At 66.4% G+C, this 54,863-nt stretch carries 58 protein-coding genes and 1 tRNA gene (2 of these 59 only partly in view); 40 read left to right on the top strand and 19 right to left on the bottom strand.

Features of this window, described 5'->3' with window-relative positions; all coding sequences use genetic code 11:
• Positions 1–197, bottom strand: partial view of a YcjX family GTP-binding protein gene (locus tag ACXAJT_RS03590; protein ID WP_475233109.1) — the 5' portion only. It extends 1,231 nt beyond the left edge of the window; only the first 197 of its 1,428 coding nucleotides appear in the window; the start codon lies at positions 195–197; its stop codon lies beyond the left edge, outside the window.
• A 240-nt stretch (positions 198–437) separates the two neighbouring features.
• On the opposite strand from ACXAJT_RS03590, the gene truA reads away from it, so the two are divergent.
• The 7 genes from truA to ACXAJT_RS03555 all read left to right on the top strand — a co-directional run bounded on the left by truA (position 438) and on the right by ACXAJT_RS03555 (position 6,541).
• Positions 438–1,208 (top strand): tRNA pseudouridine(38-40) synthase TruA, encoded by a 771-nt coding sequence (gene truA, locus ACXAJT_RS03585; RefSeq protein ID WP_475233107.1) that lies wholly within the window; start codon positions 438–440, stop codon positions 1,206–1,208.
• A gap of 207 nt (positions 1,209–1,415) precedes the next feature.
• Complete coding sequence (locus ACXAJT_RS03580; RefSeq protein ID WP_475233105.1) at positions 1,416–2,594, top strand: acetylornithine transaminase; 1,179 nt, start codon at positions 1,416–1,418, stop codon at positions 2,592–2,594.
• 94 nt (positions 2,595–2,688) lie between these two features.
• A complete protein-coding gene (gene argF / locus ACXAJT_RS03575; protein ID WP_475233103.1) occupies positions 2,689–3,615 on the top strand; it encodes an ornithine carbamoyltransferase in 927 nt (308 codons plus the stop codon).
• Between the two features lie 227 nt (positions 3,616–3,842).
• On the top strand, positions 3,843–5,243 hold the full coding sequence (gene gndA / locus ACXAJT_RS03570) for an NADP-dependent phosphogluconate dehydrogenase (protein ID WP_475233102.1): 1,401 nt from the start codon (positions 3,843–3,845) through the stop codon (positions 5,241–5,243).
• 163 nt (positions 5,244–5,406) lie between these two features.
• Positions 5,407–5,568, top strand: a complete 162-nt coding sequence (locus tag ACXAJT_RS03565; protein ID WP_475233101.1) for a hypothetical protein — start codon at positions 5,407–5,409, stop codon at positions 5,566–5,568.
• Positions 5,569–5,662: 94 nt separating this feature from the next.
• Positions 5,663–6,088 carry a hypothetical protein gene (locus ACXAJT_RS03560; protein ID WP_475233100.1) on the top strand — a complete coding sequence of 142 codons (426 nt, stop codon included), beginning with the start codon at positions 5,663–5,665 and terminating at the stop codon, positions 6,086–6,088.
• Between the two features lie 123 nt (positions 6,089–6,211).
• Positions 6,212–6,541 carry a GYD domain-containing protein gene (locus tag ACXAJT_RS03555; RefSeq protein ID WP_475233099.1) on the top strand — a complete coding sequence of 110 codons (330 nt, stop codon included), beginning with the start codon at positions 6,212–6,214 and terminating at the stop codon, positions 6,539–6,541.
• 96 nt (positions 6,542–6,637) lie between these two features.
• On the opposite strand, the gene ACXAJT_RS03550 is transcribed toward ACXAJT_RS03555, so the two are convergent.
• The 10 genes from ACXAJT_RS03550 to ACXAJT_RS03505 all read right to left on the bottom strand — a co-directional run bounded on the left by ACXAJT_RS03550 (position 6,638) and on the right by ACXAJT_RS03505 (position 18,504).
• A complete protein-coding gene (locus ACXAJT_RS03550) occupies positions 6,638–8,053 on the bottom strand; it encodes an FAD-binding oxidoreductase (protein ID WP_475233098.1) in 1,416 nt (471 codons plus the stop codon).
• Positions 8,031–9,050: a hypothetical protein gene (locus ACXAJT_RS03545; protein ID WP_475233097.1), complete on the bottom strand. Its 1,020-nt coding sequence runs from the start codon at positions 9,048–9,050 to the stop codon at positions 8,031–8,033. The genes ACXAJT_RS03550 and ACXAJT_RS03545 overlap by 23 nt, the downstream gene beginning before the upstream one ends.
• Positions 9,047–10,288, bottom strand: coding sequence for an NAD(P)/FAD-dependent oxidoreductase (locus ACXAJT_RS03540; protein ID WP_475233096.1), 1,242 nt, complete (start codon positions 10,286–10,288; stop codon positions 9,047–9,049). The genes ACXAJT_RS03545 and ACXAJT_RS03540 overlap by 4 nt, the downstream gene beginning before the upstream one ends.
• A 461-nt stretch (positions 10,289–10,749) precedes the next feature.
• Positions 10,750–11,895 (bottom strand): iron-containing alcohol dehydrogenase, encoded by a 1,146-nt coding sequence (locus ACXAJT_RS03535; protein WP_475233095.1) that lies wholly within the window; start codon positions 11,893–11,895, stop codon positions 10,750–10,752.
• Entirely contained in the window at positions 11,892–13,271 is a 1,380-nt protein-coding gene (locus ACXAJT_RS03530) for an aldehyde dehydrogenase family protein (protein ID WP_475233094.1), read from the bottom strand. The genes ACXAJT_RS03535 and ACXAJT_RS03530 overlap by 4 nt, the downstream gene beginning before the upstream one ends.
• Before the next feature lie 10 nt (positions 13,272–13,281).
• Complete coding sequence (locus ACXAJT_RS03525; RefSeq protein ID WP_475233093.1) at positions 13,282–14,646, bottom strand: glutamine synthetase family protein; 1,365 nt, start codon at positions 14,644–14,646, stop codon at positions 13,282–13,284.
• 117 nt (positions 14,647–14,763) lie between these two features.
• Positions 14,764–15,801 carry a TRAP transporter substrate-binding protein gene (locus ACXAJT_RS03520; RefSeq protein ID WP_475233092.1) on the bottom strand — a complete coding sequence of 346 codons (1,038 nt, stop codon included), beginning with the start codon at positions 15,799–15,801 and terminating at the stop codon, positions 14,764–14,766.
• A gap of 57 nt (positions 15,802–15,858) precedes the next feature.
• On the bottom strand, positions 15,859–17,184 hold the full coding sequence (locus tag ACXAJT_RS03515; RefSeq protein WP_475233091.1) for a TRAP transporter large permease: 1,326 nt from the start codon (positions 17,182–17,184) through the stop codon (positions 15,859–15,861).
• A complete protein-coding gene (locus ACXAJT_RS03510; RefSeq protein WP_475233090.1) occupies positions 17,184–17,780 on the bottom strand; it encodes a TRAP transporter small permease subunit in 597 nt (198 codons plus the stop codon). Before ACXAJT_RS03510 ends, ACXAJT_RS03515 begins: the two co-directional genes overlap by 1 nt.
• The gene (locus ACXAJT_RS03505; RefSeq protein ID WP_475233089.1) at positions 17,773–18,504 is read right to left on the bottom strand and encodes an N-formylglutamate amidohydrolase; all 732 of its coding nucleotides are present in this window, start codon (positions 18,502–18,504) and stop codon (positions 17,773–17,775) included. Before ACXAJT_RS03505 ends, ACXAJT_RS03510 begins: the two co-directional genes overlap by 8 nt.
• A 192-nt stretch (positions 18,505–18,696) precedes the next feature.
• On the opposite strand from ACXAJT_RS03505, the gene ACXAJT_RS03500 reads away from it, so the two are divergent.
• Positions 18,697–19,566, top strand: coding sequence for a MurR/RpiR family transcriptional regulator (locus tag ACXAJT_RS03500; protein ID WP_475233088.1), 870 nt, complete (start codon positions 18,697–18,699; stop codon positions 19,564–19,566).
• A gap of 129 nt (positions 19,567–19,695) precedes the next feature.
• On the opposite strand, the gene kce is transcribed toward ACXAJT_RS03500, so the two are convergent.
• A complete protein-coding gene (gene kce / locus ACXAJT_RS03495) occupies positions 19,696–20,625 on the bottom strand; it encodes a 3,5-dioxohexanoate:acetyl-CoA acetone transferase (RefSeq protein WP_475233087.1) in 930 nt (309 codons plus the stop codon).
• 239 nt (positions 20,626–20,864) lie between these two features.
• On the opposite strand from kce, the gene ACXAJT_RS03490 reads away from it, so the two are divergent.
• A complete protein-coding gene (locus tag ACXAJT_RS03490; protein WP_475233086.1) occupies positions 20,865–21,605 on the top strand; it encodes a GntR family transcriptional regulator in 741 nt (246 codons plus the stop codon).
• Entirely contained in the window at positions 21,602–22,369 is a 768-nt protein-coding gene (locus ACXAJT_RS03485) for an SDR family oxidoreductase (RefSeq protein WP_475233085.1), read from the top strand. The genes ACXAJT_RS03490 and ACXAJT_RS03485 overlap by 4 nt, the downstream gene beginning before the upstream one ends.
• Positions 22,370–22,390: 21 nt before the next feature.
• Here ACXAJT_RS03485 and ACXAJT_RS03480 read toward each other — a convergent pair whose 3' ends face one another.
• Positions 22,391–23,059: a class I SAM-dependent methyltransferase gene (locus ACXAJT_RS03480; protein WP_475233083.1), complete on the bottom strand. Its 669-nt coding sequence runs from the start codon at positions 23,057–23,059 to the stop codon at positions 22,391–22,393.
• A gap of 388 nt (positions 23,060–23,447) precedes the next feature.
• Here ACXAJT_RS03480 and ACXAJT_RS03475 point away from each other — a divergent pair, with 388 nt between their 5' ends.
• Positions 23,448–23,897, top strand: coding sequence for a DUF4168 domain-containing protein (locus ACXAJT_RS03475; protein ID WP_475233081.1), 450 nt, complete (start codon positions 23,448–23,450; stop codon positions 23,895–23,897).
• 286 nt (positions 23,898–24,183) lie between these two features.
• On the opposite strand, the gene lepA is transcribed toward ACXAJT_RS03475, so the two are convergent.
• Complete coding sequence (gene lepA / locus ACXAJT_RS03470; protein ID WP_475233079.1) at positions 24,184–25,986, bottom strand: translation elongation factor 4; 1,803 nt, start codon at positions 25,984–25,986, stop codon at positions 24,184–24,186.
• Positions 25,987–26,413: 427 nt separating this feature from the next.
• Between lepA and ACXAJT_RS03465 the strand changes: the two genes are divergently transcribed.
• The 3 genes from ACXAJT_RS03465 (at position 26,414) to ACXAJT_RS03455 (ending at position 28,191) form a co-directional block, all read left to right on the top strand.
• Positions 26,414–26,749: a hypothetical protein gene (locus tag ACXAJT_RS03465; RefSeq protein ID WP_475233077.1), complete on the top strand. Its 336-nt coding sequence runs from the start codon at positions 26,414–26,416 to the stop codon at positions 26,747–26,749.
• A 236-nt stretch (positions 26,750–26,985) separates the two neighbouring features.
• On the top strand, positions 26,986–27,405 hold the full coding sequence (locus ACXAJT_RS03460) for a DUF983 domain-containing protein (RefSeq protein WP_475233570.1): 420 nt from the start codon (positions 26,986–26,988) through the stop codon (positions 27,403–27,405).
• A 51-nt stretch (positions 27,406–27,456) separates the two neighbouring features.
• On the top strand, positions 27,457–28,191 hold the full coding sequence (locus ACXAJT_RS03455; protein WP_475233075.1) for an NUDIX hydrolase: 735 nt from the start codon (positions 27,457–27,459) through the stop codon (positions 28,189–28,191).
• Here ACXAJT_RS03455 and ACXAJT_RS03450 read toward each other — a convergent pair.
• Positions 28,170–28,535, bottom strand: a complete 366-nt coding sequence (locus ACXAJT_RS03450; RefSeq protein ID WP_475233073.1) for a hypothetical protein — start codon at positions 28,533–28,535, stop codon at positions 28,170–28,172. The genes ACXAJT_RS03455 and ACXAJT_RS03450 overlap by 22 nt on opposite strands.
• Before the next feature lie 115 nt (positions 28,536–28,650).
• Between ACXAJT_RS03450 and ACXAJT_RS03445 the strand changes: the two genes are divergently transcribed.
• Positions 28,651–29,415 (top strand): alpha/beta fold hydrolase, encoded by a 765-nt coding sequence (locus ACXAJT_RS03445; RefSeq protein ID WP_475233071.1) that lies wholly within the window; start codon positions 28,651–28,653, stop codon positions 29,413–29,415.
• A 223-nt stretch (positions 29,416–29,638) separates the two neighbouring features.
• Here ACXAJT_RS03445 and ACXAJT_RS03440 read toward each other — a convergent pair whose 3' ends face one another.
• On the bottom strand, positions 29,639–30,607 hold the full coding sequence (locus ACXAJT_RS03440) for a LysR family transcriptional regulator (protein WP_475233069.1): 969 nt from the start codon (positions 30,605–30,607) through the stop codon (positions 29,639–29,641).
• A 146-nt stretch (positions 30,608–30,753) separates the two neighbouring features.
• Between ACXAJT_RS03440 and hisD the strand changes: the two genes are divergently transcribed.
• From hisD to ACXAJT_RS03415, 5 genes are all read left to right on the top strand, one after another.
• Entirely contained in the window at positions 30,754–32,040 is a 1,287-nt protein-coding gene (gene hisD / locus ACXAJT_RS03435; protein ID WP_475233067.1) for a histidinol dehydrogenase, read from the top strand.
• A 208-nt stretch (positions 32,041–32,248) separates the two neighbouring features.
• Complete coding sequence (locus tag ACXAJT_RS03430) at positions 32,249–32,932, top strand: EF-hand domain-containing protein (RefSeq protein WP_475233065.1); 684 nt, start codon at positions 32,249–32,251, stop codon at positions 32,930–32,932.
• An 82-nt stretch (positions 32,933–33,014) separates the two neighbouring features.
• Positions 33,015–33,599, top strand: a complete 585-nt coding sequence (locus tag ACXAJT_RS03425) for an RNA polymerase sigma factor (RefSeq protein WP_475233063.1) — start codon at positions 33,015–33,017, stop codon at positions 33,597–33,599.
• Positions 33,592–33,963 (top strand): hypothetical protein, encoded by a 372-nt coding sequence (locus tag ACXAJT_RS03420; protein WP_475233061.1) that lies wholly within the window; start codon positions 33,592–33,594, stop codon positions 33,961–33,963. The genes ACXAJT_RS03425 and ACXAJT_RS03420 overlap by 8 nt, the downstream gene beginning before the upstream one ends.
• Positions 33,964–33,965: 2 nt before the next feature.
• Complete coding sequence (locus ACXAJT_RS03415) at positions 33,966–34,502, top strand: periplasmic heavy metal sensor (RefSeq protein ID WP_475233059.1); 537 nt, start codon at positions 33,966–33,968, stop codon at positions 34,500–34,502.
• Between the two features lie 18 nt (positions 34,503–34,520).
• On the opposite strand, the gene ACXAJT_RS03410 is transcribed toward ACXAJT_RS03415, so the two are convergent.
• Complete coding sequence (locus tag ACXAJT_RS03410; RefSeq protein ID WP_475233057.1) at positions 34,521–35,933, bottom strand: diguanylate cyclase domain-containing protein; 1,413 nt, start codon at positions 35,931–35,933, stop codon at positions 34,521–34,523.
• Between the two features lie 290 nt (positions 35,934–36,223).
• Here ACXAJT_RS03410 and ACXAJT_RS03405 point away from each other — a divergent pair, with 290 nt between their 5' ends.
• The 15 genes from ACXAJT_RS03405 (at position 36,224) to ACXAJT_RS03335 (ending at position 48,827) form a co-directional block, all read left to right on the top strand.
• Positions 36,224–36,505: a DUF3572 domain-containing protein gene (locus ACXAJT_RS03405; RefSeq protein WP_475233055.1), complete on the top strand. Its 282-nt coding sequence runs from the start codon at positions 36,224–36,226 to the stop codon at positions 36,503–36,505.
• Positions 36,502–37,212: an HAD family hydrolase gene (locus ACXAJT_RS03400; RefSeq protein WP_475233053.1), complete on the top strand. Its 711-nt coding sequence runs from the start codon at positions 36,502–36,504 to the stop codon at positions 37,210–37,212. The genes ACXAJT_RS03405 and ACXAJT_RS03400 overlap by 4 nt, the downstream gene beginning before the upstream one ends.
• A 350-nt stretch (positions 37,213–37,562) precedes the next feature.
• The gene (locus tag ACXAJT_RS03395; RefSeq protein WP_475233569.1) at positions 37,563–38,171 is read left to right on the top strand and encodes a heme NO-binding domain-containing protein; all 609 of its coding nucleotides are present in this window, start codon (positions 37,563–37,565) and stop codon (positions 38,169–38,171) included.
• A 44-nt stretch (positions 38,172–38,215) separates the two neighbouring features.
• Positions 38,216–39,265 (top strand): diguanylate cyclase domain-containing protein, encoded by a 1,050-nt coding sequence (locus ACXAJT_RS03390; protein ID WP_475233049.1) that lies wholly within the window; start codon positions 38,216–38,218, stop codon positions 39,263–39,265.
• A gap of 75 nt (positions 39,266–39,340) precedes the next feature.
• A tRNA-Gln gene (locus ACXAJT_RS03385) sits at positions 39,341–39,415 on the top strand.
• A gap of 274 nt (positions 39,416–39,689) precedes the next feature.
• Positions 39,690–40,169, top strand: coding sequence for an acyl-CoA thioesterase (locus ACXAJT_RS03380; protein ID WP_475233047.1), 480 nt, complete (start codon positions 39,690–39,692; stop codon positions 40,167–40,169).
• Positions 40,170–40,363: 194 nt separating this feature from the next.
• Positions 40,364–42,103: an Ldh family oxidoreductase gene (locus tag ACXAJT_RS03375; RefSeq protein ID WP_475233045.1), complete on the top strand. Its 1,740-nt coding sequence runs from the start codon at positions 40,364–40,366 to the stop codon at positions 42,101–42,103.
• Positions 42,104–42,159: 56 nt separating this feature from the next.
• Entirely contained in the window at positions 42,160–43,152 is a 993-nt protein-coding gene (locus ACXAJT_RS03370) for a sialic acid TRAP transporter substrate-binding protein SiaP (protein ID WP_475233043.1), read from the top strand.
• Between the two features lie 69 nt (positions 43,153–43,221).
• Positions 43,222–43,806 (top strand): TRAP transporter small permease, encoded by a 585-nt coding sequence (locus tag ACXAJT_RS03365; RefSeq protein WP_475233040.1) that lies wholly within the window; start codon positions 43,222–43,224, stop codon positions 43,804–43,806.
• Between the two features lie 9 nt (positions 43,807–43,815).
• Complete coding sequence (locus ACXAJT_RS03360) at positions 43,816–45,093, top strand: TRAP transporter large permease (protein WP_475233038.1); 1,278 nt, start codon at positions 43,816–43,818, stop codon at positions 45,091–45,093.
• 245 nt (positions 45,094–45,338) lie between these two features.
• The gene (locus ACXAJT_RS03355; protein ID WP_475233035.1) at positions 45,339–45,674 is read left to right on the top strand and encodes an L-rhamnose mutarotase; all 336 of its coding nucleotides are present in this window, start codon (positions 45,339–45,341) and stop codon (positions 45,672–45,674) included.
• Positions 45,667–46,017 carry a UxaA family hydrolase gene (locus ACXAJT_RS03350; RefSeq protein WP_475233033.1) on the top strand — a complete coding sequence of 117 codons (351 nt, stop codon included), beginning with the start codon at positions 45,667–45,669 and terminating at the stop codon, positions 46,015–46,017. The genes ACXAJT_RS03355 and ACXAJT_RS03350 overlap by 8 nt, the downstream gene beginning before the upstream one ends.
• The gene (locus ACXAJT_RS03345; RefSeq protein WP_475233031.1) at positions 46,014–47,204 is read left to right on the top strand and encodes a UxaA family hydrolase; all 1,191 of its coding nucleotides are present in this window, start codon (positions 46,014–46,016) and stop codon (positions 47,202–47,204) included. Before ACXAJT_RS03350 ends, ACXAJT_RS03345 begins: the two co-directional genes overlap by 4 nt.
• 16 nt (positions 47,205–47,220) lie before the next feature.
• Positions 47,221–47,967, top strand: a complete 747-nt coding sequence (locus ACXAJT_RS03340) for an SDR family oxidoreductase (RefSeq protein WP_475233028.1) — start codon at positions 47,221–47,223, stop codon at positions 47,965–47,967.
• A 20-nt stretch (positions 47,968–47,987) separates the two neighbouring features.
• Complete coding sequence (locus tag ACXAJT_RS03335; protein ID WP_475233026.1) at positions 47,988–48,827, top strand: fumarylacetoacetate hydrolase family protein; 840 nt, start codon at positions 47,988–47,990, stop codon at positions 48,825–48,827.
• 127 nt (positions 48,828–48,954) lie between these two features.
• Here the strand turns inward: ACXAJT_RS03335 and ACXAJT_RS03330 are convergent, their stop codons facing one another.
• Both ACXAJT_RS03330 and ACXAJT_RS03325 read right to left on the bottom strand, forming a co-directional pair.
• Entirely contained in the window at positions 48,955–49,509 is a 555-nt protein-coding gene (locus tag ACXAJT_RS03330; RefSeq protein ID WP_475233024.1) for a CHAP domain-containing protein, read from the bottom strand.
• Between the two features lie 239 nt (positions 49,510–49,748).
• Complete coding sequence (locus ACXAJT_RS03325; protein ID WP_475233020.1) at positions 49,749–50,276, bottom strand: peptidoglycan-binding domain-containing protein; 528 nt, start codon at positions 50,274–50,276, stop codon at positions 49,749–49,751.
• A 238-nt stretch (positions 50,277–50,514) separates the two neighbouring features.
• Between ACXAJT_RS03325 and ACXAJT_RS03320 the strand changes: the two genes are divergently transcribed.
• The 5 genes from ACXAJT_RS03320 to ACXAJT_RS03300 form a co-directional block, all read left to right on the top strand.
• A complete protein-coding gene (locus tag ACXAJT_RS03320; protein ID WP_475233017.1) occupies positions 50,515–50,838 on the top strand; it encodes a 2Fe-2S iron-sulfur cluster-binding protein in 324 nt (107 codons plus the stop codon).
• Between the two features lie 134 nt (positions 50,839–50,972).
• Positions 50,973–51,575 (top strand): VCBS repeat-containing protein, encoded by a 603-nt coding sequence (locus ACXAJT_RS03315; protein WP_475233015.1) that lies wholly within the window; start codon positions 50,973–50,975, stop codon positions 51,573–51,575.
• Between the two features lie 156 nt (positions 51,576–51,731).
• The gene (locus tag ACXAJT_RS03310) at positions 51,732–52,544 is read left to right on the top strand and encodes a TIGR00282 family metallophosphoesterase (protein WP_475233013.1); all 813 of its coding nucleotides are present in this window, start codon (positions 51,732–51,734) and stop codon (positions 52,542–52,544) included.
• Positions 52,544–53,494, top strand: a complete 951-nt coding sequence (locus ACXAJT_RS03305) for a DMT family transporter (RefSeq protein WP_475233009.1) — start codon at positions 52,544–52,546, stop codon at positions 53,492–53,494. The genes ACXAJT_RS03310 and ACXAJT_RS03305 overlap by 1 nt, the downstream gene beginning before the upstream one ends.
• Positions 53,491–54,863, top strand: the 5' portion of a protein-coding gene (locus tag ACXAJT_RS03300) for an SLC13 family permease (RefSeq protein ID WP_475233007.1). Its footprint extends 406 nt past the window's final position; only the first 1,373 of its 1,779 coding nucleotides appear in the window; its start codon is at positions 53,491–53,493; the stop codon falls past the right edge of the window. Before ACXAJT_RS03305 ends, ACXAJT_RS03300 begins: the two co-directional genes overlap by 4 nt.

Raw genomic sequence — 54,863 nt, 5'->3', positions numbered from 1 at the left:
GCCTCTGCGGCAAGCTGTGGCATCCGCCCGCGGTCGAGCAGATTGGCCACCAGCGAGGTGATGAAGACGGTCTTGCCAGCGCGCGACAGCCCGGTGACACCAAGGCGGATCACCGGTTCGAAGAAGGTTTCAGACAGCGTGTCGGTGACGTTGCCGACGCCGCGGGTGAGCGTGTCGGCGATGGTTCCGATGACCAAGGTAAAGCCCCTCGTTCTGCGTTTGATGTTAGAGATAGAGGCGCAGAGGCCGGGTTGCCAGTGTGCAGCACATCGTCGCGGGCACGGCCGCAGCCGCGCGGCCTGCGGGACGGCTTGTGCGGGAGGGGGCGCTGCCCCCTCGGCGCGGCGCGCCTCACCCCCGGGATATTTACGTCTAGACGAAGGGCAGGCGTGTCGCGGGGATTGATGGCTGCGCGGGGGCGGGGTAAGGGGCGGGCCATGCCCAGATACGCGCTTTTGGTGGAATATGACGGCGGCCCCTTCGCGGGCTGGCAACGACAGGCGGATCAGCCCTCGGTGCAGGGCGCGATCGAGGCTGCGCTCGGCAAACTCGAGAAACGCGCGCACACCATTGCCGCCGCCGGACGCACCGATGCCGGGGTGCATGCCCGCGGGCAGGTGGCGCATTGCGACATGGACAAGACGTGGGATCCGTTCCGCCTCGGCGAAGCGCTCAATTTCCATCTCAAGCCCGCGCCGGTCGCCATCCGCGCCTGCGCCGCGGTGAGCGATGACTGGCACGCAAGGTTCTCGGCCACGGAGCGGCGCTATCTGTTTCGCGTGCTTGTGCGCCGCGCGCCTGCCACCTTGGAGAAAGGGCAGGTCTGGCGGGTGATGCAGCCGCTCTCGCTCGACGCGATGCGCGCCGGGGCGGCGCATCTTGTCGGCCTGCATGATTTCACCACCTTCCGCTCGACCATGTGTCAGGCCGCCTCGCCGGTGAAAACGCTGGACGACTGCCGGATCGAGCAGGTCGAGACCGGCGCGGGCACCGAGTACCACTTCCATCTGCGCGCGCGCAGCTTTCTGCACAATCAGGTGCGTTCGATCGTCGGCACGCTGGAACGGGTCGGCGCGGGCAGCTGGCACCCGGACGATGTGAAGGCCGCGCTGCAGGCCGCCGACCGCGCCGCCTGCGGGCCGGTGTGCCCGCCGGACGGGCTCTACCTGATGGCGGTCGGCTACCCGGACGCTCCCTTCGCCGAGTGAGGCCGCGCATGGTGCTTGATTTACGCCGCGAAACCCGGCAAGAGCAGCGCCATGACGCAAGTGATCCGAATCCGACGAGCCTGAGCTCCTCTCTCCGTGCCCAATCGAGGCGCGTCGCATCCGCTTGCCGTCACCCATCCCCTTTGAAAACTTGACTTGGCCCCGGGCCCTTGGCACCAATCGGGCCTCATTGCAGAGGAAGACCCAATGATCCCCTCCGTCCTGCCGACCTATTCGCGCGCGCCGCTTCACTTCGTGAAGGGCGAAGGCTGCTGGCTGATCGAGGAGGACGGGCGCCGATTTCTCGACATGGGCAGCGGCATCGCGGTGAACGCGCTTGGCCATGCGCATCCGGCGCTGGTGGCGGCGCTGACCGAGCAGGCGAACAACCTTTGGCATGTGTCGAACCTCTACGAGATCCCGCAGCAGCAGGCGCTGGCCGACAAGCTGGTGGCCGCGACCTTCGCGGACACGGTGTTCTTCACCAACTCCGGCACCGAAAGCTGCGAGCTGGCGGTGAAGATGGCGCGCAAGTACTGGTACGAAAAGGGCCAGCCCGAGAAGACCGACATCATTGCCTTCACCGGCTCGTTCCATGGCCGCTCGTCCGCCGGCATCGCCGCGGCGGGCACCGAGAAGATGGTCAAGGGCTTCGGGCCGATCCTGCCGGGCTTCAAGCATCTGCCCTTCGGAGACATGGCGGCGCTGGAGGCGGCGATCGATGAGACCACAGGCGCCATCCTGATCGAACCGGTGCAGGGCGAGGGCGGCATCCGCCCGCTGCCCGACGATCAGATGAAGGCGCTGCGGGCGCTCTGCGACGACAAGAACATCCTGCTGATCCTCGACGAAGTGCAATGCGGCATGGGCCGGACGGGGCGGCTGTTTGCCCATGAATACGCCGGTATCATCCCCGACATCATGATGGTCGCCAAGGGCATCGGCGGCGGCTTCCCGCTGGGCGCCGTGCTGGCCACCGAAGAGGCCGCCTCGGGCATGACCGCGGGCACCCATGGCTCCACCTATGGCGGCAACCCGCTGGCCTGCGCCGTCGGCGGCGCGGTGATGGACGCGATTTGCGCCGAGGGCTTTCTCGACGAGGTGAGCCGCAAGGCCGGGCTGATGCGGCAAAAGCTCGAAGGCCTTGTCGCCGCCCATCCCGACGTCTTTGAAGAGGTGCGCGGACAGGGGCTGATGATCGGCATCAAGACCAAGGTGGCGCCGGGCGATTTCGTCAAGGCGGGCTACGACAACGAACTGATCACCGTGCCCGCCGCCGACAACATCGTGCGCCTGCTGCCGCCGCTCAACATTTCCGAGGAGGAGATCGCCGAGGCGGTCGCCCGTCTGGACGCAACCGCCACCGCTCTGGAGGCCGCCGCCTGAGCTTCGTCTAGAGACAAATATCCCGGGGGTCTCCGCCGCAAGGCGGGCGGGGGCAGCGCCCCCATCTCCCGGCCCAACAACAAAGACCCGACAGATGAACCATTTTCTCGATATTCACAAAACCGACCCGGCGGACCTGCGGGGGATCATCGACAGCGCCAAGGCGATCAAGCAAAGCCGCAACGGGCGTCCCAAGGCGATGGCCGATGACGAAACCCCGCTCAACGGCCGCATGGTGGCGCTGATCTTCGAGAAGCCCTCGACCCGAACCCGCGTCTCTTTCGACGTCGGCGTGCGCCAGATGGGCGGGCAGAGCATGGTGCTGTCGGGCAGCGACATGCAGCTTGGCCATGGCGAGACCATCGCCGACACCGCTCGGGTGCTGTCGCGCTTTGTCGACATGATCATGATCCGCACCTTCGACGAGGCGGTGCTGACCGAGATGGCCGAGTTCGCCACGGTGCCGGTGATCAATGGTCTGACCGACCGCACCCACCCGTGCCAGATCATGGCCGACATCCTGACCTTCGAAGAACACCGCGGCCCGATCAAGGGCAAGAAGGTGGTCTGGTGCGGCGATGGCAACAACGTCTGCTCGTCTTTCCTGCACGCGGCCGGGCGGTTCGGCTTCGACCTGACCTTCACCGGCCCGGTGCAACTCGACCCCGAGATGGAATTCGTCGGCCTCGCGCGCAACGAAGGCGCGAGCGTGACCATCGAGCGCGACCCCTACAAGGCGGTCGAGGGCGCAGACCTTGTGGTCGCCGATACATGGGTGTCGATGCATGACGCGCAGAGCGCCAAGGAGCGCCGTCACAACATGCTGCGGCCCTATCAGGTGAACGAGAAGCTGATGGAGGCTGCCGGCAAGGACGCGCTCTTCATGCACTGCCTGCCGGCGCACCGCGGCGAGGAGGTCACCTCGGAAGTGATGGACGGGCCGCAGTCGGTGATCTGGGATGAGGCCGAGAACCGGCTGCACGCGCAGAAGGCGATCATGCGCTGGTGCCTCGGCGCCTGAACCGGGCTCTTGGCCCCGAAGGCGCCGCCGCCCCGCGTGCGGTGTAGGTTGGGCGTATTTTCAAAGAGAAGAAGCCGGGCGGCAGCGCCCGGTTTTTTGCTTTTCCGGGGGTGGCACATCCCATGCACAAAACGTGCACAGCGCGTGTGCATCCTGTGCGTGGGTGGCGGCTTGCGTCGGGGGCTGTTATCGCTACCTTCCGCGGCAAAACGAAAAAGGAGTCCGTCATGGCTGAACCGCAGATCGGCATTTATGGCCTGGGTACGATGGGGGCCGCGCTGGCGCTCAACATGGCCGACAACGGCATCGACATCGCGGTGTCGAACCGCAGCCCCGAGCCCATCGCCGCTTTCATGACCCGGGCCGAGCCCTTCGCTGCGCATGTGACTGCGCTGGACACGCTGGAGGCGCTGATCGCGGCGCTGCCGAAACCGCGGCTGCTGCTGGCTATGATCCCCTCGACGGCCCCGATGGACGCGTTTCTGACCGATGTGATCCCGTTGCTGGATGCGGGCGACACGGTGATCGACGCGGGCAACGCCGATTTCCATTCCACCCGCGCGCGCGCGGCGCAACTGGCCGAGCATGGGCTGCATTTCGTCGGCCTTGGCGTCTCGGGCGGGGAGGACGGCGCGCGGCACGGGCCGTCGATGATGTTCGGCGGCGCCGAGGACAGCTGGGTTGGCCTGAAGCCGATCCTGTCGAAGATCGCTGCCCAGTTCGAGGGCGCGCCCTGCGCCGACCGCATGGGCCCCGATGGCGCGGGGCATTTCGTCAAAACCGTGCACAACGGCATCGAATATGCCGACATGCAGATGATCGCCGAGGTCTATGACCTGCTGCGCAATGGCTCTGGCCTGTCGCCCGCCGAGATCGGTGCGCAGTTCAGCCGCTGGAACGAGGGGCCGCTGGAAAGCTATCTGTTCGAAATCACCGGCACCGTGCTGGTCTACGAGGACGCCTTGGGCGACGGGCCGGTGGTGGATGCCATCCTCGACCGGGCCGGTCAGAAGGGCACCGGCCGCTGGACGGCGATCGAGGCGGTGAAGCTTGGCCAGTCGGCGACGATGATCGAAGGCGCGGTCGCCGCCCGCGCATGGTCTGCCGAAAAGCCGCTGCGCGAGGCTGCGGGCGCGGCGCTTGGCAGCGACCGGGCGGCCTTTGCTCCCGATCCCGATGAGCTTCAGGCGGCCCTGCTGGCGGCCCGTATTCTTGAGTACGCGCAGGGGTTCCGGATTCTGGCAGCGGCGTCGGACGCGTATGACTGGCAGCTCGATTATGCCCGTATCGCCGAGATCTGGCGCGCCGGGTGCATCATCCGCGCGCGGCTGCTTGACGATATCGCTGCGGCGTTCCGCGAGGACGCGCCAGAGGGGCAACTGTTCCTCGCCCCGCGCTTTGCCGAGGTCTTCGAGGCGGGTATCCCGGCGCTGCGGCGTCTGGTCTCGCAGGGGATTGCCGCGGGCTATCCGCTGCCGGTGCTGGCCTCTGCGCTGGCGTTCTGGGACACGCTGCGCCAGCCGCGCGGCACCGCAGCGCTGATTCAGGCGCAGCGCGATTTCTTCGGACGCCACGGGTTCGACCGGGTCGACGGCAAGGACGCCCATCACGGGCCGTGGTGGGACTGAGCCGCATCCCGGTCGAGACAGGCACCATCCGCGCGGCCCGTTGCCCGTTGCGGTTTTCGGCCTAGCTTGCTCATGCACGGATCGCGGTCTTGATTTGGCCGCGGTTCCCGCGCAACTATTTTGGCCGAGGCAAACAGAACCGGGCAGGACATAAGGCGGAGCGATGCTGTCGATGAAGTTTGAGCTGCTGGGCGGTCTGGGACTGCTCGGCGCGCTGATCTTGGTCTTTATACAGCCGGGCGCCGTGACCGAGCGCATGGCCCTGAGCGCCACGATCGAAGCGGCGCGCCAGACGGTGTCTTACGACGTCTTCGGCCCGCAGTAGCTGGCTCTGGCGCGGTGCGGTCCGAAGCGCGGAACGTAGACATCCGCACCACCGGCAGGCTGCCCACGGTGCCCGAGTAACGAGGAAAGAGACCATGTTTTCGCGCCCATTGCCGGGGCTGACCGGCCTGCGTGTTGCCTTCTGTGCGGTCCCCGTTCTGCTGTCGGCCTGTGCGGATGCCCCGGCGTCTGGTCCCGCGGCCAGCCCAGCGACCAGCTTCGAGAGCTTCGGGGCCTCCACTGATCTGGCCATCGCCTGTCAGCATCAAGACGCGCTCGCCACGCTGGGCCGAACCGAGGCAGCGCGCGGCGGCAGTACCAGCGCCAGTGAACTGCAGCGGGTCGTCCTGCTGCGGAACGCGGGCCGGACGATCGACGCGGCCAGCGTGCTGCGCGAGCGCAACGCGCGCGATGATGTGACGGTGGACGCGGCGGTGCGCTCGGGCACAGAGGTCGAAGAGGCGCTTGAGCGCATTCGGTCGCAGCGCGCCGCGCGCACTGGCAGCCGCAGCTGCGGCTGAGCCCGCAGCCAAGTCTGCCGCAGACCGGTGGAGTGTGGTATAACCTAGGCAGGGAGGATGCGGGCCGGACTGGCCTGCATAGTGCAGCCGACGCCCCGCGGGTCCTTCCCCGGAGGAGTCGTTATGCCAACATTCATAGTGACAGGGTGCTACACGGCGGCGGCGTTGAAGGGCATGATCGCCAATCCCAGCGACCGCGCCGAGGGCGCACGGTCGGTGGTCGAGGCGTCGGGGGGCAAGATGCTCTCTTACTACGCCACGACCGGCGCCACCGACTGGATGGTGATCGTCGAAATATCCGACGTGCACGACCTGCTGGCCAGCCTGATGGGGGTCGGTGCCTCGGGCATGGTGAGCAATATCCAGACCGTCCGCGCGTTTTCGGCCGAGGAACTCATGGACATGCAGAAGAAGGCCGGAAAGGCGGCGCAGAGTTACAAGGCGCCGGCCTGAGCCCCAGCCTGGGCCCCGGTCTGGGCCTTGGCCTGCGCCCCGGCCTGTATCAGAGATCGGGGGCGGCTGCGTGCCGCCCCTTTTCCGTGGCGCGGTTCAGCTGCGGATCACCGCGCCGGGGTTCATGATACCCGCCGGGTCGAGCGCCGCCTTGATCGCCCGCATGGCCGCCAGTTTCGCCGGGTCGGAATAGCGTTCCAGATCGGGGACCTTCAGCCGCCCGATGCCATGTTCGGCGCTGACCGAGCCGCCCATCTTGGCCACCAGATCATGCACGCAGCGCTGCACATCGGCGCGGATCGCCTCGTACTCCTGCTTCTTCCGGCCCTTTGGCGGAAAGACGTTGTAGTGCAGGTTGCCGTCGCCGAGATGGCCAAAACAATTCACCCGGAAGTCGCCCAGTTCGGCCAGCCGCTCCAGCCCCGTGCCGATGAACTCGGGCAGGGCGCTCAGCGGCAGCGAGACGTCGTGGCTGGCGATTGCGCCGATGTGGCGGTTGGCCTCGGGGATGCGCTCGCGGATCTCCCAGAACTGCTGCGCCTGCGCCTGCGATTGCGCGACCAGCCCGTCGCTGACCAGCCCGGCCTCCATCCCCGCGGCAAACAGCGTCTCGAGCGCCGCTTCCGGGTCCATGCCCTGCGCCAGCCCGAGGTCGACGAGCACGCACCACGCCGGGGCCTCGGGCCATGGCTGGCGCAGATCGGGCAGCGCCTCGGTGAGAAAGTCGAAACTCATCCTCCCGATCAGTTCGAACGCGCTGACCATCTCGCCCAGTTGCGTACGCGCAAGCGCCAGAAGCTCCAGCGCCGCGGCGGGGCTTTCGACGGCGAGCAGGGCGGTGCCGGTGCTGGCCGGAACCGGCGAGAGTTTCAGCGCCGCAGCGGTGATCACCCCCAGCGTGCCCTCGGCGCCAAGCAAGAGCCCGCGCAGATCGTAGCCGGTGTTGTCCTTGCGCAGCCGCTTCAGCCCGTGCCAGATCGACCCGTCGGGAAGCACCGCTTCCAGCCCCAGAACCTGCTCGCGGGCGTTGCCGTAGCGCAGCACGTTGAGGCCGCCGGCGTTGGTCGAGAGCAGCCCGCCAATGCGGGCGGTGCCCTCGGATGCCAGTGACAGCGGGAACAGCCGCCCGGCCTCTTGCGCCGCGCTCTGCACGTCGGCGAGCACCGCGCCGGCCTCGGCGACGAGCACATTTTCCTGTGGGTAGACTTCGCGCACCGCCGACATGCGTTCGAGCGAGAGCACCAGCGGTGCGGGGCCGTCGGGGGCGATCTGTCCGCCCACCAGCCCGGTGCCGCCGCCGTAGGGGACGATCCCGACCTGCGCCGCGTTGCAGGCGCTGACAATGGTCGAAACCTCCTCGACGTTGCGCGGCAGTGCCACCCAGCCCGAGATGCCCTGCCAGCGTCCGCGCGGCTCTTCGAGATAGCGCGGCTCGGCGCGGCGCAGCGTGCCCTCGGGCAGGGCGCGGCTCAGGGTTTGTGCAAAGGCGTCATCGGCGGCATTCAGGGGCATTGCGGTCTCCGTTTCCTGCGCCCGTGATAGCGCGCTCACCGGCGATGCCAAGCCCTGCGCGTTCGGTCGCGATCCGCGCGAAGCGGCGGTAAAGCGGGGTCATCAGCAGCGGGGTCAGGAACATCGGCACCTGATAGCAGCCGATGAACAGCAGCAGCGGGTCGGTGACGCTGACCGGCAGTGCCACAAGAAAGAGGCCGATGTTGCGGTTCCCGGCGATCATTGCCAGCGCCTCCAGCCCCTCTCGCCGCCCGGCGCGCGCAAGCCCCCAGCCGACCAGCATCTGCGGCCCGAGGTTGGCGAGAAAGGCAAGCGCCAGCCATCCCACAAGCTCGGCCGGGCGCTCTAGCAGGGCGGGGCGGATTTCCGAGGTCAGCGCGAGCACGATTACGGTCATCAGCAGCGCCGAGGCACCGTCGAGTTGCGCCAGCGCGCGCGGGTGCGGATCGGGCAGCAGCCGTGGGCGCAGGGCAAAGGCGATGCCCGTGGCCAGCAGGATCACGACGAGCAATTTCAGTGAGGCCCCGAGAATGCCGCTGGCGCCGCCAAGTGCGGGCAGCAGGGCAAAGACCGGCAGCGTCGTCAGCGGCAGCATCAGCATGCCGAGGATCAGCAGCCGCAGCGCCGGGCCGGGGTCGCCGCCGACCATGAGCGTCAGATTTGGGCTGCTGGCCAGCGGCGCGGCGGCCAGCATCAGGGTCAGCGCCAGCGCGACGGGGCTGTCCAGCATGCCGAAGGGCGCAAAGAGCGCCAGCACCACCAAGGGCGCGACCAGTTGGAACGCCAGCGTGGCGCCGAGGTTGCCGCGCAGGTGCCGGGCCGCGCCAAGCGCCGCGCGCGGGCCGATGCGCAGTGCCGCGGTGAACAGCATCAGCGCCACAAGTTCCGACAGCCACGGGCGGACGAATTGCGCCACGCCGGGCACCGCGATTCCGAAGGTCAGGCCGATCAGCATCAGCCAGCGGGCGTGGCGGGCGAGAAAGGGCAGTGGGCTCACGCGAAGCGATCCGGCGCGAAGGGCGCCATGTCGATATTGGGGCGCTGCTCGCTGATCAGTTGCGCCAGCAGGCGGCCGGTCTTGGGGCCGGCGGTCAGCCCGACGTGGTCGTGCCCGAACCCGAGGAAAGCGCCTTTTACGCCCGGCGCCGCGCCAATCAGCGGCAGCGAGTCCGAGACCGAGGGGCGATGGCCCATCCATTCCACCTCGTGCTTCCAGGTCAGCCCGGGCATGGCGCGGGCGATGCAGCGGCGCAGCAACTCGAAGGGCGCCTTGGAGGGCGGCGCGTCGAGGCCGCCGAACTCGACGATCCCCGCCAGCCGCAGACGGCCTTCCATCGGCGTGGCGACGAATTTCTGCGCCGCAAACATCACCGGGGCGCGGGGCATCATCGAGGGCTCCCACAGTTCGAGGTGATAGCCGCGCTCGCTCTCCAGCGGGGCCGCGACGCCCAGACGCTTTGCCAAGGGGCCGGACCAGACGCCGGTGGCGACCGCGGCGGCGTCGCAGGGCAGGGTCTCGCCGCCGATGCGCAGGCCGCTGAGCGCGCCGCCCTCTTCCACAAAGTCGGTCACCTCGCCGATCACCAGTCGCGCGCCAAGGCTTTGCGCGTGGTCGGCCAGCGCTTTGACGTAGGCGCCGGGGTCGGTGATGCGGCCATGATCCGGTTGCCGCACGCCGAGCGTGAAGCTTTCGCTCATCGCCGGATCGTAGCGCTGGAAGGCGCCGTTTTCGAGCACCTCATGGGCAAAGCCGAGCGCGCTTTTGGTCTGCCACGTGAAGGCGTCGGCTTCAAAGGCGGCGCGGTCGGGATAGGCGTAGACATAATCCCCCGGTTCCAGCCACTTCTCGGCCGGGGTGCCGCTGGCGAGCGCCTGATGGTCGGCCAGACTGTCGCCGATCAGCGGTGTGATCGCATGGGCGCGGCGCAGGGCGGCTTCGGCATTGGCCTCGCCCATGTAGCGGCGCAGCCATGGCAGCAGCTTCGGCAGGTAGGACCAGCGCAGGAACAGCGGCTGATCGGGATCGAGCAGCATCTTCGGTGCCTTCGCCCAGAGGCCGGGGCCGGGCACCGGCAGCACCGCCGCTGCCGCCAGCACGCCGCCGTTGCCGTGGCTGGTGCCTTCGGCCGGGCCTTTGCGGTCGATCAGCACCACCTCGTGACCATCGCGCAGCAGCGCGATCGCCGTGCTGACGCCGACAATCCCCGCACCGATCACTGCCACCGTCTTCTTCATAGTTGGTCCCTTGCGCGCTGTGGTTTGTCGCCGGATTTACGCGGCTTTTTCATCGCGCGCCATAGGGCGCTGTTGTGGCAGCTTGTGCAAGGGGGGCTATGGCGCGTGCGGGACCGATGCGGGACAGATTCAGGGGCGAGCTATGAGGAGGAAGGGCATGGGCGCATGCATGGCTGCCCCTTGCGAAATGTCGCGCAAGAGATAGGGGTTGCAGTTGGTGCTGTCGCCCGGACTCAAGCCGAAGGCGCCGGGCGAGCGACGGCCCGTCCCGGCGGGCTGGCGCTTTGGTCACGGAGCACGACGTTCGATGGGTGTCCGGATTTGGCTTGCATGAAGCGCTGACCCCAAGTGGTGCAGCGCCAGCCCACGGGCGGTGGCTCGCCCGGCACCTTCTTGCGTAGTCTGAGAAACGAAAAGGGCCGGAGCTTTTGCCCCGGCCCTCCATGTTTAGAACTGAGGCCTCACATCGCCGCGCGGAACAGCGCCTCGAGGTTCTCTTCGGTCAGTTCGATCGGGTTGCCACCGCAGGACGGGTCCTTGATGGCGCCTTTCACCAAGTCGGGGATCGCCTCCTCGGTGACGCCGAGCGCGGTCAGCCCCTTGGGCACGCCAAGGCTGTCGTTGAGTTCGTCCACATAGGCGCAGAACTCGTCAAAGCCGCCCTCGATGCCCAGATAGCCTGCCGCCTTGTCGAAACGCTCGCGGATCGCATCGGCGTTGAATTTGAGGACGGCGGGCATGCAGACGGCGTTGGTGGTGCCATGGTGGGTGCCGAAATGTGCGCCGATGGGATGGCTCATGGCATGGATCGCGCCGAGGCCCTTCTGGAAGGCGGTGGCGCCCATGGCGGCGGCGCTCATCATCTGGGCGCGCGCCTCGATGTCGGTGCCGTCGGCGTAGGCGCGGGGCAGGTACTCGATCACCAGCCGCATGCCTTCGAGTGCAATGCCTTGCGACATTGGATGGTAGTGCGGCGAGGAGAACGCCTCGACGCAATGGGCAAAGGCGTCGAGCCCGGTGCCGGCGGTGATCGCCTTGGGCATGCCGACGGTCAGTTCGGGATCGCAGATGACGACCTCGGGCAGCATCTTGGGGTGGAAGATGATCTTCTTTTCGTGGGTTTCGGCATTGGTCAGCACGCCGGCGCGACCGACCTCGGACCCGGTGCCTGCCGTCGTCGGCACGGCGACGATGGGGGCGATGGCGTCGGCATCGGCGCGGGTCCACCAGTCGCCGATGTCCTCGAAGTCCCAGACCGGGCGGGTCTGCCCGGCCATGAAGGCGACGCATTTGCCAAGGTCGAGCCCGGAGCCGCCGCCGAAGGCGATCACCCCGTCATAGCCGCCCGCGTTGTAGGCCTCGACCCCCGCGGCGAGGTTGCGCTCGTTGGGGTTGGGGTCGACGTCCGAGAAGAGGCCGCAGTGCAGGCCCGCGGTTTCCAGCACGGCGATGGTGCTCTCGGTGACCGGCAGCGCGGCGAGGCCGCGGTCGGTGACCAGCAGCGGCTTGGTGATGCCGGCCTGCGCGCAGGCGGCGGGCAGTTCCGCGATGCGGCCCGCGCCGAACTTGATGGCGGTGGGGTAGGACCAGTTGGCGGTGAGGCTCATTTCGTCACCTTCTTCAGATGGTAGGATTTGGGACGGGTGAGGTTGTGATAGCCGATGACCGACAGGCCGCCGCCGCGCCCGGTCTGCTTGCAGCCGGTCCAGCACAGGCCGGGATCGAGATAGTCGGCGCGGTTCATGAAGATGGTGCCGGTTTCGATAGCGTCGCCGACCTTCTGCGCGCGCTCTACATCCTGCGTCCAGAGCGCGGCGGTGAGGCCGAAGGGGCTGTCGTTCATCAGCGCGATGGCCTCGGCGTCGTCTTTCACCGGCATGATGCCGACGACGGGGCCGAAGCTTTCGTCGCGCATGACGCGCATGTCGTGGCTGACATTGGTGAGGATCTGTGGCGTGAGATAGGCGCCGCCGTCGTCCTCGGGGAAGGTGTCGACATGGGCGGTGGCGCCCATCTCCAGCGCCTCTTTGATCTGCGCGCGCACCTCCTGCGCAAAGCGCACGTTGGCCATCGGCCCGATGGTGGTCGCCTCGTCGAGCGGGTTGCCGAGCTTATAGCCTTTGACCACCGCCACGGCCTTTTCGACGAAGGCGTCAAACAGGCTTTCATGCACGTAGATGCGCTCGATGCCGCAGCAGCACTGGCCGGAGTTGAACATGGCGGCATCAATCAGCGTGTCGACTGCCGCGTCCACATCCGCATCCTCCATCACGTAGCCCGGATCCTTGCCGCCAAGCTCCAGCCCCAGCCCGGTGAAGGTGCCTGCCGCGGCACGCTCGATGGCCTTGCCGCCGCCGACAGAGCCGGTGAAATTGACGAAGTTGAAAGCGCCCTCGGCGATGAGCTCGGACGTGGTGTCATGATCGAGATAGAGGTTCTGGAACACCGCCTCGGGCACGCCGGCCTTGTGGAAGGCATTCGCCAGCCGCTCACCCACGAGCAGCGTCTGCGTTGCGCCCTTCAGCACCACGGTGTTGCCGGCGATGAGGGCGGGGGCCACGGTGTTGATCGCGGTCATATAGGGGTAGTTCCACGGCGAGACGACAAAGACCACGCCATGCGGCACGCGCTTTATGTAGCGTTTGAAGGTGGCATCCTCGCCGACCTCGATGTCGGCCAGCGCATCCCCGGCGATCTCGGCCATATGCGAGGCGCGTTCATTGAAGCCGCCGAACTCGCCGCCGTAGCGGATGGGGCGGCCCATCATCTGCGCCAGTTCGGGCACGATCTGATCGTTCTGCGCGCCGATCTCGGCGACACCCTTCATCACCAGTTCGATGCGCTCGGCCAGCGGGCGCGCGGCCCATTCGGCCTGCGCGAGACGGGCCGATTTCGCGGCTTCGCGGGCCATCTCGAGGCTCAGCGTCTCGCGCGAGGCGAAGACCGATCCGTCAATGGGGGAAATGCAGTTCAGCGTTGTCATAGTGTCCTCTTCACGCTCTCTCGAAGCCGCGCGCCAGTTCATAGTCGGTGACGGCGCGGTCGAAATCCTCCTGCTCGATCCGGGCGGCATGGGCGTAATGCTCCATCACCATATCACCGAAGGCCGCATGCATCATCTGAGAGCCGGCAAAGGCGTCGATGGCGGCGCGCAGGGTGTTGGGCACGTCTGGCACATCATCCATGCTGTAGACGTCGCCTTGGGCGGGCGGGGCCAGTTCGAGCTTCTCTTCGATGCCCGCCAGCCCTGCGGCCAACTGCGCGGCGCAGGCAAGATAGGGGTTCATATCCGATCCGGGGATGCGGCATTCGATGCGCACGCCCTTGCTGTCTTCGCCGACGAGGCGGAAGCCGGCGGTACGGTTGTCGATGCTCCACGCGGTCTTGGTGGGGGCAAAGGTGCCGGGGGCGAAGCGCTTGTAGCTGTTGATGTAGGGGGCCATGAACAGCGTTATATCCGGGGCGTATTTCAGCAGCCCCGCAACATAGTGCTGCATGGTCTGCGACATGCCATGCGCGCCGCTTTCGTCGTAGAAGACGTTCTCGCCATCCCTGAACAGCGATTGGTGGATATGCGCGGCGCTGCCGACCCGGTCGGACTGCCATTTCGACATGAAGCTTGCGGCGTGGCCGTGCTGATGGGCGATCTCTTTGACCGCGTGCTTGGCGAGCGCGTGGTGATCGGCGCAGGCCAGCGCGTCGGCGTAGCGGATGTTCAGTTCCTCCTGACCGACCTCGGCCTCGCCCTTGGTGCACTCCACCGGCACGCCCATGGCGTAGAGGTGATTGCGCAGCGGGCGCATGACGTATTCCTCGCGGCTGGTGAGCTGGATGGAATAGTCCTGATTGTAGGGCGAGAGCGTTTCGAGATCACGCCAGCCACTGTGGCGGATCTCGTCAAAAGAGCGGGCGAAGAGGAAGAACTCCAGTTCGGTGGCCATCATCGGGCTGAAGCCCATGGCCTCGGCGCGGGCGATCTGCGCCTGCAGGATCTGGCGCGGGGACTCGGGGGCCGGGGCGTGGGTGTGGTGGTCCATCACGTCACACAGGATCATCGCGGTGCCCTCGAGCCATGGCACGGGACGCAGCGTCGCGAGATCGGGCTTCATCACGTAATCGCCGTAGCCCGAGGCCCAGCTGGTCGAGGCGAAGCCCTCGGGAGTGCTCATCACCAAGTCGGTCGCCAGCAGGTAGTTGCAGCAATGGGTCTCGTCGATCGCTTGCTCGAGGAAGTTCGAGATGTGGAAGCGCTTGCCCTGCAGACGGCCCTGCATGTCCACGATGCAGGCGAGCACGGTGTCGATCTCGCCGGCCTTGGCGGCGTTCTTCAGTTGGTCGAGGGTCATCGGGACGGCCATTCCGGGCTCCTTGCTGGGCGCATCGCGACGCGCGCGCGGACTTATCTGCATGGGGGATCTAGAGGTCCGGCCCCCGCGCGGGCTGCGCGGAGGCCGGATGGGTTAGGGCATCTGGCCTCAGAAGGTGTAGGGCGGGCCGGCTTGGTTGATGACGCCGTTGTACTCTTCGAAGATCGACACGACCTTGGCGTGCACTTCGCCTTCCTGCGCGATCTCTTTCCAGAACGCCTTGGCGGCGTTCTCGACCTCGGCCCACTCTTCGGGCGGCACCGAGCGCAGTTGCAGCTTGTCGCCGGTGGCACGCAGCTTGGCCTCACCACCCCAGTACCACTGGTTGCGGTAGGTGTCGGCGGCTTTGATCGCGGACATCACCAGCGTCTTGAGGTGCTCTGGCAGATCGGCCCAACGCTGCTGGTTGACGAAGATCGAACCAATCCACGCACCCGAGATGTTGTTGGTCAGGAAGTAGTCGGTCACATCCGCCCAGCCGACGGTGTAGTCCTCGGTGATGCCCGACCACGCCATGCCGTCAAGCTCGCCGGTCTGCACGGCAACCTCGGCATCCTCGTAGGGGATGTTCACCGGCACCACGCCGAACTGGCTCAGGAAGCGCCCGGCGGTGGGGAAGGTGTAGAGCTTCAGCCCGTCAAGATCGGCAAGGCTGGTGATCTCTTTCTTGGTGTTGAAGTTGCACGGGTCCTGACCAGCGGCGGACAGCCAGGTCACGCCGACCTTTTCGTATTCCGCGCGCCAGATGTCGGCGAGGCCGTATTGCTCGAAGAGCACCGGCACGTCGAGGATGTGCTTGGTGGCAAAGGGGAAGTAGCCGCCGAAGACGCGCATAGGGGTCGGCGAGGCCATGGAGTCGTCATCCGAGTGCACGGCGTCGATGGTGCCGCGCTGCAGCGCCTGAAACAGCTCGCCGGTCGGCACGATCTGGTCGGCGTAGTAAAGTTCGATCTCCAGTTCGCCCTGTGCGGCGGTGTTGATGTAGTCGATGATCGGCTTGGTCACCTGTTCGCCAAGTGCAGCGCCCGCGTAGGTCTGGAAGCGCCATCTGATCGGCTCTTGGGCGCGGCCGATGGAGGGCGCGGCCAGCGCTGCGGGGGCGGCGAGGGCGGCCCCGCTGAGGATCTTGCGTCGTGTCAGTGTCATCTCGTCTCTCCTGTTGTTGGGTTTCGGTCTGTGCCCCTCTTTGCGGGGGTCTCTTTGTTAGTTGTCGTAAACCAGGTCCGGCAGCCAAAGGGCCAGCTCGGGGAAGATCATGATGATGGCAAGCACCACGGTCATCACCATCACGAAGGGGATGATCGAGGTATAGATGTCGCGCAGGCCGATCTCGGGCGGTGCCATGGCGCGCATGAGAAAGAGGTTATAGCCAAAGGGCGGCGTCATATAGGCGATCTGGCAGGTGATCGTGTAAAGCACACCGTACCACACCAGATCGAAGCCGAGCGCGCCGACCAGCGGCACGTAGAGCGGCGCCACGATGACCAGCATCGCCGTGTCATCGAGGAAGGTGCCCATGACGATGAAGCTCAGTTGCATGAGGATGAGGATCATCCACGGGCTGAGGCCCAGCTTCTCGGTGAAAAGCGTTTCGATGGCGTTGACCGCGCCCAGCCCGTCGAACACCGCGCCAAAGGCGAGGGCGGCGAGAATGATCCACATGAACATGCACGACACACCCAGCGTTTGGCGCACCGAGTTCTCAAAGACCTCTCGGGTCATGCGGCCTTTGATCACCGCGGCAAGGAAGGCTGCGATGGCGCCGATCGCCGAGCTTTCGACGAGCGAGGTCCAGCCATTGACGAAGGGCACCATCATCACCGCGAAGATGATCAATGGCAGCAGGCCAGCGCTCAGCAGGCGCAGTTTTTCCGACATGGGGATATCGCGGTCGGCCTTCGGCAGCACCGGGCCGAGCGCGGGGTTCAGGCGGCAACGGATGATGATGTAGATGATGAAGCCCGTCGCCATCACCAGCCCGGGCACGATCCCGGCCAGCCATAGTTGCCCCACCGGCTGCCGGGCGATCATCGCATAAAGCACCAGCACCACAGAGGGCGGCACGAGGATGCCCAGACTTGACCCGGCTTGGATTACCCCCGTGACCATGCGCTTGTCATAGCCGCGTTTTAAAAGCTCGGGCAGGGCGATGGTGGCACCGATGGCCATGCCCGCCACCGACAGGCCGTTCATCGCCGAGATCAGCACCATCAGGCCGATGGTGCCCACCGCCAGCCCGCCGGACAGGCCGCCCATCCAGACGTGGAACATCTTGTACAGATCGTCGGCGATTTTTGACTCCGACAGCACGTAGCCCATGAAGATGAACATCGGCAGCGTCAGCAGCGGATACCACTTCATCAGCTTCATCGACGCGGCAAAGCCGAGGTCAAAGCCGCCCCGGTCGCCCCAGAGGAAAAGCGCAGCCAGCACGGCGACAAAGCCGATGGCACCGAACACGCGCTGGCCGGTCAGCAGCAGGCCGAGCATGCCCGAGAACATGACGATAGCGATCAGGTCTTGCGACATCAGATTTCCTCTCCGCGGATGCGGGCGATGTCGCGGAAGAACTCGGCGACGCATTGCAGGATCATCAGCGTGACCCCGAAGCACAGGATGACCTTCACCGGCCAGACATAGGGGCGCCACGCGCTGGGACTGCGTTCAAGGTATCCCATCATTTCGCCCGCAGCGCTGGGCCCACCGGTGACGAAGGCCCAGATGAGTTGAGCGAAGAAGGTGAAGGGCTCGGTGCCGAAGTAGCCGAAGCTGTAGGCGGTGGAACTGACCGCGCCCCACAGCAGCACGCCAAGGTAGAACAGCAGGAACCAGATGGTGATCACGTCGACCATCGCCTTCCGCCGCGGCGACCAGTCGCCATAGAAGAAGTCCATGCGCACGTTCGAGCCCATCTGGATCGAATAGGGGCCACCCAGCACGTAATAGGCGACCATGATGAACTGCGCGGTTTCCAGCGTCCAAAGCGTGGGGGTGAAGAAGGTCTTCGACACCGACGACCACAGCAGGACAGCGATCAGGGCGAAGATCAGGTACATGGCAAACCGCCCGATGAAGCGGTTCATCCGGTCGATGACACGTACGTAAGAGACCATGGCCTCAGGCATTGTTCGTCTCCGTCAGTCCAAGCCCCGCCAGCGCCGGGCGCAGCAGGGTCAGCAGTTCGCCGGCGATGGTTGCGATGCCGGTCTCATCGGCCAGCAGGTCGTTGCGCACTTCGATCATCACGTTCGGCAGATCGTTTCGCATGCCGTGCAGCTTGAGCGAATGGGTCACCCCGTCCTCGGGGCCGTAAGGGTCGTTGCGGGCGATGCGGCGACCGGGCAGGCGAGCGGCTTCTTCGAGCATGAAATCCGCAAGCCGGCTGTCGTCGTCGTGCAGGATACCGATCTCGACCTCGCGCTTGATCCCGAACCATGTCGGGGTGAAACTGTGCACGGTGATCAGCGCGAAGGGCGTGGCCAGTGTCTTGCGATTGACCACGGCACCGGTGACGGCGGCGCAGAACGGATCGTAGATGTCGCGTGCGCGTTGGGCGCGAGTGGCGGGGTCGAGGCCCTGATTGCCGGGCACTGCGATGGTTTCGGTCTTTTCGGGCATCGCCGAGGGCGCCTCTGGCGGGCGATTGAGGTCATAGACCAGCCGCGAGATCGTGCCTGCCACCAGCGGCCCGTCCAGCGCCTCGGCAAGACGGTCCGCCAGCGCCAGCGCGCCCGGATCCCACGCGGCGTGGCTTTGCCTGTCGGCGTCCGAAAGGCCGAGGCCGTCATAGCGTGCGGGGATGGCGTTGGAGGCGTGTTCGCACAGGAACAGCGCCGGGCCCTTTCCCATGGCCCTGCGCACCTCGAATGCGGTCGCGTCCCCTTGCTGCACGGCTGTCCCCCCTCGTCTCTGGAAAAACCTTTCCATGGGGTCTGTAATGCGTCAATATTTTTTCAGAGCGGATTCCCGCAACGCTGGACGACGGCAATGGGTGACGTGTATCTGCTCAAAAAATCGACCGCAGGCGAAGAGGAGCCGCAGGTGACCAGCCCGACAGGCACCGTGCGCCAGCTCATCCGAGAGCATTATGCGCATCTCACCAACTCGGAGCGCAAGTTCGCGCAGGCGCTGCTCGACGACTATCCCGGCGCGGGGATCGCCTCGATCACCGCCGCGGCCTCAACCGCCGGCGTGTCGACGCCGACGGTGGCGCGGATGGTGCAGAAGCTGGGGTTCAAGGGCTATCCGGCCTTCCACGCGGCGCTGTTGTCTGAACTGCAGGCCAAAGTTTCGGGGCCCGAGGCGCGGCGCGCGGTCTGGGCGTCGGAGGCGCCGGAGTCGCATCTGCTCAATCGGTTCGCCGAGGCGGTGACGCAGAACCTGCGCCAGACCTTCGCCAATATCGACGCGGCGCAGTTCGACGCGGCGGCGCGGCAGCTCGCCGCCACCGACGGGCGGCTTTACGTGGTGGGCGGGCGGATCACCCGCTCGCTGGCGGAATACGCTTTCACCCATTTTCAGGCGATCCGGGCGCGGGTGACGCATCTGACCTCGTCGTCGGCCACATGGCCGCACTACGTGCTGGACATGACCGAGGGCGACACGCTGCTGGTCTTCGACATTCGGCGCTATGAGGAGAACCTGCTTCGGCTGGCCGAGATCGCACGGGCACGGGGCATGCAGGTGATCTTAATCACCGATCAATGGGCGAGCCCGATCTCTGGCGTCGCCGACCACGCCTTCAACTGCTGGGTCGAAATCCCCTCGGCGTGGGATTCCAACATCTCCACCTTGTCGCTGGTCGAGGCGCTGGTGGCGGCGGCGCAGGAAGAGCGCTGGCCCGATGCCCGCGAGCGGTTTGAGCGGCTTGACGAGCTGTTCGAGCTGACGCGTCTGTTCCGCAAGCCATGAGGCCAAGCGTGCCGGTCACCCGTAACGGACAAAAGAAGCCCCCGGCGCTGTGAGGGGCGACGGGGGCAGGCGGGGAGAAACAGGCTCCCTTGGGGTATGTGGTGCGGGGGTATGTGGTGCGAACGGGGGTCAGAACCCCACGGCGTCGGCGCCTTTCGTGTCCAGTATCTCTCGGGCCTCGTCGGGGGTGGCGAGTTCCAGCCCCAGCCCCTCGACGATCTGCCGGGCCTTGCTGACCTGCTCGGCGTTGCTGCGCGCCAGAACGCCGGGGCCGGCCCAGAGCGAATCTTCGAGCCCGACGCGGACGTGCCCGCCCATGGCGGCGGCCATGGCGGCGATGGGCAACTGGTTCTTGCCCGCGCCCAGCACCGACCAGCGATACTGATCGCCAAAGAGCCGGTCGGCGGTGCGCTTCATGTGCATCACGTCATCGGGATGCGCGCCGATGCCGCCCATCAGGCCGAACACCGTCTGGATGAACAGCGGCGCCTTCACCAGCCCTTGGTCGAGGAAATACTTCAGGTTGTAGAGATGCGCGGTGTCGTAGCATTCAAACTCGAACCGTGTGCCGAGCGCGCCCAGCGTGGTGAGAATGTGTTCGATCTGCCCGAAGCTGTTGTTGAAGATGATGTCCTTGTTGCCGACATAGTCGCGTTCCCACTGGTGGGCGAGGTCGGGAAAGCGCTGCAGCATCGGGAACAGGCCGAAGTTCATCGACCCCATGTTCAGCGAAGCGATCTCGGGGCGGTGGCTCTGGGCAGGGCGCACGCGCTCTTCGATGCTCATGGTGGGCGCGCCGCCGGTGGTGATGTTCACCACCACGTCCGAGCGTTGCTTGATCACCTTGAGAAACGGCGAAAACGCCTCGGGCGTCTGATCGGGGCGGCCGTCCTCGGGATCGCGGGCATGCAGGTGCACGACCGCGGCGCCAGCCTCGGCGGCGCCGATGGCGGCGTCGGCGATCTCGGAGGCGCTCACCGGCAGGTATTCCGACATCGACGGGGTATGGATCGCGCCGGTCACGGCGCAGGTGACGATCACCTTGCGTGTCTTGGCCATGTCGTTATGTGCCTCAGACCAGCGCGTGGGCGCGGCAAAGCGTGGCGAGCATCGGTGTCATCTTGGTCCTCCCCTGCGCGTAGATTCAAAGATCACACCAGATTCTGGTGACCCGAGTTCGCGGGGCAGTGTTTCCTCCCTTGCCACGCGATCTACTGTTGCGGTCTTGTCCGTTCTGGTGTGATCTGAGATCACAGTTTCATAAGGGCTCGGCAAGAGTCAACGGGGAGATAGGGGATATGGGACAAATTTCGCAAACGTCACCGCCGCAGCGGCCGCGTACGCTGGCCGATCAGGTGCATGAAACCTTGTGCGAGATGTTGCTGTCGGGGCAGCTCAAGCCGCGCGACCGCATTTCGTTGCGCGATCTGGCCGAACGGCTGGACGTATCGATGATGCCGGTGCGCGAGGCGGTGAGCCGGCTGGCGGCCAGCGGTGCGTTGCTGGTGGAGCCGAAGCGCGCGGTACAGGTGCCGCTGATCAGCGCCGCCGAGTTCGAGGACCTGACCGAGATGCGCGTGCTGACCGAAGGGCAGGCGGCGCGGCTGGCCGCCGAGCGCGCCTCGGCAGAGCAGGTCGACGAGATCCTGTCGCTGGCGGCGCGGTTCGAAGATCTGCTCGACACCGCCTATGGCACCGCCGAGCCGGTGGCCGCCAACAAGGACCTGCATTTCGCGCTCTATCGCGCTGCCGGATCGCCGGTCCTGATGGATGTGATCCGGATGCTCTGGCTCAAGGCCGGGCCGATCATCAACTACGACATCGGCACCAAGGCCAGCGTTCCGCTGGCCGAAGAGATGACCCGTTCGCGCACGCACCATTCGCGCAGCCACCACCGGCAGCTTTGCGAGGCGTTGCAGGCCCGCAACGCGGAGGCGGCGGCGCAGGCGGTGATCGAAGACATCCGCGTGGCCTCGGAGTTGATCCGGGCGCGCGCGGTGGAGGAAATGGAAGACAGCAGGAGGAGGTTGTTGCCGTGAATTTGGAACTTGAAGGCGCGCGGGTCATCGTCACCGCCGGGGCGCAGGGCATCGGGCGCGCAATCGTCGAGGGGTTCGTGGCGGAAGGCGCGCGCGTGGCCACCTGCGATATCGACGACGGCGCCTTGGCGGATCTGCCGCAAGAGGTGTGGCGCCAGCATTGCGACGTGTCGGACCCGGCGCAGATCGAAGGCTTCATGCAGGCGGCTATCGCCGAGCTTGGCGGTCTCGATGTGCTGGTCAACAACGCCGGGATCGCCGGACCGACGGGGCCGGTGGAGGAGATCGACCCGGCGGAGTGGGAGCGCTGCCTGACGGTCTGCCTCAGTTCGCAGTTCCACTGCGTCCGTCATGCGGTGCCGGCGCTGCGCGACAGCGGCAACGCCTCGATCATCAACCTGTCGTCCATGGCGGGGCGAGTCGGCTTTGCTCTGCGCACGCCCTACGCGGCGGCGAAATGGGGGGTCATCGGGTTCACCAAGTCGCTGTCGATCGAACTGGGTGGCAGCGGCATCCGCGCCAATGCGATCCTGCCGGGCATCGTCGCCGGCGACCGCCAGCGCCGGGTGCTGGATGCCAAGGCGCAGCGCCTCGGCCAGAGTTTCGAGGAGGTCGAGGCGGCGGCGTTTTCCTACACGTCGCTCAAGGAGTACGTCGAGCCGCAGCAGATCGCCGACCAAATCCTTTTCCTCGCCAGCCCGCGCGGGCGGACGATATCCGGCCAAGCGGTGTCGATCTGCGGCGATTGCCAGATGCTGGCGTAACGCGCGGCGCGGTCCCCCGGCTCAGCCTTGCGGCTGGGCCGCGGTGTTGGCCGGGTAGGGGGCGACCGCCGCGTCGGTGCGTTCCAGCACCAGCAGCGTCATCATGCCCACCGGCGGCAACGCGCGGCGCTCCACCAGCCTCAGCCCCGGCGTGTCCAGCACCACCGAGATGTCGAAATCCGAATGCCAGCCGATACGGTCGGCGAATTTCGCGGTGCGCCGCGACAGATGCGCCAGCGGCCCCTGCTTGCGGGCGAAATGGTTCGACATCACCAATTGTCCGCCGGGTTTGAGCACCCGCACCATCTCGCGCATCACGCGCTCCGGCTCGGGCACGACAGAGATCATGTGCATCGCCACCACCCGGTCGAAGCTGGCGTCGGCAAAGCCAAGCTCGCGCGCGTCCATGCGTTCCAGCGCGGCGATATGCGGCAGCTGCATGCGCGCGACGCGGCGTTCGGCCTGTGCCAGCATCTCGGCGCTGTAGTCGACGCCCGTCACCTTCATGTGGCGCGGCAAAAGCGGCAGCGACAGGCCGGTGCCAACCCCCACTTCCAGCAGCGTGCCCCCCTCTGGCCCGGTGATCCGGCGGCAGGTGGCGCGGCGCGCGGCTTGCGTGATGGCGCCGAAAGTCTGGTCGTAGATCGGGGCCCAGCGGGCGTAAACGGTTGTGGCGGCGCGTGGATCCAAGATGCCCTCCCTGCATCACCGTCCCGGGACGTGCGGAACGGTTACGGCATATCATGGCCCCCTCCGGGTTGCGAGCCACAGAGCCGCGATGTGGCCGCGCGTTGCCCGTGGGCCGCCAGCAAGGGCCGCATTCCCGCGCAATGCATCCGCCCCGGCTGCCGGAAACATGCCTCCCTTGGGGAGTGTCGAGGGCGGGTGAAAGAGCGCCTCAAGCGCCTGTGAAGTGCTGGGCATCTCCCCGCCGCCCGGGTTGCCGAAAGACGGCAAGTCCTTGCCGGAGCTTGGCGTTTTCGTGTTGCGGCCTTTGAACCGGGCGGCCTTCGCACCTAGCTCAGGCTCAACGCCGCGGGATGCTCCCGCGTCGACAGGAAAACGGAAGGAGACTTCTATGAAACTCAAGTCGACCCTGCTCAAGTCCACCGTCATCGCAGCGCTGGTCGCAGCCCCCGTGGCCCCGGTGATGGCGCAGACCGCTACACCCGAAGCCCCGGCAGAAGCCCCGGCGCAGAGCCAGGCTCCGGTCGAGGCACCGACCCCGGCAGCTGACTTCAGCGATGACCAGCTGACCGCCTTCGTCGATGCCGCGACGCAGGTGCAAGCGGTGCAACAGGACTACATGACGCAGATCAATGCCGTGGAAGAGCCCGAGGGCAAGCAGCAGCTTGTCGAAGAGGCGCAGGCCGAGATGGCCGACGCGGTGAACGACACTGATGGCATGGACGTCAACACCTACAACCAGATCGGTCAGGCGGCGCAGGCCGACCCCGAGCTCAACGAGCGCATCATGGCGATGCTGCAAGAGCGCACGCCCGCCAGCCCCGAGACGATGACCGAGTAACCCCCCTTAGAGCCCGGTCATTGCGGAGCCGTCCCCTCGGGGGCGGCTCTTTTCGTGCAGCCTCCGCGTCGGAGCCCGGTCTGGTCTGGCTTGGTCAAGGCAATCCCATGTCCTCATGTAGCCGAGCGACGCACGCGCGGCGCTTTCCTATGCGGCGGTGGCGGTCAAAGCGGGTGCCGCGCGGGACCGACGCGCCGGGCACCTTTCGCAATGAGACAGAAACGAGAAAGGCCGGGGCGTTTGCGCCCCGGCCTTTTTGTTCGCGTCCATGCGGACGTAGCCCGGATCAGCTGTCCATCTTGAGTGCGGAGATAAAGGCCTCCTGCGGGATCTCGACCTTGCCGAACTGCCGCATCTTCTTCTTACCGGCCTTCTGCTTCTCCAGCAGCTTCTTCTTCCGGCTGGCGTCACCGCCGTAACACTTGGCGGTCACGTCCTTGCGCATCGCCGACAGGGTCTCACGCGCGATCACCTTGCCGCCGATCGCCGCCTGGATCGGGATCTTGAACATATGGCGCGGGATCAGCTCTTTGAGCTTCTCGCACATGGCCCGGCCGCGCATCTCGGCGCGGTCGCGGTGCACCATCATCGCCAGCGCGTCGACCGGCTCGTCGTTCACCAGGATCGACATCTTCACGAGGTTGTCTTCGCGGTAGCCGATCATCTCGTAGTCGAACGACGCGTAGCCCTTGGTCACCGATTTCAGCCGGTCGTAGAAGTCGAACACCACCTCGTTGAGCGGCAGGTCATAGACCGTCATCGCGCGCCCACCGACGTAGGTCAGATCCATCTGGATGCCGCGGCGCTCCTGACACAGCTTCAGCACGTCGCCGAGGTACTCGTCGGGCACCATGATGGTGGCCTTGATGCGCGGTTCCTGAATGTGGTCCACGGTCGACATGTCGGGCATGTCGGCGGGGTTGTGCAGGTCGCGGCGCTCGCCGTCCTTGGTATAGAGGTGATAGATCACCGAGGGCGCGGTGGTGATCAGCTCGATGCCATACTCGCGCTCGAGCCGGTCGCGGATCACCTCAAGGTGCAGCAGGCCAAGGAAGCCGCAGCGGAAGCCAAAGCCAAGCGCCGCCGAGGTCTCCATCTCGAAGGTGAAAGAGGCGTCGTTCAGAGCCAGCTTCTCGATGGCGTCGCGCATGTCCTCGAAATCGTTGGCATCCACCGGGAACAGCCCGCAGAACACCACCGGCACCGAGGGCTTGAAGCCCGGCAGCGGCTCGGCGCATTGCTTCTTCTCATGGGTGATCGTGTCGCCGACGCGGGTGTCGCGGACCTGCTTGATCGAGGCGTTGAGATAGCCGATCTCGCCCGGGCCCAGCTCTTTCACATGGGTCATGGCGGGGCGATAGACTCCCACATCGTCCACATCGTAGGTGCCGCCGGTTTTCATCATGCGGATGCGGTCGCCCTTTTTCAGGGTGCCGTCGATGATCCGCACGATACAGATCACGCCGAGGTACTGGTCGTATTTCGAATCCACCAGCATCGCCTTCAGCGGCTTGTCGCGGTCACCCTCGGTGGGGGCGGGCAGGCGCTGCACGATGGCTTCCAGCACGTCGGGGATGCCGATGCCGGTCTTCGCTGAGATCAGGCAGGCGTCCTGGCTGTCGATGCCGATGACGTCCTCGATCTGCTCCTTGACGCGCTCGGGTTCCGCGGCGGGCAGGTCGACCTTGTTGAGCACCGGCACGATCTCGTGGTCGGCGTCGATCGCGGTGTAGACGTTGGCCAGCGTCTGCGCCTCGACGCCCTGCGTGGCGTCGACCACCAGCAGCGAGCCTTCGACCGCCTGCATCGAGCGCGCGACCTCATAGGCGAAGTCGACGTGGCCGGGCGTGTCGATCAGGTTCAGCACATAGGTCTGACCGTCCTGCGCCGGATATTCGATGCGGACGGTGTTGGCCTTGATGGTGATGCCCCGCTCGCGCTCGATATCCATCGAGTCGAGCAGTTGCTCCTGCATGTCGCGTTCGGCGACGGTGCCGGTGAGCTGAATCAGCCGGTCGGCCAGGGTGGATTTCCCGTGGTCGATGTGGGCAACGATGGAGAAGTTACGGATATGCGCGAGATCGGTCATGATTGGGTCGATATGTAAGGGTTTTGGCCCCCGGTCAAGCCCGCGCGCGCTGGCCTGCGCGGCGTCATGAGCGATGCGGTGCCGCCCTGCGGCGCTCTGCGCGCGCCGCGCCGCCTTACCACCGCCGGTTCTGCACGCCCCGCCCGCGCCCGAAGGCCTGCCCAGAGCGGCGCCAGAGCCCTGCCGCCTATCTCTAGTCTCTTCTTCTCTTTGAAAAATACGCCGGGGGTGAATTGGCCGCAGGCCAAGAGGGGGCAGCGCCCCCATTGCGCCCTCGCAAGCCGCGCTTAGGGCAAGGGATCGTCGCGTCCAGCAACGAATCGGTGAATTGAAAATCCCGCGCGTATGGGGCATCCTGATGCAAAGCCTCATCGACGAGGGCGCAAAGCCCCGGAGGCATAGGCAAGGGCAGCGAATGGGCAGGCGGATGAAGCCAATTTATCTGGTGACGATTCTCGCGCTCGCGGCGGGCTGTGGCGGCGGCTCTCGCGACTACGATGTGACGCGCTTTGCGACCGGTCCGGTCAGCAAGGCGTGCATGAACTCGGATCGCAAGGCGCGCAGCCGCGCGCTCTGCGGCTGCGTTCAGGCCGCCGCAGACACCGAGCTGAGCTATGGCGATCAGCGCAAGGCGGTTGGGTTCTACCGCGATCCGCACCGCGCGCAGGAAGTGCGCCAGTCGGACCGCAACTCGGACAGGGAATTCTGGCGGCGCTATTCGGCCTTCGTGAATCGCGCCGAGAGCCTCTGCCGCGGGATCTGATACATCGAATCTGAGGCGCTGCGGCAAAGGTGTGCGGCCTGGGCTCGACGCAGGTGCCGTCGCCGAAGACTGCCGGGGCGCCTTGCTGGCGGCGCGGGGTGTTTGGTGGGGTGAAACCTGCATCTGCGGCCCGCCATTTGCGACAACACGCCGCTGCGCGCCTCTGTCCTCTTTAAACGCGCCGCGTCCTGCGCCACCTTTGGGTCATGCGAACCGAGGTGCCCCTTATGCCCCAGATGACGCCGGAGACCGGCACGCCGGACAAAGCCGCCGGCTCCGCCCCCGAGAGCGCCGAGCGCGACACGTGGCCTGCCGTCTGGCGCGGCTTCCGTCGACGCTGTCCGAACTGCGGCAACGGGCCGATCCTGCGGTCCTATCTCAAGGTGCGCGATCATTGCCCGGTGTGCCGCGAAGACCTGCACCATCACCGCGCCGACGATGGGCCGGCCTATCTGACGATCCTGATCGTCGGCCACATCATGGCGCCGGCACTGCTCTGGGTCTTCACCACGTGGCGGCCCGAGCCGCTGATCCTGATCACGATCTTCCTTATTGGCTGCATCGGGCTTTCCCTCTACCTTCTGCCGCGACTGAAGGGGGCGATCGTGGGCTTCCAATGGGCGCGCGAGATGCATGGTTTCACGCGCGAGCCCTGATCCCGCGCAACGATGCCCCGCCGCGAAGACCAAACAGGGCAGGGCAGAGGCATGAGCAGCGACAAGACAGCAATCCGCGACGCGGCGACGGTGATAGTGCTGCGCGACCGTGAGGACCGCCCCAGCATTCTGATGGGTCAGCGCGGCGCCGCGGCGGTCTTTATGCCCAATAAGTTCGTCTTCCCCGGCGGTGCGGTCGATGACAGCGACGCCGAGGTGAAGCTGGCCGGCCCGCTGTCTGCGCTGTGTGCCGCGCGTCTGGCCGAGGACGCGCCTGCGGGCCGGGCCAGCGCGCTGGCGGCGGCGGCGATCCGCGAGCTTTGGGAGGAAACCGGTCAGATTTTGGGCTGGCCGGGGAAATGGCCGAGCGCGCCTGAGGGCTGGGAAGACTTTGCCGAGACCGGCCACCGCCCCGATGCCTCGGCGCTGCAGTTCGTGTTCCGTGCGATCACCCCGCCGGGCCGTCCGCGCCGCTTTGATGCGCGCTTCTTCCTCGTCGATGCCGAGGCGCTGCGCAGCGATCCGGATGATTTTTCCGCCGCGTCCGACGAGCTGTCGCATCTGCAATGGGTGCCGCTGGACGAGGTGCGGCGCTTCGATCTGCCGTTCATCACCGAAGTGGTGCTGGCAGAGGTTGCCGCGCGGGCCGAGGATCGCACGCCGCCGCGCTCGGTGCCGTTCTTCCGCAATGACGACGAAGAGAGCCTCTTTTTGCGCCTGCGCGGCCGTGCCCCGGACCAGCCCGAAAGCGACCGACCGCGGCGTCAGTTGCGCATCAGAAGGTAATATCCGGCAAACAGCAGCGCCGCGAGCAGCGCAAGGTTGAACATCAGCCCGCCCAGAACGCCAAGCTGCCAGTAGCGGCGGCGGGCCTTGGCGTCGATCCCTTCCAGATGGCCCGCGACGCGGGTTTCGGCCCGTCGCAGCGCGGCTAGGTCGAGTTGCTTGGCAAGCTTTGGGTGCCCCACCATGCCATGTGCGGCACGCAGTTGCGCCAGATCGCGTCGCGCCCAACGCGGCAGCCGGTGCGCGGCGCGTTTCGCCCGCGCCTCGAAGCCGCCCTTGGCAAGGCCGAGACGGCTTTCAAAAAGCGGCATCAGCTTTGCGCCGATTTGGGGGTCCTGATCCATGCCGGGACAGTCGGCGATTTGCGCGGGCGGCGCAACGTCCTTCGGTGCGTTTTGCTTGCGCCGGCCCCGCGCTTTTGGCCTTTTCCCACCTGCGCCCGCGGCTTAGACAGGGGGCATGCTGAACATGATCCGCCACGGCTCCGCCACCGACCTTCCGCCGCTCGTCATCGTCCACGGGCTTTTTGGCTCCGCCCGGAACTGGGGGCTGATCGCCAAGCGGCTGTCGGATCGGCGCGAGGTGATCGCGGTCGACCAGCGCAACCACGGCGACAGCCTGCGGAGCGAGAGCCACGGCTATCCCGACATGGCCGGCGACATCGCCGAGGTGATCGAAAGCCTTGGCGGAAACGCCGACGTGCTGGGGCACTCCATGGGCGGCAAGGCAGTGATGATGCTGGCGCTGACCCGGCCCGAACTGGTGAACCGGGCGATCCTCGCCGATATCGCGCCGGTGACCTACACCCACAGCCAGATGGACAACATCGAGGCGATGCGCGCGGTCGATCTTTCCCGTATCGAGAAGCGCTCGGACGCCAACGAACAACTGGCGGCGCATATCTCCGATCCGACCCTGCGCAGCTTTTTTACCCAGTCGCTGGACCTGCAGAACAAAAGTTGGAAGCTGAACCTAGACGTGCTGGCTGCCGAGATGCCCAAGATCATCGGCTTTCCAGAGGTCGAGGCGCAGTTCGATGGGCCGGCGCTGTTCCTGTCGGGGGGCAATTCGGACTACGTGCAGGCCGAATACCGGCCCCGTATCAAGGAGCTTTTCCCGAACGCGAAATTCGCCAAGTTGCCGGGCTGCGGCCACTGGCTGCACGCCGAAAAGCCGCGCGAGTTCGAAGCGGCGGTGCGCGCCTTTCTCGACCTGACCGCCTGAGTCTGACCGCCTGAGTTTGACGGCCTGAGTTTGACCGCCCGATCTAAGTCGCCGGGCTGCTCATTTCACGGGCAACGACGGCCCCAAATTCAGGTTTCCCAAATCGGGGCATCCCTGTTCCGAAAAACTTCCGTCTTTGCCTTGCCCTAAAGGGGCGCGGGCGGCTTGTACTTTCCGAAAGTCTTATGACACGGAAAGGACCCGCCGCATGCGTCTGCGCCCGTCATTCGCCTTCGAGCAGGTGCAGCTTGCCGTCGAGCCAGGGCAGTTGGCGCAGCGCCGGGCTGATCACCAGATCGCTGACGAGCTGGCGCATGGTGCGCGCCACGTCGCGCGGCACCCGGTCGGCCCAATCGGCGGCGGCGAACAGCGAGATGGTACGGGTGAAGGGCTTGATCGGCAGCGGGTGCGCCTCGATCCGGTCGTGGACGCGCGCCGCGCGCATGTAGCCCAGCGGCGTGGTGATGCCCCAGCCGACGCCGCGCGCCACCAGAGTCATCAGCGACAGATGCGCGCCGATCTCGAACCGCTCGGGGAAGTCGAGCTTGAGCCGCGACAGATGCGTCTCGATCTGGCGTCCGATCAACTGGTCGCGGTCGTAGCGCAGCATCGGCAGCGCCGACATCAGCGCCTCGGTGCCGCCGGCCTCGCGCGCCTTGCCGCGCGGCGCGACCAGAATGAACGGATCGCGCACCAACGGATATTCGATCACGCCGGGCGTGACGGTGCCGGGACTCGCGGCGATGGCAATATGCAAATGGCGGTCGGTCATCGAGCGCATGATCTCATGACTCGGGGCGGTGACCAGCTTGAAGCGGCAGCGGGTCATGTTCTCTGCAAGGATCGTCACCAGCTGCGGCGTCAGGTCGTTATCGAAGTCGTCGATCACCCCGAGATTGAGCTGCGACAGATGCGTCAGATCCATCACCGTCAGCTCGTTCTGTGCCAGCCGCAGCTGCCCGAGAACAGCCTGCGTGCGCATCAGGAAGGATCGCCCGGCCGGGGTCAGTTGCATCGGCCTGCGTCCGTGGTCGACAAGATCGGACCCCAACGCGGTTTCGAGGTTGCGCAGCTGCTGGCTCACCGCCGGTTGGCTCAGCCCGGTCCGCTCTGCTGCCTGCGCCACCGAGCCGCTGGCCGCCAGCGCCTCGAACACCTCCAGCCCGCGCAGGGTGATCCCCTTCATCAGCATCGCGCAATCCTTCTTTCGCTGCCGGGCCGGCGCACCGGTGTCCGCCGCCTCCTTCGGTCGCTCCGGGCGCGTCCCGGTTCCGCTGCGACCCTTGCACAGATTCACCAAACCCGAAACTCCCAAGCAACAGGCCAGCGTTTTCCCTCATGTCCGTAACCTATCTCAAATCCGCCCCCGGCCTGCCGCCGCGCTCTGTCGCCGATACCGCAGACATCGTTCAGATCATGCTCGCCCGACTGCGCAGCGAGGGGGCCGCCGCCGCGCGCGACTATGCCGCGCGGCTTGACGGCTGGGAGGGCGAGATCGCCGTGCCCACCGCACGGCTGGCGGAGGCGCAGCGCGCGCTGCCGGTGTCGCTGCGCGAGGATATCGCCTATGCGCATGCCAATATCCGCGCTTTTGCCGAAGCGCAGCGCGCCTCGGTGCAGGAGTTCGAGGTTGAACTGCGCCCCGGTCTGCGTGCCGGGCAGCGGCTGATCCCCGTCGATTGCGCGGGCTGCTACGTGCCCGGCGGGCGCTATGCTCACATCGCCTCGGCGCTGATGACGGTGACCACGGCGCGCGCGGCTGGCGTTGAGACGGTCATCGCCTGTTCGCCGCCTGGCCCCGACGGCATCCATCCGGCGATCCTGCACGCGCTGCATGTGGCTGGGGTGGACGAGGTGCTGACGCTTGGCGGTGTGCAGGGGATTGCGGCCATGGCCTTTGGCCTATTCGGCCAGCCGGAGGCTGACATCCTTGCAGGGCCGGGCAATCAGTTCGTCGCCGAGGCGAAGCGGCAGCTTTTTGGCCCGGTGGGCATCGACATGGTGGCCGGGCCGACCGACGTGATGATCCTCGCCGATGCCACTGCCGATCCACATCTCGTGGCGCTCGATCTGCTGGGGCAGGCCGAGCATGGCGGCAACTCGCCGGTCTGGCTGGCCACCGATCACCGCCCGCTGGCCGAGGCGGTGATCGCCCGGCTGCCACGGCTGATCGAAACGCTGCCCGAGCCCAATCGCAGCGCCGCCCGAGAGGCTTGGGCGCAATTGGGCGAGGTGATGCTGGTGCCGGGCCGCGAGGAGTTGGCCGCGCTGGCCGACCGCTACGCGCCCGAGCATCTGCACGTGCAGGCGCGCGATCTGCCGTGGTGGCGGGCGCGGCTGCGCGCCTATGGTTCGTTGTTTCTGGGGGCGCAGACCACGGTGGCCTTTGGCGACAAGGCAGCGGGCCCCAACCACGTGCTGCCCACCGGGCGCGCCGCGCGCCACACCGGCGGGCTGTCGGTGCACAAGTTCCTCAAATGCGTGACATGGCAGGAGGCCGATCCCGAGGCGCTGCCGGATCTGGCCCGCGCCAGCGCCGGGATTTCGCGCGCCGAGGGCATGGAAGGCCACGCGCGCAGCGCCGAGGCTCGGCTGAGCCCGGCGCCGCTACGCGCTGTGGGGTAGGGCGATCCAGCGGTTATCACGCGTCTGTGATGCTTGCTATGCGGTTGACTTGAATAGATATCTCGCTCTCTGGACCGGCGACGAGCACGGCAACTCGGAAAAAACTTCTCTGGTCGCGACGGGAACTCTGCGGCCCTGCGTGAAAGCAAGTGATCGGCAGGCAACGAGGCCTCCGGCGCAAATAGCGATGAATGAGGAGATCGCAGCGATGACACGCATGAACAAACTGATGACCGGCGCCGCCCTTGTGGTTCTGGGCACGGCGAGCCTTGCCTTTGCTGCAACCGACGCCAAGCCGATGGGCCCGCGGGCCAATGGTTCGGCGCCCATGACGCAGATGTTCGAGAGTTTCGACACCGATGGCGACGGCAGCATCAGCCGCGAAGAGTTTCAGGCCAACGGCCCTGCGGCGGGCTTTGCCGAGGCCTACGCTGTGGCCGACGCCGATGGCAACGGTGCGTTGGAAGGCGACGAGTTGATCGCCTTCGCCGACGCCCGCAAGGCGGCGCGCGCCGCGCAGCAAATGGAGATGCGCAAAACCCGGATGGAGCAGCGCATGCTTCGGCGGTTCGACGCCAATGACGATGGCAAGCTGACCCTCGAAGAGATGCAGGCGCAGGGTCCTATGGGCTTTTTCGACCGCTTCGACGCGGATGAGGACGGCGCGGTGAGCCAGGACGAGCTGGCGCAGGCCGGTCCGATGCGTCGGGGGGCGCACGGCGGCGAAGATCGCATGATGCGCCGCGATGGGGCGCATGCCCACGATGGTGCGCGTGGCCATGGCGGCCATGACGGCCAGTACGGAATGGGCTTCAAACGCGGCCCGCGTGATGGCAGCGGCCCGCGGGGCGAAGGTTCGCGCGGCGGCATGCAGGATTTCTGGCAGTACTGAACGGATCCGGGTGGGCCGCCCCTGCGGCCCCCCGGCCATTGCGCGGCCCGGTGCTTCGGGCTAGCGCAGGGGAATGGACCGGATGCCCTATGATGCCATGAGCGAAGTGAGCGACGAGGCGTTGCTGGCGGCCTATGCCGCCGGTGAGCAGGCCGCGGCACGGGCGCTGGTTCAGCGCCTTGCGCCGCGCGCCTTCGGCCATGCCGTCCGGATGCTCGGCGACCGGGCCGAGGCGGAAGACGTGGCGCAGGAAGCGTTGCTGCGCCTGTGGCGCGCGGCGCCCGGCTGGCGCGAGGGTGAGGCGAAGGTCTCGACATGGCTCTACAAGGTCGTGTCCAATCTTTGCATCGACCGGATTCGCCGCCGTCGTGGTGGCACGGTGGACCTTGGCGAGATCGCCGAGCCCGCCGATCCGGCACCCGGGGCCGAGGCCGACCTGCAGGGCCGTGCCCGGGCGGGGGCGCTGCAGGAAGCGCTGGAGACGCTGCCCGCGCGGCAGCGGCAGGCGGTGGTCCTGCGGCATCTCGAGGGGCTGTCGAACCCCGAGATCGCCGGGATCATGGAGATCGGCGTGCGCGCGGTGGAAAGCCTGACCGCGCGCGGTCGTAAGGCGCTCGAGGGGCTGCTGGCCGGAAAGCGCGCAGAGCTGGGGTACGACGATGACTGACGAGCGCAGGATTGAAGAAGCGGACCTTGGTCCCCTGTTCGAAGCGGAACGGCGCGATGCCGCGCTGCCCGCAGGCGATTGGATGGCTCGGATGGAGTCGCTGGCGCTCGACGAACAACCGGCGCCGCGCGCGGCAGAAGCCCCGGCGGCAGCGCCCCCGCCGCGCGCCGGATGGCGTGCCGCGCTGCGCGCCTTTGGCGGCTGGCCAGCGATGGCCGGCCTCGCCGCGGCCTGCGCGGCAGGGGTCTGGATCGGCGTCGCCTCGCCGGATGCGATGACCACGCTGATCTCGGGCGACAGCAGCGACCTGCTGTCGGCGATGGAGCCGGCAAGCGGCTTTGACTATGCGATGTTGGGACTTTGACGATGGCACCTGAGACACCAAAACAGCCGGCTTCGCAAAGCGGCGGGTCGGGCGGGCGATCGCCGCGCTGGATGCGCTGGCTGTTGCTGGGCTCGCTGGCGCTGAACCTTGCCGTTCTCGGCGTTGTCGCCGGCGGTGCGCTGCGCCACGGTCGGCCTGAGCATGGCGGACCGCCGCGTGGCCGCGATTTCATTGCGCCCTACGCCTCGGCGTTTTCGGAAGATCAGCGTCGCGCTCTGGGGCGCAGGCTCTATGCGTCCTTCGAGCAGATCCGCGGCGATGCTCCGCGCCCCAGCCCGTTCCGGGCGTATCGCGAGACATTGGACCTGCTGCGCGCCGAGCCGTTCGACCGGGCGGCGTTCGAACAGGTGCTCACGGCGCAGGATATGCGTGCCGCCGAGCGGCAGAAGATGGGCCAGCAGGTGCTGGTCGACTACGTCTCGGAGCTTTCGCCGGACGAGCGCGCCGCCTATGCGAACCGCCTCGAAGTGAAGCTGGACGCGCTGGCCGAGCGAATGCCGCGAAAAAAGCGCGACTGACCACCGCGCGCCGCGGTCTTAGCGCAGAAGCGCCGGCGCGCTGCCAAGCGCGCGCGTCTGCGGTATGCGCTCGCCAGCCAGATGCACGCGGTTGCGCCCGGCGCGTTTGGCTGCATAGAGCGCCTCGTCGGCGCGATGCAGCACCGCCTCGGCTGTGTCCTCGCCAGCGCTTTGGGCAAGTCCGATGCTGACCGTGACGGGCGGTGGGCCACCCGCCACATGCGGCACCGCCAGAGGCTGCGCGGCGACGCGGGTGCACAGCTGTTCGGCCGTGCTGCGCGCTTCGCTCGCGTCGAGGCCGGGCAGGGCGAGCAGAAATTCGTCGCCCCCAAGGCGCGCGACGAGACCCGCGCCGCACCGATCTTGGCCAAGGGTGTCGGCGGTGGCGCAAAGCACCCGGTCCCCCGCCGTATGGCCCCAACGATCATTGACAGCCTTGAACTGATCAAGGTCGGCCAGAAGCACGGCCAGCGGCTGCGCGTGCTCGCGCGCGTGCTGCAGCATCCGTTCAAGATGCGGCAAGGCATAGCGGCGGTTGTAAAGCCCGGTGAGCGGGTCGGTGATCGCAGCGCGCAGCCCGTGGCGCAGCGCATTGCGATGGCGGTCGGCTTGCCGCGCGCGCCGGATCAGCCGCGGCAGGCGCAGCACCAGTTCCAACGGATCTAGCCCCCCGGCCAGCACGTCATCGGCCCCCAGATCCAGCGCTTTGACCGCGATCTCCGGGTGGTTTGGGCCGGTCACGTAGACAAGTGCTGTACGGCGTTTCCGGCGCGCCATGCGCAGCTGTGAAAGCAGCGCGATGCCAGCCCCCGCACCAGGGCCGGTGTCGATCAGCACGATGACCTCGGCCGCCGGGCCACGTGCGGCAAGCAGCTGCGCGGGCTCGGCCGAACGCAGATCTGCATCCAGCCCGATGCGCAGCTGCGCGGCGGCGGCGTCCTGTGCCGGATCGGATGTCAGCGGCAGCAGGATGATCCGCGGCGGCCTTTCGAACCCGCCACAAGGCTCCGACAGGCCAAGCGCGCGCTGCGTGTCGTCGCGCATCCGCATGTCTTCGCGGGCGCGGATCTGTCCCATCAGGTTGCGCAGCCGCGCCAGCAGGGCCTCGCAGTCGCTGCGGGCGATCACATCATCCGCACCGACCGCCAGCAAGGCGAGCCGCTCTTCGGGATGATCCGCTTCGCTGCGCAGCACCAGCGGCGTGTCGCGGTGGCCGGTAAGCGCGCGGAGCCCGGTGCAGAAGGCCGTGCCGCACATGTCGGGCAGGGTGGTGCCGGCGATCACCAGATCGGGGCGTGTTTGTTGCGCGATGCGCAGCGCCTCGGCGCCGGTTTCGGCGGTCGTGACGGTGTAGAATGCCGAAGCCAATTTGGCCCGCAACAAGATGCGTTGCTCTGCGGTGGCTTCGGCGATGAGAATTCGTCCTGTCATGGTCTTAAATGGGTCTCCCGCCGTCGCTGAGCCGTGACGGCCTTTGATGTGCCTGTCGGGTCTTCTGGTCTCGATCTGTCGTGCCCTCATGTCGCCGCGCTTTGCCGCGGTCTGCCCTCGATGACCTCCGGCGTCCAAATCCCCTTGCCCGGCGCGCGCCCGGTGCCCTTGAACGCGGTTGCGACCGTGGCCAAAGTTGCTCCCTCCGCCGGGGCTTGCATCCCCATGCGGGCTCAGTCTTTATGAAAACTGGTTAAGAAAGCCTTTCGAGTACTAGGAGAGGAACGCAGATGCTGGGCCGCGACGAGGCAGAACTGATCGGGTTGCAGGCGGCGGCATGGCTGGCCGCCAATGACGAGCTTCTGCCGGTCTTTCTCGGGGCCAGCGGTGCCTCGATTGACGACTTCCGCAGCGGTCTGTCGGACCCGGCGTTTCAGGGAGCCGTTCTTGATTTCCTGCTGATGGACGACGCTTGGATCCGTGCGTTTTGCGACGAAACCGGGAGGGCCTACGACGCCCCATTTCAGGCACGTCAGCATATGCCCGGCGGCGGTGAGGTTCACTGGACATGAACGCGGGCGGGCGGCGCGCCGATGGCGTGCTCTTCGACAAGGACGGCACGCTGTTCGATTTCGCCCGCACGTGGAATGCTTGGGCTCTTTCGGTGATGCATCACCTCGCCGGGGGCGCGCCCGAGCGTGTGTCTGCCATGGCGCACGAACTGCGTTTTGATCTGACCGCCGGGCGTTTCTGCAAGGACAGTACGGTGATCGCCGGGACCAACCGCGAGGCGGCAGAATGTCTGGCGCGGGGTCTCGGGCGACAGGATGTCACTGAACTCGAGGCGTTTCTGGCTGCCGAATCTGCCCGCGCGCCTTTGGCAGAGGCGGTGCCGCTGGCGCCATTTCTGGCGGGGCTGGCGCGCGACGGGCTGCGGCTGGGGGTTATGACCAACGACAGCGAAAGCGCGGCGCTGGCGCAGTTGGCGCAGGTTGGCGTGGCCGAGAGCTTCGATTTCATCGCAGGCTTCGACAGCGGCCACGGTGCAAAACCCTCGCCCGCGCCGCTGCTGGCCTTCGCCCGGGCGGTGGGCTTGGACCCGGCGCGCGTCGTCATGGTGGGCGACAGCACGCATGATCTGGAAGCCGGCCGCGCCGCAGGCATGATGACCGTTGCGGTGCTCACCGGCCCTGCAGAGGCCCCGGACCTGACGCCGCATGCCGACGCCGTGCTGCCCGATATCGGCCACCTGCCGAAGTGGCTGGCAGCCCAAGCCTGAACGGCGCGAGAGCGTCGGCCGAGAGATACCGAAAATTGGACCCTTTGCGGCTTTGTTAAGCCCTGCGCGCTAGAGTTTCGACGTCCGGCGCCGTGCCGCCGGAAGAGTCGAAGCCCCCCAGCGCATCTCTGCGGCGAGGGGGCGCTCTCGCCGAGGCGGCAGGGCAGGGCTGACCCGGAAGACATGCCCTTGGCCACTCGTCATGACGGGCGTGGGGCTGTAGATGTTGGGGCTGAAACCGCGGTCGCGGCAACGGTGGATACAGGCGTAAGGATATATCGGACATAGAGACATACAGGCACCCACACAGCCGACGACATGGGGAGGCAGACAGGCACGCCGATTGGCGCATACACGGGCTGATCGCGCGCACCCTCCAATGCTTCTTGCAGGACACTTATGGCGCCGAGGTCTGGCAGGCGATTGCCGCGCACGCACGGCTCGACTTCCCAGACTTCGAAGCGATGCTTGACTACGAGGCGCAGATTGTCGCCCGCGTCCTGCGGGCCGCGGAGCGTGACCTGAAAAAGCCTCGGGACGTCATGCTGGAGGACATTGGCACCTATCTGATCAGCCATCCCAGCAATGAGGGGCTGCGCCGCCTGATGCGCTACGGCGGAGAGGATTTCGTGGATTTCCTGCATTCCCTGGAAGAACTGCCCGGCCGAGCGCGGCTCGCGGTGCCGGACCTTGAACTTCCTGTGCTCGAACTGCGGGATGTCGCGTCACGCCAGTTCACGCTTGTCTGCCACTGCCAGCCACCGGCGAGCGTGGGCTTTTCCCATATCATGGCCGGTGTACTTCGGGCGATGGCGGATGACTATGGCACGCTGGCCCTGCTGGACCTGCGGGACGGCGCTGGCACCTGTGAGTTGATCGATATCACGGTGATCGAGACCGCCTTTGCCAAGGGGCGCAGGTTCGAACTGGGCGCCCATGGGGCCGGGCGCGCACGATGACCGATACGGCGCTGCCACAGGCCGCGCTCGACGCGCTGTGCCCGATGCATCTGCGCCTCGATGCCGAAGGGCGGATCACCGCGCTTGGTCCGACGCTGCGCCGTGTGCTTTGCCAAGGGGCGCGCCCAAGCTTGCCGGAAGCCGACTTTCGCGGGCGCCCGTTCACGCATCTCTTCGAGATTTACCGGCCGCGCCAGGTGAACGACATAGTCCAACTGCACGCCGTGGCCGGGCGCAAGCTGCACCTGCGCCGCGCCGGGTGCGCGGAAGAGCGCCGCGGCGCGCTGCGCGGTCTCGCGGTTGCTGATGCCGAGGGTGGCGCGATCATCAACCTGTCGTTCGGGTTGGGGGTCGTCGAGGCGGTGCGCGACTACAGGCTGACCAGCACCGACTTTGCGGCCACCGACCATGCCATCGATATGCTGTATCTGGTGGAGGCGAAATCCGCCGCGATGGAGGCCTCGCGAACGTTGAATCGCAGGTTGCAGGGAGCGATGCTGGCGGCCGAGCAGCGGGCCTATACCGACCCTCTCACCGGGCTGCGCAATCGCCGCGCGGTATCGCATGCTTTGGCGGATCTGCTGCGTCGCGATGTGGGTTTTGCGCTGATGCATGTGGACCTCGATTTCTTCAAACGCGTGAACGACTCGCTTGGCCATGGCGCCGGGGATCGTGTGTTGCAGCAGGTTGCGCACACCATGCTTGAACTGACGCGCCGTGACGACACAGTGGCGCGGGTCGGCGGCGATGAGTTCGTCATAATTCTCGTCGGGCTGACCGACGCTGCACGCCTTTCCGAACTTGCCGCGCGGATGATCCGGCGGCTTGAGGCGCCCGTGCCTCTGGGCCCGGACGTCGCGCATATTTCAGCAAGCATCGGAATCGCGATCAGCGGAACAACAGACGGGCGACACCGCAGCGCGAGCGATCTGCTCGAAGAATCCGATGTCGCGCTCTACGCGGCCAAGCGTGCGGGGCGCGGTCGCCATGCGTTCTTTCGCCCGATATCGAAAGGCGAGGCAGGGCGCGGCCGCGATGATGCGGAAGACAAAAGCGCTCCCGCAGGAGGTCATGACGAGGCTTCCGCAAGGTGAAGAAAAAAAGACCAAGAAATTTTCGGAAGGGGGGTTGCGCCCTCCCGGCACCTGGCGTAAATCCCGCGCCACGGTTGGGGCGTAGCCAAGTGGTAAGGCACCGGTTTTTGGTACCGCGCACCGTAGGTTCGAATCCTACCGCCCCAGCCAATATCTCCTAACATACCGAAGTTACGTGAGAATTGGCGCCGGGCGACGGATCGTTCGTGGCGTCTTTCTTCGCGTCTTCAGTCGCCTCAACACCACCGTGTCCCTGCAGATCGCTGGCACCGGCTGCCGTTGGGCGGGCGTGCTACAGGCCGCGATAAATCCATCTCCAGCCTTGGAAATTGGCGGCAGGTGCCGCGGCGTCCGTGATAGGTCTGTGCTTCGGAGCCCATATGGGACGATTTTCCGCAAGATCAGGCCAGTGACGGAGCAAGCTATGGACCCCCGCAAACTCGAGATGACCGTGTTGATGACCCCCGACATGGCGAACTTCAGCGGCAAAGTGCACGGCGGGGCCTTGCTCAACCTGCTCGACCGCGTCGCCTTTTCCTGCGCGTCGCGCTTTTCGGGGCGCTACGCCGTGACGCTCTCGGTCGATCAGGTGACCTTCAAGCAGCCGATCAATGTGGGCGAACTGGTGACCTTCCGCGCGAGCGTGAATCACGCCGGGCGCACCTCGATGGAGATCGGCATCCGGGTCGAGGCTGAAGACATCCGCAAGGGCAGCCGCAGGCATACCAACTCGTGCTATTTCACCATGGTCGCTGTGGATGACGACGGCAAACCGGCGGAGGTTCCGGAGTTGTCGATCGACTCCGATCTCGAGAAAAAGCGCCATCATGCTGCAGGTATGCGCAAGAAACTGCGCCGGCAGTTCGAAGAGGAAATGCGCAAGGCCGCCGACGGCGAGATCTGAGCCAACCTGTCCCCGCGGGGACGCCGCAGCACACCTAGAAGCAAGACGCCCCGCTTATGGTGGGGCGTTCTTCTTTGCCATCTTGCTGGCGCAAGCAGGGGAGAGCCCTGCCATGCGCTGCCGCTAGGTAAGATCACAGTTGACGACGGTTTGGTATACCATATACCGTTTCGTCAAGTGGAGGAGACTTAGCCGTGGATGCAACCGTTCAGCGCGACCCTGCGCAGAAGCTGTCCGACCGTGCCCGCGACGCGATTCGTGATCAGATCATCGCCGGTGACCTGCCGATGGGGGCGGTGCTGCGCGAATCCGAATTGGCGACGACGCTGGGCATGTCGAAAATTCCGGTGCGCGAAGCGCTGGTGCAGCTTGAATGCGAAGGAATGATCACCCTCAGCCCGAACCGCAGCCCGCGGGTCTTTGAGATGTCGCAGGACGACATCCGCAGCCTTGGGGAACTGCGCGAGATGCTGGAGCTGGAGGCGCTGCGGCTGGCGCTTGCGCGCCGCGCGCTGCCGCTTTCGGCGCGGCTGCGCGAGATTGCCGGGCAGATGCGCGCGGCGCTCACGGCGCAGGACGTGCGCAGCTACAAGGCGCTCGACAATGCGTTTCACCACGCGATCTTTGCCGAATGCGGCAACGTCTATCTGGAAAAGACGCACCACATGCTGTCGTTCCGCATTCAGGCACTGCGCAACAAGCTGAGCCGCGAGCCGCAGCTTAACGAGCGCTCCTTTGCGGAGCACGAGCAACTGATCGACCGGATTGCCGCCGGGCAGGTGGCCGAGGCCGAGGCGCTGTTGCGCAGCCACATTCGCGACACCACGCAGAACTATCTCGCGCAGGACGGCGCCGCGGCGGCACCACGCCCACCGGCACGGGTGATGCAGGCGCAGATGGAGCGCTTTTCCGAGGCCGCCATGGCGGCAGCGGGCTGTGATCCCGACACCCGGGCGGCGGTGATCCGCGCGCTGAGCCATGCCTCGGCACTGGGGGTCGACACCCACGGCTACCGGCTGTTGCCGCATTACTTGGAAGGATTCAGCAAGGGGCGCCTGAACCCGGCACCGACGCTGCGCTTTGTCAGCGAAAGCGCTGGCGCGGCGGTGCTCGATGGCGATGACGCGCATGGCGCGCGGGCGACTTTCGCCGCGGTCGATAAGGCTGTCGCGCTGGCGCGCGCCTCGGGGTCGGGCGCTGTGGCGATCCGCGCCAGCTCGCATTTCGGGGCGGCGGGCGCCTATGCCAAGGCGATCGCCGACGCTGGCCTGTTGGGCTTTTGCTTCTGCAATTCGGACAGCTTCGTGCGGCTGCATGGCGGCGCCGAGACGTTCCACGGCACCAACCCGATTTCCATGGCCGGTCCGGTGGGCGAGGGGGAGGACCCCTGGCTGTTTGACATGGCGACCAGCGCCATCCCGTTCAACAAGGTGCAACTGAGCCGTGCGCTGGGGATCGACCTGCCCGCCGACACGGCCTCGAACGAACGGGGCGAGAATGTCACCGATCCCGAACAGGCGGCCATGCTGGCGCCGCTCGGCGGCGAGTTCGGCTATAAGGGCGCAGGGCTGGCAGGGATCTCCGAGATCCTCAGCACCGCGCTTTCGGGCGCACCGCTCAGCTTTGAGCTGCCCGGCATGATTTCTGACGACATGGCCACGCCGCGGGGGCTGGGCGCCTTTGTCATGGCCTTCGATCCTGCGGCGTTTGCCGGGCTCGACATCTTCACCGGCACGTTGCGCCGTTACCGCGATGCGATCCGCAACTCGAGCGCCGCGCAGGGGGCCGAGGTCATGGCGGCGGGGGACCGCGAGTGGGCGGAGGCCGCGCGGCGCAAACTTCATGGCATGACCCTCGATCAGACCGCGGTGGAGGCGCTGGCGCGCTTCGCCGACGAGAAAGGCATCCCGCCATTGGAGGTGGTGGGGGGCTGAACCGGCCTGTTTCGTAAAACAGGCCAACATAGTGGGACTTTAGGGAGGAGAACCAAATGACCCGTATCACCAAGACGGTGGCACTACTGACGACGGCAGCGGCGGCGCTGACCGCGGCGCTGCCCGCCAGCGCGCAACAGGCCGAGCGTGTGCTCAAGTTTGCGCATGTCTATGAATCGTCCGAGCCGTATCACACCTGCGCGGTGGCGGCGAATGACGCGCTGATGGAAGCCACCGACAACCGTCTGGGCATCGAGGTCTTTCCGGCCTCCACGCTGGGCAAGGAGTCGGACATCAACGAGGGGCTCAGCCTCGGCACGGTCGACATCATCTATACCGGCCAGCTGTTCGCCGGGCGCTATTATGGCCCGCTGGCGATCGGCGGCGCGCCCTTCATGTTCCGCGACTATGAGCACTGGGACGCCTTCCGCAATTCGGATCTCTTCTCGGAACTTACGCAGGGCTACACTGACGCCACCGGCAACCATGTGACCTCGCTCACCTATTACGGGCTGCGTCATGTCACCTCGAACACACCGATCACTGCGCCCGAGGACATGGAAGGGCTGAAGATCCGCGTGCCCAATGCGCCGCTCTACATGATGTTCCCGAGGGCCACTGGCGGCAACCCGACGCCCATCGCCTTTGCCGAGGTCTATCTGGCGCTGCAGCAGGGCACGGTGGACGCGCAGGAGAACCCGCTGCCGACCATTCAGGCCAAGAAATTCTATGAGGTGCAGTCCAACATCAACCTCACCGGCCACATCACCGATGCGCTGCTGACCATCGTCGGCGGGCCGACGTGGAACAGCATCTCGGAAGAGGATCAGGGCGCGCTGGAAACGGTGCTCGACGAGGCGGCAGATTGCGCCACCGAGCAGGTGATCGACGCAGAGAACAGCCTGCAGGACTGGTTCACCGAGCAGGGCGTGACCGTCAACGACGTGGATCGCGGCCCGTTCATTGAAGCGGTCAAGGAGATGCACAACGGCGACATGGCGACCTGGGATCAGGAAACCTACGACCGCCTGCAGGCCATTGGCGGCTAAGCCGAGCAAACGCAGTCGCCCGGCCGGCACCAGCCGGTCGGGCGCCCCTCATATTTCGAGGCGCATTTGATGTATGACGACACAAAGCCGGCAGAGTCCGGCCCCGAGGATCACAGTCTCCATCTGGCAGAGGACGACGCGGCAGATATCGACCTGTCGGACATCCGCTGGCAGGACGCGCTGGTGCTGGGCCTGTTCTGGGTGCTGGCGCTGGTGGTCTTTCTGCAGTTCTTCACCCGCTACGTGCTCAACGACTCGCTGGGCTGGACCGAGGAGATCGCCCGCTACCTGCTGATCGGCGTGACCTTCGCCGGATCGGTGATGGCGGCGCGCAAGAACAGCCACATCGCGGTGGAATTTCTCTATCGCTGGGTGCCGCGCCCGCTGCGGCGCGTGATGCAAAGCGTGATTGATCTGGTAACCACCGGGTTCTTCGCGACGCTCGCCTATCTGTCGGGCCAGCTCGCCACCCGCACCGGCGGCATGATGGTCTCGATCGATCTGCCCAAAGCCTATGTCTACTGGTTCGTCGCCGCCTGTTTTGTCGGAATGGCGATCTATTCCGCGATCAACGGCCTGCGCCACCTGTCGAGCGGCACCAGCCGGCTCATCGACCCCGAAGCCCACGCGGGTGACGCCCGCGCCATCGACTAGGATCCGGCCATGACCATCACACTTCTTTTCGTGCTGCTGTTTGTGCTCATCCTGCTGGGTGTGCCGGTGGCCATCGCACTGGCGGGCGCGTCGCTCGCCTTCATCCTGTCGGGCACCGTGCCGCCCATGGTGGTGGCGCACCGCATGGTGAACGGCGTCGACAGCTTTCCGCTGCTCGCCGTGCCGTTCTTCATTCTCGCGGGCAACCTGATGAACACCGCCGGCATCACCGAGCGGATTTTCAATTTCGCGCTGTCCTTGGTGGGCTGGATGCGCGGTGGTCTGGGCCATGTGAACGTCGGCGCCTCGGTGATCTTCGCCGGGATGTCGGGTGCGGCCGTGGCGGATGCCGGCGGGCTTGGCGCCATCGAGATCAAGGCGATGCGCGATGCCGGCTACAAAACCGATTTCGCGGTCGGCATCACCGCAGCCTCCTCGACCATCGGGCCGATCATCCCGCCGTCGCTGCCGATGGTGATCTACGGCGTGGTCGCCGGGGCGTCGATTGGTCAGCTTTTCGCCGCTGGATTCATTCCTGGCATCGTCATGGCGGTGGCGCTGATGCTGATGGTGGCCTTCTTCGCGCGCCGCCGCGGCTTTCCGCGCGATCAGCCTTTCGCGATGAAAATTCTCGGCCACAGTTTCCGCCGCGCCTTCCTGTCGCTGATGACCCCGGTGATCATCGTCGGCGGCATCCTCACCGGGGCTTTCACCCCGACCGAGGCCGCCGTGGCCGCCTGCGCCTACGCCATGTTCCTTGGCGCGGTGGTCTATCGCACGCTCACCCTGCGCCGTTTGATCCGTGTCAGCTACGACACGATCGAGACCACCTCCGTGGTGCTGCTGGTGGTGGGCGCGGCGTCGATCTTTGCGTGGATCCTGACCTCGAACCGGGTGCCCGAGATGGCGGCCGACCTGCTGCTCGGCGCGTCCGACAACCCGTGGGTCATCCTGCTGCTGATCAATCTGGTGCTGCTGATTGTCGGTTGCTTCATGGAAACGGTGGCGGCGATCACAATCCTCGTGCCGGTGCTCTTGCCGGTGGCGGTGCAACTGGGCGTCGATCCGGTGCACTTCGGCGTGGTCATGGTGCTCAACCTGATGCTTGGCCTGCTGACCCCGCCGGTGGGTATGGTGCTCTATGTGCTGAGCCGCGTTGCCAATATCCCGTTCGAGCGGGCGCTGTCGGGCACCGCGCCGTTCTTGGTGCCGCTGGTGATCGTGCTGCTGCTGGTCACCTTCGTGCCCGGCATCACCATGTGGCTGCCGACGCTGATCTATCGCTGACACCGCTGCGCGCCGCCGTCATTGGCGGCGCGCGGTTCCTGCCGTCCCCTTGGCAAACCCATCCGCGCCGGAGCCAAATCCCATCCAGCGCGAAGCGACGGACCGAAGGGGCAGGGGCTCCGCTCCGACCCGCCGCGTTGACAGGCTGATTGGCTGAAGTTTAGATATGAAGAGAAGCTCCGGATATGAATATACCTGACAATCAGAACCGGACTTCCCGTCAGCCCCAGTCGCCGAGGACCCAGATGAGCGCCCAACGTCACGGCCAGATCATTGCCGTCGATCCTGCGGGGATCGACGAATACAAACGCCTGCACGCCGCTGCATGGCCGCAGGTTCTGGAGATGATCTCCGCCTGCAATATCCGCAATTACTCGATCTTCCTGAAAGAGCCCGAGAACCTGCTCTTCGCCTATTTCGAATACGTCGGAGACGACTTCGACGCGGATATGGCGAAGATGGCCGCCGACCCGGTCACGCAGGACTGGTGGTCGCGCTGCATGCCGCTGCAAAAGCCGCTGGACACCCGCGCCGAGGGCGAATGGTGGGCCGAGGCCGAGGAAGTCTTTCACCATGACTGAGGGTGCGATGATCAAGCCCGGCAGTTCCATGTTCGGCCACTTCCTTCTGCTCAACCCGGAGGACAACGTACTGGTCGCGCGGGCCACGGTGGCACAAGGCACCGCCGTTCCGCTGGAAAGCGGCGAGGCGCGGCTCGCGCAGGTCATCCCGCTGGCGCATAAGATCGCCCGCCACGACATTGCCGCGGGCGACCGCATCCTGAAATACGGCATGCCCATCGGCATCGCGACACAGGCCATCGCGGCAGGCACGCATGTACATGTGCACAACATCCGCTCGGCCTACACGCCCACCCATGCTTTGCAGGACGTTGATGGAGTCTCGGCGGGGGTGGCGCAATGAACGGCTGGCTCAGACAGGACGGGCGCAAGGGCATCCGCAATACGGTGATCGTCGCCTATCTGGTGGAATGCGCGCATTTCGTCGCCTCCAAGATCGTTGCGGGCTTCCCCGACGACGACGTGCAGCTGATCGGCTTTCCCGGCTGCTTCCCCAATGAGTACGCCGCCACGATGATGGAGCGGCTGTGCACGCACCCCAACGTTGGTGCGGTGCTGTTCGTAAGCCTTGGCTGCGAGAGCTTTGACAAGGTTCGCGCCTCGCAGGCAGTGGCCGCGTCGGGCCGCCCGGTGAAAACGCTGGTGATCCAGAAGGCGGGCGGCACCGCATCCACCGTCGAGATGGGCCGCGACTGGGTGCGCGGCGCGCTGGGGCAGGTCGCCGAGGTGCCGCGCGCGTCGATGGGGCTGGACGAGTTGGTCATCGGTACCGTCTGCGGTGGCTCCGATGGCACCTCGGGCATTTCTGGCAACCCGGCGGCGGGCAAGGCCTTTGATCTGCTGGTCGCGGCGGGCGCCGCCTGCATTTTCGAGGAGACGGGAGAGCTTATCGGCTGCGAAGAGATCATGGCCGAGCGTGCTGCCACGCCGGAACTGGGCCAGTTGCTGCGCGAAAGTGTGCAGAAGGCCGAGCGCTATTATGCCACGCTGGGCTATGGCAGCTTTGCCGCGGGCAATGCGGCGGGCGGGCTGTCGACCATCGAGGAAAAGAGCCTTGGCGCCTACGTCAAATCCGGTGACAGCGCGATTGCCGGCCTGATCAAACCCGGCGACGTGCCGCCGCGCGGCGGGCTTTACCTGATGGATGTGGTGCCCGACGGCGAGGTGCGGTTCGGCTTCCCGAACATTTCGGACAATGCCGAGATCGTCGAGATGATCGCCAGCGGCGCGCATCTGTCGCTGTTCGTCACCGGGCGCGGCTCGGTGGTCGGCTCCGCCATCTCTCCGGTCATCAAGATCTGCGCCAATCCCGACACCTACAGAAACTTGTCTGATGACATGGACGTAAATGCCGGAGACATCATAGAAGGGACGCGCAGCATCGAGCAGGTGGGGCGCGAGATCTTCGAGCTTGTGGGCCGCGTGGCAGGCGGCGCGCAGACAAAATCCGAGGCGCTGGGGCACCGGGAGTTCATCCTGACCTACAAGAGCTTCGAACCCATCGGTCCGGCCTGTCTGCCGGCCGCATGACGCAAAAGGAGGAGTCATGAATCTGCAGCAAAGACTGGCCGGGAAACGTGCGGTGATCACCGCCGCCGGTCAGGGCATCGGCCGCGCGACGGCCGAGCGTTTCGCCGCCGAAGGCGCCGAGGTGATCGCCACCGACATCAACGATGCGGCGCTCGAAGAGCTTGGCCAGATCGACGGCATCACCGCCAAGAAGCTGAACGTGCTCGATGGCGAGGCGATCAAGGCGTTCGCCGCCGAGACCGGCACCGTCGACGTGCTGTTCAACTGCGCCGGCGTGGTGCACGCGGGCACCTTGCTTGAAGCGTCCGAGGACGAGTGGGATTTTGCCTTCGACCTCAACGCAAAGGCGCAGTTCCGCATGCTCCGCGCCTTTCTGCCGGGGATGCTGGAAAACGGCGGCGGCTCGATCATCAACATGTCGTCCGTGGCAGGGCCGATCACCGGGCCGGTCAACCGTCTGGTCTATTCGGCCTCCAAGGCCGCCGTCGTCGGTCTGACCAAAGGCGTTGCCGCCGACTATGTGACCAAGGGCATCCGCTGCAACGCGATCTGCCCGGGCACCGTCGACAGCCCTTCGCTGCACCAGCGCCTGCGCGACACCGGCGATTACGAAAGCGCGCTTGAGGCGTTCATCGCGCGACAGCCGATGGGCCGTGTCGGCGACCCCAACGAGGTGGCCGCTCTGGTCGCCTATCTCGCCTCCGACGAATCCGGTTTCACCACCGGTCAGGCGCACGTCATCGACGGCGGCTGGACCACCTAAGACTTAAGAAGGACCTCCTCATGAAATTCGCACGTTACGGCGCCCGCGGCGCCGAAAAACCCGCCCTGATCGACGCCGACGGCAACCTGCGTGACCTTTCGGCGCACGTCACCGACCTCGCTGGCGATGTGCTGACCGATCTTGATAAGCTGAAATCCATCGAGCCGGCCTCGCTGCCGCTGGTCGAGGGCGAGCAGCGCTATGGCGCCTGCGTCGGCGGTACCCGCAAGTTCATCTGCATCGGTCTCAACTACGCCGACCACGCCGCCGAAAGCGGCATGGACGTGCCGCCCGAGCCGGTGATCTTCGCCAAGTTCACTTCGGCGATCTGCGGCCCGAACGACCCGATCATCATCCCGCGCAATTCGGTCAAGACCGACTGGGAGGTCGAACTGGGCTTCGTCATCGGCAAGACCGCCAAATACGTCAAGGAAGAGGACGCGATGGATCACGTCGCGGGCTTTTGCCTGATCAACGACGTGTCCGAGCGCGAGTTTCAGGCCGAGCGCGCCGGCCAGTGGGTGAAGGGCAAGTCGTCCGACAACTTCGGTCCGACCGGCCCGTGGCTGGTGACCCCCGACGAAGTGGGCGATTTCGACAATCTCGGCATGTGGCTCGAGGTGAACGGCGAGCGCGTGCAGGACGGGTCGACCGCGACGATGGTCTACCGCGTGCCCTTCCTCGTGTCCTACCTGTCGCAGTTCTTCACGCTCGAGCCGGGCGACATCATCTCGACCGGCACGCCTCCGGGCGTCGGTCTTGGCTTCAAGCCGCCGCGCTATCTGAAGGCTGGCGACACCGTGGAACTGGGCATCGAAAAGCTCGGCACCCAAAAGCAGCTCTGCGTCGCCGACGACTGAGGGTGCGCTGGCAGCCCTTCGGGGCTGCCGCCATCATGGCGCTTGGCCAGAATGGCCTGTCGACAAAACAAAAGCGCGGGGCAGGGGCCTCGCGCTTTTTGTTATTTCGGGAGGGGCCGAAACGGGCTCAGTTGATCCGGTTGGGATAGATGAAGCCGCTGACCGCATAGGGGCTGCCGAAGGTGCCCGGATTGCTTTCCAGCCGCACCTGCGACCAGTCATTGTTCGGCGAGACGTCCTGCACCGCCATCTTCAGCGACACTTGGTTGCGGTGCCAATTGGCATGGTCCACCAGAACTTCGCGCGACGAGATCACGTCGGACACGACCGCCACGTGGCCCATGGGGATCTTGCGCGACGAGCTGAAGGCCATCACCGCCCCGATCGCCGGCTGCTTGCCGCGGTTGTAGAGGTCCTTTGCCTGACCCCACCACGTCTCGGCATTGCCGCGGATGTTGATGCCGCTGAGGTTGCGCGCGTAAGGCACGCACCAGACCCGTTGGCCCTTCGACTGCAGCTCGGCGACCTCGCGCAGCGCAAGGTCCTGCCGCGACGGATCAAGCTCTAGATCGGAAAGGCGCTGAACCTCGGATTTCTGCGCACAGGCAGCGGTCAGCATCAGAAGAAGCGCGCAGGCAAGCGGTAAGGCCCGCGCCTTCGGGGTGGCGTCTGTCACGCGCATATGTCCCTCGGTCTTTGTTTTTCTGCTCAGCGCCGCTGTTGCCGCGGCGGCCTCGTGCAGAATGGTAAACCGAATGTTTGTAACAAATCGAAGAAACTGTGATCACGTCGGAACCGGCGAAATTCCGCTCACCCGTTCTTCTTACGTTCCGTCGTGGGGCGGTGGCGGCCCTCAGGTGTGATCGAATATTGGGCAAAGCGCGGTCAGATATGGCTCACACGGCAGTGCAACCGCGCGAGTCAGTCGCCAGGATCGTCCAGTTCCGACAGGTCCACGGCAATCAGCCCCAGCGCTTTCGCGGTCTCTAGCGAGATTTGGCCGCTCTCCAGCCCGCGCTCCTTCTGATAGCGCGCCACAGCGGTGCGGGTGGCGGCATCCATGGTGCCGGTGACGGGGCCATTAAAGTAGCCGCGCGCCGCCAGGGCCCGCTGCACCGAAGAGATGAACTCCGGCGTCATCTGCGCCGGGCAGGGCGCCTCGAACCGCATCTCGCCGCGCGGGCGCACCAGCTTGGGCACCTGCGTGCGGCGATAGACAGGCGGGCGCAGCACCGTGCCGTCTTCGGCGATCTCGGCCTGCACCACCTGGACCTCGCCGCTGACCTGCTCGTAGATCGCCGGCACATGCTCGCGTGCCCAGCAGCTGCCGTCGGGGGCGGTCTCGGTGGGCAGCGGTGCTTCGGGCGCTGGGTCGGTGGCCGGCGCGGCGCAGGCGGCCAGCAGCGCCAGCAGGGCGGGTGCCGCGCAGCGGGGCGGGATCGGGGGCATCGGCTCGGCCTCTCGTGGTCTTTTGGCGTCTTTTGGCGGCGTCTTTTGCGCCAGAGCCTAGCAAGCGGCGCAGCGGCGGAAAAGCCGCCCGCGGCGCTTTGCGCGGCACCCGCGGTGCCCGTGCCACGGGCGCTTGGCCGATCTGACCCTCTCTGCGCGGAATGCGGGCCTCTCGGCTCTGGACCCGCGCCCCGGCAGGGCGCTACAACGCGCCGAACGAATGATGGAGACAAGGCCGATGGCGAAGATCACCTATATCGAGTTTGGCGGCACCGAGCATGTTGTCGAGGTTGCGACCGGGATGACCGTGATGGAAGGCGCTCGCGACAATGGCATTCCCGGGATCGAGGCCGATTGCGGCGGCGCCTGTGCCTGCTCGACCTGCCACGTCTACGTGCACCCCGATTGGGTCGAGAAACTGCCAGCGCGGGACGACATGGAAGAAGACATGCTCGATTTCGCCTTCGAGCCCGATCCCGCGCGCTCGCGCCTGACCTGCCAGCTGAAGGTCACCGATGCGCTCGACGGGCTTGTCGTGCAGATGCCGGAAAAGCAGATCTGAGGCGTGCGGCGCGCCCCCGGCGCGGCCTTGGCCGTGTCTCGCGCGCGGCGTCGGTCCTCGGACTGGCGCTGTGCCTGCCGCTTGCTGCCGCCCGCGCCGCAGAGCGCCTGACCGCCAGCTATGCCGAGCCGACCATGCGGTACGATCACGGCGTGCTCGGCGATGCGCAAGAGTGGGGCGCGCTGCGCTTCGACGGCCCGCGCGGCGCAGCGCTGATCCGACTGCCGCAGAACCGCGTCTTCGAGGATATCGCGCCGCGCCTCGTCGCGCTCCCCGAAGGCGACCGGGCGGCGCTGGTGGTGGAAAGCGATCTTGCCAAGGGCGCGCGGCTGGCGCTCTACACGCCGCAGGGGCTGCGCGCCGCCACCCCCTTCATCGGCCAGAGCCACCGTTGGCTCGCGCCGGTCGGCGTCGCCGATCTCGACGGCGACGGGGCTCTGGAACTGGCCTATGTCGATCGCCCGCATCTGCGCAAGACCCTGCGCGTCGTGCGCTACCGTCCGGGCGATCCGCTGCTGCGTGAGGTCGCCGCGCGGCCCGGCCTCAGCAACCACCGCATCGGCTGGGATTTCATTCCCGGCGGCATGCGTGATTGCGGTGCGGGCCCCGAGATGGTGCTCGCCGACGGCACTTTCGGCAGGCTCGTCGCCGCGCGTTTGCAAGGCGAGGCGATCCTGCTGCGCGATCTCGGCCCATGGTCGGTGGCCGCGTCAGAGGCGGCGCTGCGCTGCCGCTGAGCGGCAGACCTGAACCGGTCGCCGCCACCCCGCTTCTTCTCTTTCCAAATACGCCCGCCGGAGGCGTCCCGACCCGGCCATCTGTCCTCCGCCGGGACAGCGCGGCACGGCGAAAGGGGCTTTGCTTTCACGCCCGCCCGGCGTACCCATGGCGGCATGAGAACACTTTTTCTTGGGGATGTGATGGGCCGCGCCGGGCGCGCCGCCGTCACCGAGACCCTCCCGAAGCTGCGCGACGATTGGAAACTCGATTTCGTCGTGGTCAATGGCGAGAATGCCTCCAGCGGCACCGGCATCACCGGCGCCCATGCCAAGCTTTTGTTTGAGGCCGGCGCCGATGTGGTGACGCTGGGCGATCACGCCTTCGACCAGAAGGAAATGCTGACCTTCATCGAGAGCGAGCCGCGCATCATCCGCCCGCTCAACTTCGCCAAGCAGGCGCCGGGGCGCGGCGCGTCCCTGTTCACCGACCGGCGCGGCCGCAAGGTGCTGGTGCTGCAGGTGCTGGGGCAGGTCTTCATGAAGCGCGCCTTCGACGATCCGTTCTCGGCGGTGGACGAGGTGCTGCGGCGCCATCCGCTGGGCGGGCAGGCGCAGATGATCCTCGTCGACGTGCACTGCGAGGCGACCTCGGAGAAGATGGGCATGGGGCATTTCTGCGACGGGCGGGCGAGCCTCGTTGTCGGCACCCACACCCATGTGCCCACCGGCGACGCGCAGATCCTTCCGGGCGGCACCGGCTACCTGACCGACGCGGGCATGTGCGGCGACTACAACTCGGTGATCGGCATGGACAAGGCCGAGCCGATGCGCCGTTTCGTCACCGGCATGGGCAAGACCCGCTTTCAGCCGGCACTTGGCGAGGCGACGCTCTCGGGAGTGCTCGTCGAAACCGACGACCGCACCGGCAAGGCCACCTCGGTGCGCATGGTCCGGCAGGGCGGGCGGCTGGAGCAGGCCGGGCCCTGATGCGCCGGGCCTGGCCCTTCCTTGCGCTGATCTTGGTCGGCGCACTCTGGGGCGCGGGCCAGCCGCTGGCCAAGACCGCCGTTTCCGAAGGCTACCGCCATGTGGGCATCCTGTTCTGGCAGCTGGCGCTTGGCGCGCTGCTGCTGGGCGCGGTGACGCTGGCGCGCGGCCAGAGCCTGCGCTTTGCGCGGGGCGATCTGCCGCTGCTGCTCTTCGTGGCGCTGGCCGGGACACTGTTGCCGGGCATTTCCTCTTACACGGCGGCGGTGCATCTGCCGTCGGGGCTGATCTCGATCCTGCTTTCGGCGGTGCCGATGTTCGCCTTTCCCATGGCGCTGCTCTTCGGCAACGATTGCTTCTCGTGGCGACGGCTCGCCGGGCTGGCGCTGGGGCTGGGCGCGGTGATCGTGCTGGTGCTGCCGCAGACCAGCCTGCCCGAGCCCGGCATGGCGCGCTGGATCCCCGTGGCGCTGATCTCGTCGCTGTTCTACGCGCTCGAAGGCAATGTGGTGGGCCGCTGGGGCATGCGCGGGCTCGACCCGGTGAAGCTTTTGGCTGGGGCCTCGGCGCTGGGAGCGGCGATCGCCCTGCCGCTGGCGCTGGCCATGGGCCAGTTCATCGACCCGCGTCCGCCATGGGGTGCGCCCGATCTGGCGATCCTAGGCGGTTCGGCGCTGCACGCGCTGGCCTACGCTGGCTATGTGGCGATTGTGGCGACGGCGGGCGCGGTCTTTGCGGTGCAGGTGGCCTATCTGGTAACGCTTTTCGGGCTTTGCTGGGCCATGCTCTTCCTTGGCGAAACCTACACCAAAGCGATCTGGATGGCGCTGCTCATGATGTTGGCAGGCTTGGCACTGGTCCAGCCGCGGCCCCGGGGCTTTCTTGTAAGCGCCGGGCGAGACGTTAAGAATGGCGCCGAGCGCGCAGCGACAGGCAATATATCCGCATGACTATTTTTGAGCTGAGCCAGACCGCGCAGGCCTGGGTGACGATCGCCACGGTGCTGGCCATGTTCGTCCTGTTCATCCGCGAAACCTATCCCACCGAGGTGGTGGCGATCGGCGGCACCGCCTTTTTGCTGGCCACCGGCGTGCTGCCCTATCAGCAGGCGCTGTCGGTGCTGTCGAACCCGGCGCCCTGGACCATTGCGGCGATGTTCGTGGTGATGGGGGCGCTGGTGCGCACCGGCGCGCTCGACACGTTTGCGACCTACGCCCAAGCGCAGGTGCAGCAGCGCCCGAAAAAGGCGATGGCGGTGATCATGCTGGTGGTCATCGTCGCCTCGGCCTTCATGAACAACACGCCGGTGGTGGTGCTGATGCTGCCGGTCTTCGTGCAAATCTCCAAATCGCTGGGGATTCAGCCCTCGAAACTGCTGATCCCGCTCAGCTACGCGGCGATCCTCGGCGGCACCACCACGCTTATCGGCACCTCGACCAACCTGCTTGTCGACGGTGTGGCGCGGGCGCAGGGGCTGGCGCCGTTCAGCATCTTCGAGGTCACGCCGCTGGCGATCATCCTCGTGGCGTGGGGGATGCTCTATCTGACCCTCGTCGGGCGCTTCCTGCTGCCTGACCGGCATTCGATGGCGGGCATGCTGTCGGATCGCTCGCGCATGAAGTTCTTCACCGAGGCGGTGATTCCGCCCGACAGCGATCTCATCGGCCGCGAGGTTCTTGGCGTGCAGCTGTTCAAGCGCGAGGGCGTGCGCCTTGTGGACGTGGTGCGCGGCGACGAGTCGCTGCGCCGCAATCTCGAGGGGGTGGAGCTTCAGGTCGGCGACCGCGTGGTGCTGCGCACACAGATGACCGAGCTGCTGTCCTTGCAGCGCAACAAGTCGCTGCGCCGGGTCGATCAGCTGTCGGCGAAAGAGACCACGACCGTCGAGGTGCTGATCTCGCCGGGCTGCAAGATGGTCGGGCGCAGCCTTGGCGCGCTGCGCTTGCGCCGCCGCTTCGGGGTCTACCCGCTGGCGGTGCACCGGCGGAACCAGAACATCGGGCGCAAGATCGACGAGCTGGTGGTGCGCGTCGGCGACACGCTGCTGCTTGAAGGCGCGCCCGAGGATATCCAGCGGCTGGCCGAAGAGATGGCGCTGGTCGACGTCTCGCGCCCCTCGGCGCGGGCGTTCCGTCGTGGTCATGCGCCTATGGCCATCGGGGCCATGGGGGGCATCGTACTGCTCGCGGCGCTTGGCGTCGCGCCGATCCTCGCGCTGGCGGTGATCGCCGTTGCGGTGGTGCTTTTCACCCGCTGCATCGACAGTGACGAGGCGTTTTCCTTTGTCGAAGGGCCGCTGCTGGCGCTGATCTTCGCCAT

The sequence above is a fragment of the Salipiger sp. ABF4_146 genome, from assembly GCF_056161345.1.
Note: the sequence above shows the minus strand (reverse complement) of the source record. Positions and strands in the feature narration are given on the sequence as shown.

Coding starts and splice junctions, on each gene's coding strand:
- truA (WP_475233107.1), top strand. CDS start 438: ATGCCCAGATACGCGCTTTTGGTGGAATATGACGGCGGCCCCTTCGCG.
- ACXAJT_RS03580 (WP_475233105.1), top strand. CDS start 1,416: ATGATCCCCTCCGTCCTGCCGACCTATTCGCGCGCGCCGCTTCACTTC.
- argF (WP_475233103.1), top strand. CDS start 2,689: ATGAACCATTTTCTCGATATTCACAAAACCGACCCGGCGGACCTGCGG.
- gndA (WP_475233102.1), top strand. CDS start 3,843: ATGGCTGAACCGCAGATCGGCATTTATGGCCTGGGTACGATGGGGGCC.
- ACXAJT_RS03565 (WP_475233101.1), top strand. CDS start 5,407: ATGCTGTCGATGAAGTTTGAGCTGCTGGGCGGTCTGGGACTGCTCGGC.
- ACXAJT_RS03560 (WP_475233100.1), top strand. CDS start 5,663: ATGTTTTCGCGCCCATTGCCGGGGCTGACCGGCCTGCGTGTTGCCTTC.
- ACXAJT_RS03555 (WP_475233099.1), top strand. CDS start 6,212: ATGCCAACATTCATAGTGACAGGGTGCTACACGGCGGCGGCGTTGAAG.
- ACXAJT_RS03550 (WP_475233098.1), bottom strand. CDS start 8,053: ATGCCCCTGAATGCCGCCGATGACGCCTTTGCACAAACCCTGAGCCGC.
- ACXAJT_RS03540 (WP_475233096.1), bottom strand. CDS start 10,288: ATGAAGAAGACGGTGGCAGTGATCGGTGCGGGGATTGTCGGCGTCAGC.
- ACXAJT_RS03535 (WP_475233095.1), bottom strand. CDS start 11,895: ATGAGCCTCACCGCCAACTGGTCCTACCCCACCGCCATCAAGTTCGGC.
- ACXAJT_RS03530 (WP_475233094.1), bottom strand. CDS start 13,271: ATGACAACGCTGAACTGCATTTCCCCCATTGACGGATCGGTCTTCGCC.
- ACXAJT_RS03525 (WP_475233093.1), bottom strand. CDS start 14,646: ATGGCCGTCCCGATGACCCTCGACCAACTGAAGAACGCCGCCAAGGCC.
- ACXAJT_RS03520 (WP_475233092.1), bottom strand. CDS start 15,801: ATGACACTGACACGACGCAAGATCCTCAGCGGGGCCGCCCTCGCCGCC.
- ACXAJT_RS03515 (WP_475233091.1), bottom strand. CDS start 17,184: ATGTCGCAAGACCTGATCGCTATCGTCATGTTCTCGGGCATGCTCGGC.
- ACXAJT_RS03510 (WP_475233090.1), bottom strand. CDS start 17,780: ATGCCTGAGGCCATGGTCTCTTACGTACGTGTCATCGACCGGATGAAC.
- ACXAJT_RS03505 (WP_475233089.1), bottom strand. CDS start 18,504: ATGGGAAAGGGCCCGGCGCTGTTCCTGTGCGAACACGCCTCCAACGCC.
- kce (WP_475233087.1), bottom strand. CDS start 20,625: ATGGCCAAGACACGCAAGGTGATCGTCACCTGCGCCGTGACCGGCGCG.
- ACXAJT_RS03490 (WP_475233086.1), top strand. CDS start 20,865: ATGGGACAAATTTCGCAAACGTCACCGCCGCAGCGGCCGCGTACGCTG.
- ACXAJT_RS03475 (WP_475233081.1), top strand. CDS start 23,448: ATGAAACTCAAGTCGACCCTGCTCAAGTCCACCGTCATCGCAGCGCTG.
- lepA (WP_475233079.1), bottom strand. CDS start 25,986: ATGACCGATCTCGCGCATATCCGTAACTTCTCCATCGTTGCCCACATC.
- ACXAJT_RS03465 (WP_475233077.1), top strand. CDS start 26,414: ATGAAGCCAATTTATCTGGTGACGATTCTCGCGCTCGCGGCGGGCTGT.
- ACXAJT_RS03460 (WP_475233570.1), top strand. CDS start 26,986: ATGACGCCGGAGACCGGCACGCCGGACAAAGCCGCCGGCTCCGCCCCC.
- ACXAJT_RS03455 (WP_475233075.1), top strand. CDS start 27,457: ATGAGCAGCGACAAGACAGCAATCCGCGACGCGGCGACGGTGATAGTG.
- ACXAJT_RS03450 (WP_475233073.1), bottom strand. CDS start 28,535: ATGGATCAGGACCCCCAAATCGGCGCAAAGCTGATGCCGCTTTTTGAA.
- ACXAJT_RS03445 (WP_475233071.1), top strand. CDS start 28,651: ATGCTGAACATGATCCGCCACGGCTCCGCCACCGACCTTCCGCCGCTC.
- ACXAJT_RS03440 (WP_475233069.1), bottom strand. CDS start 30,607: ATGCTGATGAAGGGGATCACCCTGCGCGGGCTGGAGGTGTTCGAGGCG.
- hisD (WP_475233067.1), top strand. CDS start 30,754: ATGTCCGTAACCTATCTCAAATCCGCCCCCGGCCTGCCGCCGCGCTCT.
- ACXAJT_RS03430 (WP_475233065.1), top strand. CDS start 32,249: ATGACACGCATGAACAAACTGATGACCGGCGCCGCCCTTGTGGTTCTG.
- ACXAJT_RS03425 (WP_475233063.1), top strand. CDS start 33,015: ATGCCCTATGATGCCATGAGCGAAGTGAGCGACGAGGCGTTGCTGGCG.
- ACXAJT_RS03420 (WP_475233061.1), top strand. CDS start 33,592: ATGACTGACGAGCGCAGGATTGAAGAAGCGGACCTTGGTCCCCTGTTC.
- ACXAJT_RS03415 (WP_475233059.1), top strand. CDS start 33,966: ATGGCACCTGAGACACCAAAACAGCCGGCTTCGCAAAGCGGCGGGTCG.
- ACXAJT_RS03410 (WP_475233057.1), bottom strand. CDS start 35,933: ATGACAGGACGAATTCTCATCGCCGAAGCCACCGCAGAGCAACGCATC.
- ACXAJT_RS03405 (WP_475233055.1), top strand. CDS start 36,224: ATGCTGGGCCGCGACGAGGCAGAACTGATCGGGTTGCAGGCGGCGGCA.
- ACXAJT_RS03400 (WP_475233053.1), top strand. CDS start 36,502: ATGAACGCGGGCGGGCGGCGCGCCGATGGCGTGCTCTTCGACAAGGAC.
- ACXAJT_RS03390 (WP_475233049.1), top strand. CDS start 38,216: ATGCATCTGCGCCTCGATGCCGAAGGGCGGATCACCGCGCTTGGTCCG.
- ACXAJT_RS03380 (WP_475233047.1), top strand. CDS start 39,690: ATGGACCCCCGCAAACTCGAGATGACCGTGTTGATGACCCCCGACATG.
- ACXAJT_RS03370 (WP_475233043.1), top strand. CDS start 42,160: ATGACCCGTATCACCAAGACGGTGGCACTACTGACGACGGCAGCGGCG.
- ACXAJT_RS03365 (WP_475233040.1), top strand. CDS start 43,222: ATGTATGACGACACAAAGCCGGCAGAGTCCGGCCCCGAGGATCACAGT.
- ACXAJT_RS03360 (WP_475233038.1), top strand. CDS start 43,816: ATGACCATCACACTTCTTTTCGTGCTGCTGTTTGTGCTCATCCTGCTG.
- ACXAJT_RS03355 (WP_475233035.1), top strand. CDS start 45,339: ATGAGCGCCCAACGTCACGGCCAGATCATTGCCGTCGATCCTGCGGGG.
- ACXAJT_RS03350 (WP_475233033.1), top strand. CDS start 45,667: ATGACTGAGGGTGCGATGATCAAGCCCGGCAGTTCCATGTTCGGCCAC.
- ACXAJT_RS03345 (WP_475233031.1), top strand. CDS start 46,014: ATGAACGGCTGGCTCAGACAGGACGGGCGCAAGGGCATCCGCAATACG.
- ACXAJT_RS03340 (WP_475233028.1), top strand. CDS start 47,221: ATGAATCTGCAGCAAAGACTGGCCGGGAAACGTGCGGTGATCACCGCC.
- ACXAJT_RS03335 (WP_475233026.1), top strand. CDS start 47,988: ATGAAATTCGCACGTTACGGCGCCCGCGGCGCCGAAAAACCCGCCCTG.
- ACXAJT_RS03330 (WP_475233024.1), bottom strand. CDS start 49,509: ATGCGCGTGACAGACGCCACCCCGAAGGCGCGGGCCTTACCGCTTGCC.
- ACXAJT_RS03325 (WP_475233020.1), bottom strand. CDS start 50,276: ATGCCCCCGATCCCGCCCCGCTGCGCGGCACCCGCCCTGCTGGCGCTG.
- ACXAJT_RS03320 (WP_475233017.1), top strand. CDS start 50,515: ATGGCGAAGATCACCTATATCGAGTTTGGCGGCACCGAGCATGTTGTC.
- ACXAJT_RS03315 (WP_475233015.1), top strand. CDS start 50,973: ATGCGGTACGATCACGGCGTGCTCGGCGATGCGCAAGAGTGGGGCGCG.
- ACXAJT_RS03310 (WP_475233013.1), top strand. CDS start 51,732: ATGAGAACACTTTTTCTTGGGGATGTGATGGGCCGCGCCGGGCGCGCC.
- ACXAJT_RS03305 (WP_475233009.1), top strand. CDS start 52,544: ATGCGCCGGGCCTGGCCCTTCCTTGCGCTGATCTTGGTCGGCGCACTC.